The 57,671-nt window shown below is 42.8% G+C and carries 53 protein-coding genes and 1 tRNA gene (1 of these 54 running past the window's edge); 25 read left to right on the forward strand and 29 right to left on the reverse strand.

Annotated elements, in window-relative coordinates; genetic code table 11:
* The coding region (locus tag B5D55_RS00010; RefSeq protein ID WP_143593102.1) for a transposase at positions 1-253 on the reverse strand (253 nt) is incomplete at its 3' end.
* Positions 254-420: 167 nt separating this feature from the next.
* Here B5D55_RS00010 and B5D55_RS00015 point away from each other — a divergent pair.
* The 6 genes from B5D55_RS00015 (at position 421) to B5D55_RS00035 (ending at position 5,710) form a co-directional block, all read left to right on the forward strand.
* A complete protein-coding gene (locus tag B5D55_RS00015; protein WP_078931934.1) occupies positions 421-1,299 on the forward strand; it encodes a hypothetical protein in 879 nt (292 codons plus the stop codon).
* Positions 1,274-1,504, forward strand: a complete 231-nt coding sequence (locus B5D55_RS11390) for a hypothetical protein (RefSeq protein WP_143593104.1) — start codon at positions 1,274-1,276, stop codon at positions 1,502-1,504. The genes B5D55_RS00015 and B5D55_RS11390 overlap by 26 nt, the downstream gene beginning before the upstream one ends.
* A 3-nt stretch (positions 1,505-1,507) precedes the next feature.
* Positions 1,508-2,629 (forward strand): SPFH domain-containing protein, encoded by a 1,122-nt coding sequence (locus tag B5D55_RS00020; protein WP_078931935.1) that lies wholly within the window; start codon positions 1,508-1,510, stop codon positions 2,627-2,629.
* Positions 2,630-2,632: 3 nt separating this feature from the next.
* Complete coding sequence (locus B5D55_RS00025; RefSeq protein WP_078931936.1) at positions 2,633-3,013, forward strand: hypothetical protein; 381 nt, start codon at positions 2,633-2,635, stop codon at positions 3,011-3,013.
* A 246-nt stretch (positions 3,014-3,259) separates the two neighbouring features.
* A complete protein-coding gene (locus tag B5D55_RS00030; protein WP_234975345.1) occupies positions 3,260-3,595 on the forward strand; it encodes an ArsR/SmtB family transcription factor in 336 nt (111 codons plus the stop codon).
* Between the two features lie 102 nt (positions 3,596-3,697).
* The gene (locus B5D55_RS00035) at positions 3,698-5,710 is read left to right on the forward strand and encodes a heavy metal translocating P-type ATPase (protein WP_143593105.1); all 2,013 of its coding nucleotides are present in this window, start codon (positions 3,698-3,700) and stop codon (positions 5,708-5,710) included.
* Here the strand turns inward: B5D55_RS00035 and cls are convergent.
* A complete protein-coding gene (cls, locus tag B5D55_RS00040) occupies positions 5,685-7,289 on the reverse strand; it encodes a cardiolipin synthase (protein WP_159446110.1) in 1,605 nt (534 codons plus the stop codon). The genes B5D55_RS00035 and cls overlap by 26 nt on opposite strands.
* An 89-nt stretch (positions 7,290-7,378) precedes the next feature.
* On the opposite strand from cls, the gene B5D55_RS00045 reads away from it, so the two are divergent.
* Positions 7,379-8,626 carry a site-specific DNA-methyltransferase gene (locus tag B5D55_RS00045; protein WP_078931939.1) on the forward strand — a complete coding sequence of 416 codons (1,248 nt, stop codon included), beginning with the start codon at positions 7,379-7,381 and terminating at the stop codon, positions 8,624-8,626.
* Positions 8,627-8,641: 15 nt separating this feature from the next.
* On the opposite strand, the gene B5D55_RS00050 is transcribed toward B5D55_RS00045, so the two are convergent.
* The 4 genes from B5D55_RS00050 to B5D55_RS00065 all read right to left on the reverse strand — a co-directional run bounded on the left by B5D55_RS00050 (position 8,642) and on the right by B5D55_RS00065 (position 13,076).
* Complete coding sequence (locus B5D55_RS00050; protein ID WP_078931940.1) at positions 8,642-9,304, reverse strand: HD domain-containing protein; 663 nt, start codon at positions 9,302-9,304, stop codon at positions 8,642-8,644.
* Positions 9,305-10,966 (reverse strand): Na/Pi cotransporter family protein, encoded by a 1,662-nt coding sequence (locus tag B5D55_RS00055; RefSeq protein ID WP_078931941.1) that lies wholly within the window; start codon positions 10,964-10,966, stop codon positions 9,305-9,307. It lies immediately after the preceding gene.
* 78 nt (positions 10,967-11,044) lie between these two features.
* Positions 11,045-12,397: a sensor histidine kinase gene (locus B5D55_RS00060; RefSeq protein WP_078931942.1), complete on the reverse strand. Its 1,353-nt coding sequence runs from the start codon at positions 12,395-12,397 to the stop codon at positions 11,045-11,047.
* 1 nt (position 12,398) lies between these two features.
* Entirely contained in the window at positions 12,399-13,076 is a 678-nt protein-coding gene (locus tag B5D55_RS00065) for a response regulator transcription factor (protein WP_078931943.1), read from the reverse strand.
* 149 nt (positions 13,077-13,225) lie between these two features.
* On the opposite strand from B5D55_RS00065, the gene B5D55_RS00070 reads away from it, so the two are divergent.
* On the forward strand, positions 13,226-14,572 hold the full coding sequence (locus B5D55_RS00070) for an MATE family efflux transporter (protein WP_078931944.1): 1,347 nt from the start codon (positions 13,226-13,228) through the stop codon (positions 14,570-14,572).
* Between the two features lie 5 nt (positions 14,573-14,577).
* Here B5D55_RS00070 and B5D55_RS00075 read toward each other — a convergent pair whose 3' ends face one another.
* Positions 14,578-15,180, reverse strand: a complete 603-nt coding sequence (locus B5D55_RS00075) for a flavin reductase (protein WP_078931945.1) — start codon at positions 15,178-15,180, stop codon at positions 14,578-14,580.
* Positions 15,181-15,395: 215 nt separating this feature from the next.
* Between B5D55_RS00075 and B5D55_RS00080 the strand changes: the two genes are divergently transcribed.
* The 5 genes from B5D55_RS00080 to B5D55_RS00100 all read left to right on the forward strand — a co-directional run bounded on the left by B5D55_RS00080 (position 15,396) and on the right by B5D55_RS00100 (position 20,914).
* Entirely contained in the window at positions 15,396-15,971 is a 576-nt protein-coding gene (locus B5D55_RS00080) for a xanthine phosphoribosyltransferase (RefSeq protein ID WP_078931946.1), read from the forward strand.
* A 20-nt stretch (positions 15,972-15,991) separates the two neighbouring features.
* Positions 15,992-17,077, forward strand: a complete 1,086-nt coding sequence (locus B5D55_RS00085) for a BMP family ABC transporter substrate-binding protein (RefSeq protein WP_078931947.1) — start codon at positions 15,992-15,994, stop codon at positions 17,075-17,077.
* 260 nt (positions 17,078-17,337) lie between these two features.
* Positions 17,338-18,858 (forward strand): ABC transporter ATP-binding protein, encoded by a 1,521-nt coding sequence (locus B5D55_RS00090; protein WP_078931948.1) that lies wholly within the window; start codon positions 17,338-17,340, stop codon positions 18,856-18,858.
* Complete coding sequence (locus B5D55_RS00095) at positions 18,855-19,958, forward strand: ABC transporter permease (protein WP_078931949.1); 1,104 nt, start codon at positions 18,855-18,857, stop codon at positions 19,956-19,958. Before B5D55_RS00090 ends, B5D55_RS00095 begins: the two co-directional genes overlap by 4 nt.
* The gene (locus tag B5D55_RS00100; RefSeq protein WP_078931950.1) at positions 19,955-20,914 is read left to right on the forward strand and encodes an ABC transporter permease; all 960 of its coding nucleotides are present in this window, start codon (positions 19,955-19,957) and stop codon (positions 20,912-20,914) included. The genes B5D55_RS00095 and B5D55_RS00100 overlap by 4 nt, the downstream gene beginning before the upstream one ends.
* Before the next feature lie 30 nt (positions 20,915-20,944).
* Here B5D55_RS00100 and B5D55_RS00105 read toward each other — a convergent pair whose 3' ends face one another.
* The gene (locus B5D55_RS00105; RefSeq protein WP_078931951.1) at positions 20,945-21,277 is read right to left on the reverse strand and encodes a helix-turn-helix domain-containing protein; all 333 of its coding nucleotides are present in this window, start codon (positions 21,275-21,277) and stop codon (positions 20,945-20,947) included.
* 120 nt (positions 21,278-21,397) lie between these two features.
* On the opposite strand from B5D55_RS00105, the gene B5D55_RS00110 reads away from it, so the two are divergent.
* Positions 21,398-22,519 carry an acyltransferase family protein gene (locus tag B5D55_RS00110; RefSeq protein WP_078931952.1) on the forward strand — a complete coding sequence of 374 codons (1,122 nt, stop codon included), beginning with the start codon at positions 21,398-21,400 and terminating at the stop codon, positions 22,517-22,519.
* Positions 22,520-22,564: 45 nt separating this feature from the next.
* Here B5D55_RS00110 and B5D55_RS00115 read toward each other — a convergent pair whose 3' ends face one another.
* Positions 22,565-23,941, reverse strand: coding sequence for an HD-GYP domain-containing protein (locus tag B5D55_RS00115; protein ID WP_200805257.1), 1,377 nt, complete (start codon positions 23,939-23,941; stop codon positions 22,565-22,567).
* A 130-nt stretch (positions 23,942-24,071) separates the two neighbouring features.
* Here B5D55_RS00115 and B5D55_RS00120 point away from each other — a divergent pair, with 130 nt between their 5' ends.
* The 3 genes from B5D55_RS00120 to B5D55_RS00130 are packed head-to-tail and all read left to right on the forward strand — an operon-like array spanning position 24,072 to position 26,833.
* A complete protein-coding gene (locus B5D55_RS00120; RefSeq protein ID WP_078931953.1) occupies positions 24,072-25,061 on the forward strand; it encodes an ABC transporter substrate-binding protein in 990 nt (329 codons plus the stop codon).
* Between the two features lie 18 nt (positions 25,062-25,079).
* The gene (locus B5D55_RS00125) at positions 25,080-26,033 is read left to right on the forward strand and encodes an ABC transporter permease (RefSeq protein WP_078931954.1); all 954 of its coding nucleotides are present in this window, start codon (positions 25,080-25,082) and stop codon (positions 26,031-26,033) included.
* Complete coding sequence (locus tag B5D55_RS00130) at positions 26,030-26,833, forward strand: ABC transporter ATP-binding protein (protein ID WP_078931955.1); 804 nt, start codon at positions 26,030-26,032, stop codon at positions 26,831-26,833. Before B5D55_RS00125 ends, B5D55_RS00130 begins: the two co-directional genes overlap by 4 nt.
* Before the next feature lie 23 nt (positions 26,834-26,856).
* On the opposite strand, the gene B5D55_RS00135 is transcribed toward B5D55_RS00130, so the two are convergent.
* The 16 genes from B5D55_RS00135 to B5D55_RS00210 form a co-directional block, all read right to left on the reverse strand.
* On the reverse strand, positions 26,857-27,768 hold the full coding sequence (locus tag B5D55_RS00135) for a GerMN domain-containing protein (protein WP_078931956.1): 912 nt from the start codon (positions 27,766-27,768) through the stop codon (positions 26,857-26,859).
* A 115-nt stretch (positions 27,769-27,883) separates the two neighbouring features.
* Positions 27,884-29,362 carry an NADPH-dependent glutamate synthase gene (gene gltA / locus B5D55_RS00140; protein WP_078931957.1) on the reverse strand — a complete coding sequence of 493 codons (1,479 nt, stop codon included), beginning with the start codon at positions 29,360-29,362 and terminating at the stop codon, positions 27,884-27,886.
* A gap of 20 nt (positions 29,363-29,382) precedes the next feature.
* Positions 29,383-30,243 (reverse strand): sulfide/dihydroorotate dehydrogenase-like FAD/NAD-binding protein, encoded by an 861-nt coding sequence (locus tag B5D55_RS00145; protein WP_078931958.1) that lies wholly within the window; start codon positions 30,241-30,243, stop codon positions 29,383-29,385.
* 98 nt (positions 30,244-30,341) lie between these two features.
* On the reverse strand, positions 30,342-31,763 hold the full coding sequence (locus B5D55_RS00150) for a hypothetical protein (protein WP_078931959.1): 1,422 nt from the start codon (positions 31,761-31,763) through the stop codon (positions 30,342-30,344).
* Positions 31,760-34,495 carry a hypothetical protein gene (locus B5D55_RS00155; protein ID WP_078931960.1) on the reverse strand — a complete coding sequence of 912 codons (2,736 nt, stop codon included), beginning with the start codon at positions 34,493-34,495 and terminating at the stop codon, positions 31,760-31,762. Before B5D55_RS00155 ends, B5D55_RS00150 begins: the two co-directional genes overlap by 4 nt.
* A gap of 336 nt (positions 34,496-34,831) precedes the next feature.
* The gene (locus tag B5D55_RS00160) at positions 34,832-37,270 is read right to left on the reverse strand and encodes a helix-hairpin-helix domain-containing protein (protein ID WP_078931961.1); all 2,439 of its coding nucleotides are present in this window, start codon (positions 37,268-37,270) and stop codon (positions 34,832-34,834) included.
* 115 nt (positions 37,271-37,385) lie between these two features.
* On the reverse strand, positions 37,386-38,285 hold the full coding sequence (locus B5D55_RS00165; RefSeq protein ID WP_078931962.1) for a hypothetical protein: 900 nt from the start codon (positions 38,283-38,285) through the stop codon (positions 37,386-37,388).
* Positions 38,286-38,352: 67 nt separating this feature from the next.
* Positions 38,353-39,582 carry a dicarboxylate/amino acid:cation symporter gene (locus B5D55_RS00170; RefSeq protein ID WP_078931963.1) on the reverse strand — a complete coding sequence of 410 codons (1,230 nt, stop codon included), beginning with the start codon at positions 39,580-39,582 and terminating at the stop codon, positions 38,353-38,355.
* 9 nt (positions 39,583-39,591) lie between these two features.
* The gene (glmS, locus tag B5D55_RS00175; protein WP_078931964.1) at positions 39,592-41,424 is read right to left on the reverse strand and encodes a glutamine--fructose-6-phosphate transaminase (isomerizing); all 1,833 of its coding nucleotides are present in this window, start codon (positions 41,422-41,424) and stop codon (positions 39,592-39,594) included.
* Between the two features lie 257 nt (positions 41,425-41,681).
* The gene (locus B5D55_RS00180; RefSeq protein WP_078931965.1) at positions 41,682-42,515 is read right to left on the reverse strand and encodes a TrmH family RNA methyltransferase; all 834 of its coding nucleotides are present in this window, start codon (positions 42,513-42,515) and stop codon (positions 41,682-41,684) included.
* Positions 42,516-42,603: 88 nt separating this feature from the next.
* Positions 42,604-43,752 carry an iron-containing alcohol dehydrogenase gene (locus B5D55_RS00185; protein ID WP_078931966.1) on the reverse strand — a complete coding sequence of 383 codons (1,149 nt, stop codon included), beginning with the start codon at positions 43,750-43,752 and terminating at the stop codon, positions 42,604-42,606.
* A 152-nt stretch (positions 43,753-43,904) separates the two neighbouring features.
* A complete protein-coding gene (locus tag B5D55_RS00190; protein ID WP_078931967.1) occupies positions 43,905-44,192 on the reverse strand; it encodes a flagellar biosynthesis anti-sigma factor FlgM in 288 nt (95 codons plus the stop codon).
* A gap of 19 nt (positions 44,193-44,211) precedes the next feature.
* A complete protein-coding gene (rsmI, locus tag B5D55_RS00195) occupies positions 44,212-44,919 on the reverse strand; it encodes a 16S rRNA (cytidine(1402)-2'-O)-methyltransferase (RefSeq protein WP_078931968.1) in 708 nt (235 codons plus the stop codon).
* Between the two features lie 68 nt (positions 44,920-44,987).
* Positions 44,988-46,214 carry an MBL fold metallo-hydrolase gene (locus tag B5D55_RS00200; protein WP_078931969.1) on the reverse strand — a complete coding sequence of 409 codons (1,227 nt, stop codon included), beginning with the start codon at positions 46,212-46,214 and terminating at the stop codon, positions 44,988-44,990.
* Between the two features lie 106 nt (positions 46,215-46,320).
* Positions 46,321-46,393, reverse strand: a tRNA-Ile gene (locus tag B5D55_RS00205).
* A 178-nt stretch (positions 46,394-46,571) separates the two neighbouring features.
* Positions 46,572-47,372, reverse strand: a complete 801-nt coding sequence (locus B5D55_RS00210) for a hypothetical protein (protein WP_078931970.1) — start codon at positions 47,370-47,372, stop codon at positions 46,572-46,574.
* A 264-nt stretch (positions 47,373-47,636) separates the two neighbouring features.
* Between B5D55_RS00210 and B5D55_RS00215 the strand changes: the two genes are divergently transcribed.
* A complete protein-coding gene (locus B5D55_RS00215) occupies positions 47,637-48,368 on the forward strand; it encodes a class I SAM-dependent methyltransferase (protein ID WP_078931971.1) in 732 nt (243 codons plus the stop codon).
* A gap of 5 nt (positions 48,369-48,373) precedes the next feature.
* Here the strand turns inward: B5D55_RS00215 and B5D55_RS00220 are convergent, their stop codons facing one another.
* Genes B5D55_RS00220 through B5D55_RS00235 form a run of 4 tightly spaced genes read right to left on the reverse strand, consistent with a single transcriptional unit; the run spans position 48,374 to position 51,333 of the window.
* Positions 48,374-49,294, reverse strand: coding sequence for a PSP1 domain-containing protein (locus tag B5D55_RS00220; protein ID WP_078931972.1), 921 nt, complete (start codon positions 49,292-49,294; stop codon positions 48,374-48,376).
* A gap of 25 nt (positions 49,295-49,319) precedes the next feature.
* Complete coding sequence (locus B5D55_RS00225; RefSeq protein ID WP_078931973.1) at positions 49,320-49,883, reverse strand: YaaR family protein; 564 nt, start codon at positions 49,881-49,883, stop codon at positions 49,320-49,322.
* Complete coding sequence (locus B5D55_RS00230) at positions 49,880-50,293, reverse strand: bactofilin family protein (RefSeq protein WP_078931974.1); 414 nt, start codon at positions 50,291-50,293, stop codon at positions 49,880-49,882. The genes B5D55_RS00225 and B5D55_RS00230 overlap by 4 nt, the downstream gene beginning before the upstream one ends.
* A 17-nt stretch (positions 50,294-50,310) precedes the next feature.
* Positions 50,311-51,333, reverse strand: a complete 1,023-nt coding sequence (locus B5D55_RS00235) for a M23 family metallopeptidase (RefSeq protein WP_078931975.1) — start codon at positions 51,331-51,333, stop codon at positions 50,311-50,313.
* Between the two features lie 286 nt (positions 51,334-51,619).
* On the opposite strand from B5D55_RS00235, the gene B5D55_RS00240 reads away from it, so the two are divergent.
* The 7 genes from B5D55_RS00240 to B5D55_RS00270 all read left to right on the forward strand — a co-directional run.
* Complete coding sequence (locus B5D55_RS00240) at positions 51,620-52,399, forward strand: TatD family hydrolase (RefSeq protein ID WP_078931976.1); 780 nt, start codon at positions 51,620-51,622, stop codon at positions 52,397-52,399.
* Complete coding sequence (dusB, locus tag B5D55_RS00245) at positions 52,399-53,385, forward strand: tRNA dihydrouridine synthase DusB (RefSeq protein ID WP_078931977.1); 987 nt, start codon at positions 52,399-52,401, stop codon at positions 53,383-53,385. The genes B5D55_RS00240 and dusB overlap by 1 nt, the downstream gene beginning before the upstream one ends.
* A gap of 56 nt (positions 53,386-53,441) precedes the next feature.
* A complete protein-coding gene (locus tag B5D55_RS00250; protein ID WP_078931978.1) occupies positions 53,442-54,170 on the forward strand; it encodes a hypothetical protein in 729 nt (242 codons plus the stop codon).
* Positions 54,171-54,192: 22 nt separating this feature from the next.
* On the forward strand, positions 54,193-54,870 hold the full coding sequence (locus tag B5D55_RS00255) for an MgtC/SapB family protein (RefSeq protein ID WP_078931979.1): 678 nt from the start codon (positions 54,193-54,195) through the stop codon (positions 54,868-54,870).
* 82 nt (positions 54,871-54,952) lie between these two features.
* Positions 54,953-56,524 (forward strand): DUF5312 family protein, encoded by a 1,572-nt coding sequence (locus tag B5D55_RS00260; RefSeq protein WP_078931980.1) that lies wholly within the window; start codon positions 54,953-54,955, stop codon positions 56,522-56,524.
* A gap of 40 nt (positions 56,525-56,564) precedes the next feature.
* Positions 56,565-57,668, forward strand: coding sequence for a diguanylate cyclase DgcA (gene dgcA, locus B5D55_RS00265; RefSeq protein ID WP_078931981.1), 1,104 nt, complete (start codon positions 56,565-56,567; stop codon positions 57,666-57,668).
* A protein-coding gene (locus B5D55_RS00270) for a rhomboid family intramembrane serine protease (RefSeq protein ID WP_078931982.1) crosses the window boundary here: on the forward strand, positions 57,665-57,671 show its 5' portion. Its footprint extends 632 nt past the window's final position; the window shows 7 of its 639 coding nt (coding positions 1-7); it begins with the start codon at positions 57,665-57,667; its stop codon lies beyond the right edge, outside the window. Before dgcA ends, B5D55_RS00270 begins: the two co-directional genes overlap by 4 nt.

Below are 57,671 nucleotides of genomic sequence, written 5' to 3' on the forward strand. Positions count from 1 at the left end.
CTTCATCCTTCTTTTGAAGTTTTGCTTCAAGTTCATCGATTTTCTTCTGCTGGGCTTTTTCTGTAATGTCCGGTCTGGTACGGTTGAATATCATTGCCGCATTTTCCAAGAATTCTTTCTTCCAGTTCAGGATCATGTTTGGATGAATGTTGTTTTCCTTTGCAACATCGCTGACCGCTTTTCCATCCTGAATAACAGCCATCACAACTTTCAATTTTTCTTCTGCCGTAAAAGTTCTTCGCGTTCTTCCCATAAGGTGTCCTTCCTTTGTATTATACACCTTATTAGCTTTGCTGTTTTAGTCCAAGTTGCGGTTAGGCATTACAAGAACGTAATCCTAATGATTGGGAGGCTACTTTTTTTTACGCTTGGTTTGAAAACGAAAAAAACTTTAATAGTTATTTTAAAATTGCAGAAGATTTGATTTTTAAATTAGAGCAGGAAAAGCAAATTGAAGCAGCAGATACATTATATAACTTTTTTAAGAAAATAAACTTTTCTTTCTATAATAAAGAACAGCCCTTTCCGCTAAAAGATAATGAGTTATATTACAATTTTTTAATGCGTTTTTTTAATGAAAAAAATGAAGCTGTCATTGAACATGCAATGTATTTAACTAATTTTATGTATAAACGAGAAAATTTCTATTTTGAAATTTTGAACAGGAATGACAGCATTTATTCTAAATTTATTCAAACATATCGTTCTCTTGCCTATTCAACACCAAATACTTACGCAAGCGATGATGAATGTGTAAATATAATAAAATCCGCCGAAACTGATATTGAAAAAATAAATATGTCATTCGAATCTGAGGAAGATAAAAAGGACACTTATTTGAAATATTACAAATGGCTTATTGAAGAATGTGCAGATAGATTAAAACCTGCAAGTATACAGTACATAGAAGCCAGAATAAATGAACTTTGCTTATCATATACAGTAACAGATGAAGTAAAAAAAATTGCTAAAAAAAATTTGCATAAATATAATGCTGAAAAAAGACATACAAAAGCTAAAAAGCGACGAGCATGGTTCAGCAAATTTTCAACTGCCTTATTAGCACTATTATCTATTGCCGGCATAGCATTACTATATAAGACATCTCATCCTTTTAGGGGTTTTCTTTCGCTGATAACTTTAGGAATTCTTAATTTATATGCGGCCATCTATTCATTAGATTATGAAATTAATAGTAACTCTGAAAAAATCGTACGTGTGACTCTTAAACTAATAATTTTATTTATCTTAATTATTATATTTTTATTTTTAAATGAGCATGAATTTTTCTGGATTTGACAAAGAGTTTTTTATAGATTTACATAAAATAGCACAAGATATTGTACAAAAAATGATTAATAAAGATTGTTTTTCGGATGCAATTTTTAATGAACATATCAAAAACTATAAAAATCTTTCTTCAGAACAAATTAGCGAAATTAAAAGACTTGCAAAAGTAATGTTTAAACGCACAAAAGAAGTAATGTTAACATACGAGAGGTAAAATATGTCCCTATTCAAAAAAAATCAAAATGAATCTGCTTTTACTGGCGGTAAAAAACATTTTCTAGATGTAATCAAAAACTCTGGTAATGGCAATCTGCTTGTATATCAATGTCCGGAAGAAGATTTCAATACAGGTTCTACATTAATTGTTCAGGAAGGCGAACAGGCAATTTTCTTAAAGGATGGAATTACTCAAAATGTTTTTGATGCCGGAAGACATGTTCTCTCTACAGATAACTATCCTTTTTTAAGCCGAATCGTAAATGCCTTTTCTGGCGGAATCAGCACTTTTAATTGCAAAGTTTATTTTGTACGCACAGCTTCTTCCATGGAAATTCTTTGGGGAACTGCAAGTCCTATTCAAGTACGTGATCCTGTTCAGATGATAATGACAAGTTTGCGTGCACGAGGATCTCTTAAAATTTCTGTATGCAACGGACAAACTTTTCTTTCAAAACTGTTAGGAAATAATGTAAACTTTTTAACACAAGATGGAATTGTCCTGTTTTTCAGAAACGAAATGATGGCACACATCAAAAGTCAGATTGCAAAATATATAAAAGAATCTGGAGAAGAAATTTTAGGCATCTGTTCACAACAGGAAGAGCTTTCTTTAAAATTAAAACCTAAAATTGACAAAGTTCTTGAAGAATATGGCGTTAAACTTTTAAAGTTTTCTATTTCTGCAATTGATATTCCAGAAAATGACCCTAACAGACAAAAACTTGAAACCGCTTATTCAACAAAAAGGGAATCCCAAATATATGGAGATGAGTATCAAAAATTTGTTGCCCGGGAAGTTGTTACAAATCTTTCTAAAAACGATAACGCAGCAGGCATTGCCGTTATGGGAGCAGGAATGAACGCTGCAGGAGGCGTTGGAAATATGTTTGCAGGAGCCGGAAAAGAACTTTTTAATAATACTTTAATCAATTCAACAAGTCCAAATATTTCATCCGGTATAAAATGCATAAAATGCGGTGCAATAAACAAAACTGACGCAAAATTCTGTTCAGACTGCGGTTCACCTATAGAGAAAAAATGTTTCTGCACAAAGTGCGGAACAGAACTTACATCAGGTGCAAAATTCTGTTCTGGCTGCGGTACAAAAATTGGAGGCTAGAAAATGAAAAAAAAATCACTTTTTATAATTATAATAGACTTAATCGTTTTGGCATGTTTCAATGCAATATTTTTTATAAATTTAAAAGAATCTATTGCTCAAACATGGCTTGCCTATAGCTTTACAACTTTTTCTTTTTTAATGATAATTTTCACACCTATTTTTATAGGAAAATCAAAATCTCCGTATTTATTTACTGTTGTAAATACAGGACTTGCATTTCTCTATTTTCTTATTAATATAGTCGTATCAGTGATATCACTGATTTATATGAAATTCTCTATAAAATTCTTACTTAGCTTTTATATAATTCTAACAGCAATATACCTAGTCTTTTTTCTTTTGATGCTTATTATTGGAAAAAAACAAAAGGATATGAAATAAGCATAAAACAACCCTTGTAATTTTCATAAACAACTGTTTTATTTCTTTTTAATTGTTTTGCAAGGCAACAAACTTTCTCATTCATATAATAAACTGCCTTGCAAAAAAAATTTGTTAAAAGAATTCCCTTCTGACTGCCACCCTTCTCAGTCCGCCTGATAAAATTACATTACGGTTCTTGACAAACCATTCCGTTATTACTAATATATGAACAAATGTTCATATATTAGTAATAACGGAGGCTTTATGGATTCACAGACTGTTGGCACTATGCCGGACGAGGACACTCTCTTTGATCTGGCGGAACTGTTCAAGATTTTTGGAGATTCTTCGCGGATAAAAATCCTGTTTGCACTCTTTAAAAAAGAAATGGCAGTAAATGAACTTTCTGCGTTTCTTTCAATGACGCAGTCGGCGGTAAGCCATCAGCTCAGAATTTTGAAAACGAACGGTCTTGTAAAATTCCGCCGCGACGGAAAATCTCTGATTTATTCGCTTGCGGACGGACACGTAACGTCAATCCTTAGCCAGGGACTAGAGCATATAGGAGAGGGCGTAGGGAAAACTTATTGTTCATCATAAAACTGGTTTCCCTGCGCCTCGCGGTTTTGCAACGCAAAACTGCGGTTATGGAGTCCTAAATTAAAAAATTGATTGAGGCGTAATTATAATAGGGGGTTATTTATGGAAGAATGTAAACACTGCCATACAGGCGGAAACGAGGTTGAGGAACACGAAGAAGAAATGTCCCTTAAAAAAATTATTATTGCGGCAGTTTTGTTTGCGCTGGGGCTTGCGGTTGAGCATATTCCGCTTGCGTTCTTGAACGAATACCTGAGTTTTTTGGGAAACGGCGCGGATGCTTCCCGGATTTTCAGCGGCGTCATCTACCTTGCCGCGTATCTTGTCTGCGGAAAAAACGTTGTCATCGGCGCGCTCCAAAATCTGTTTAAGGGAAAGATTTTAGACGAACAGTTTTTAATGACAATCGCTTCGCTGGGTGCAGTATTCACCGGCGAATTCCCGGAAGCGGTTGCAGTTATGCTGTTTTATCAGGTGGGAGAATATTTCCAGGATTATGCGGTAGATAAATCGCGCGATTCAATTCAGGCGCTTATGAACATACGCCCGGACACAGCGGACGTCATTCGTAACGGAAAAACGGTAACCGTTGACGCATGCGACGTTAAGACAGGCGAAACGGTTGTCGTAAAACCGGGAGAGCGTATTCCGGTGGACGGCATCATCACAAAGGGAAAAACTTTCATCGATAATTCCGCGCTTACAGGCGAATCCGTACCGCTTGAAGTATTTGAAGGAAACGAAGTTTTCTCCGGTGCAATAAACACAGCGTCTGTAATTGAAATAAAAGCCGTCCGCATTGCAGAAGAATCTGCCGCAACACGAATACTTCATCTTGTTGAAGAATCTGCTGCAAAAAAAGCAAAGTCCGAGCGGTTTATCACCCGTTTTTCAAAAGTCTATACACCTATTGTTTGCGCACTTGCCGCAGCAGTAGCTGTCATTCCGCCGCTTGTCCTTAAATTCGGTTTTCCGCAGCTGTTTGCACAATACGGCTGGAACGTCTGGATTTACCGTGCGCTTATTTTCCTTGTAGTTTCCTGTCCGTGCGCAATAGTAATTTCAGTTCCGCTTACGTTCTTTGGAGGAATAGGAGCCGGAAGCCGTCAGGGAATTCTTGTAAAGGGAAGCGGAGCTCTTGAAACTCTTGCCACAATAAAAACTGCTGTTTTTGACAAGACCGGTACACTTACAAAAGGCGTATTTGTCGTAACAGACGTTCACTGCCTTCACCCGGAAAAATTTCCTGAAGATGAACTTATTGCAATCGCAGCCCACGCGGAAATCTATTCAAATCATCCTGCGGCAAAATCACTTAAGGCAGCACACCATGGAGAATGCTGTTCGCTTGCAAAAGTAACAGATGCTCAGGAAATCAGCGGCGAGGGAATAAAGGTATGCCTTGACGGAAAGACCGTTCTTGCAGGAAACGAACAGCTTATGCAAAATCAAAACGTAACAGGATATGAAAAATGCAGCATGACGGACGCAGGAACGGTCGTTCACGTTGCGGTAGACGGCGAATATGCCGGACACATCATCATTTCTGACCGCACAAAAGAAGATGCAGCACAGGCAGTGAAAGAACTTCATTCGCTCGGCGTGAATAAAATCGTTATGCTTACCGGCGACAATCAGACTACGGCAGAAGCAGTTGCAAAAGAAACAGGCGTTGATGAATTCTACTCAAATCTTCTTCCGCAGGATAAAGTTACAAAGGTGGAAGAACTTATTTCACAATTGAATGACGGCAGGAAAAAACGCGGTGCACTTGCATTTGCCGGAGACGGTATCAATGATGCACCTGTTCTTGCGCGTGCAGACGTTGGTATTGCAATGGGCGGACTTGGTGCAGACGCGGCGATAGAATCGGCGGATGTTGTAATAATGGACGACGAACCTTCAAAAATTGCGGCGGCAATACGCACGTCAAGAAAGACGCTTTCAATCGTAAAGCAGAACATAATTTTCTCGCTTGCCGTAAAAATTGCAATTATGGTTTTGGGAGCAGCAGGCATTGCAAATATGTGGCTTGCCGTGTTCGGAGATACAGGCGTTGCAGTCCTTGCAATTTTGAACGCAATGCGCGCTACAGCAAAGGTGAAAAAATCCTGAAACTCCAGCCAACAATCCGGGTTATAAGCGGAATTTTCTTGTAAGATTCCGCTGTAATCTGCCGGCAGTCCTTGAGCGTATTTTGGAAATCTTCCTCAATATGCCCGATTTCAGGAGATTTATAGAGAAAAACGCCACATTCAAAATGGTGGAACAGGCTGCGGTAATCAAGATTGATTGAGCCAACCGTCGCCCTGTTTCCGTCAGAAACGAACGACTTTGCGTGTATAAAGCCCGGATTATATTCATAAACGCGTATTCCCTTTTCAATAAGCGTCTTGATGAACGTTCTTCCCACGCAGAATGTAATGTAATGGTCATAATGCTTTGGAACAATTACAGAAACATCCACACCGCGCTTTGCCGCAAATGAAAGCGCATTTATCATCGTGTTATCAAGAATTGTGTACGGCGTCATAATATGGACGTAATCGTGCGCCTTTGCAAGAATGTAGTTGTAGACGTTTTCTGCAACATCCTCCCCGTTGAATGCATCATCACCATACGGAATCGTAACACCCTGCCCGGAATGTTTTTCGCACGGAACATCAGCAAATTTCCTGTACCCGGACGCCTCTTCCATCGTCTTATTTGCTACGTTCCATAGCTGAAGGAACATAATCGTAAAAGTTCGGACTGCCGGTCCGTCAAGTCGGATTGCGGTATCTTTCCAGTAACCAAAGCGCGGATGTTCATAATTTGCATATTCGTCAGAAATGTTTATTCCGCCTGTATAGACAGTCTTTCCGTCAATATCAAGGATTTTCCGGTGGTCACGGTTGTTCAGTCCTGTATCAAACACCGGGACGAACGGCATAAATATCTTTGCCTTAATGCCGCTTCGTTCAAGGTAACGCTCGTACCTTCTTGTAGAATACGCACCTGAGCCAAGACTGTCGTACAAAATCCGCACGTCAACGCCCTGCAAAGCCTTTTCACGCAAAATATCAAGAATTTCATGCCATATACGGCTCGGTTCAATAATAAAATATTCGATAAAAATAAAATGTTCTGCCGCCTTAAGACGTTCTTTTATATCAGCAAATGCTTCTTCGCCGCTTGGAAAATACGTTTCTTTCGTGCCTGTATACGACGGATAGGAAGATGTCCTGCGCAAATACTCTGCAATGTCGCGAACTTTCGGGTATTCCTCAAAAACGGCGGACGAATCTTCCGTACCGGTAATCATAACAGGTTCGGATTCTTTTTTTATAAGGCGAAGGCTTTTTTTCAGCCGCCGTCCGCCAAAATTCACCTTGCACATAAAATACAGCACAATTCCGAAGAACGGAAAAATCAAAATCGGAAACAGCCAGGCAAGTTTAAATTCATTTTTTCCCTGTTTGTTTGCAAGATAACTCAGAAAAAGAATGCTCAGCGCAAGGTTTGTCCATCCTAAGTACGGAATGAAACGTTCAAACCTCAAAACAAGCGTAAGATAAATTGCAAACTGGGCAAGCAGCAAAAGAATAATCAGAAGCATTTTTGAATAGACAAACGGCTTCAAAAAACGCGCATATTTCAACGGAGATTTAAAATCTGATTCAACTCCCTCCCCACGTTCATTCTTCTTTTTCATACGTTTAAATATATACATAAATAAATGTTATGAAAACCTCTGAATGTCATTTTCAATGACTTTTTGAAGATTTCTGATATACTGTTCCTATGAGTTTTTCCATCAACTGGACGGACGTTCCGGAAGCCGCAGATACGCCGGACATTCAGCATCATTTTGAACTTGTACGAACGGAAGAAATCCCTGACGGCGGCGGAACAGACGCAGTTTTGCCGGAAAATGCTGCGCATACGTTTATAGAAGGCGACAACTACCCCTGCCTTCGCCTGCTTGAAAAAACGCACGGCGGAAAAATCAACCTTATCTGCATTGATCCGCCGTACAACACCGGAAAAACGAATTTTACCTACAATGATTCCCTGTATATAGAAAATAAATCAGCCTGGCTTTCAAAGGACAAATACAGCGCCTGGCTTAGTTTTATGAGCCGCCGTCTGGAATGTGCAAGAAACCTGCTTTCGGAGGACGGCTGCATTTTTATTTCAATCGGGCAGGAATCGCTTTACGTGCTTAAACTTTTGTGCGACAGGATTTTCGGTGCGGAAAATTTCATAAACGACTTTATGTGGCTTCACGGAAAAGGAAAAAAAGACCGTTTTTCACGGACAATGCAGCAGTCAAATTTATGCTATGCAAAAAATTACAGAAAACTACGTTCGTTTAAAGATGTTGAAGTAACGGACTGGGCAAAGACAAACACAGACGGCGATCCGCGCGGAAACTGGTTTTCAGGAAGCATAAGTTTTGACGAAAAACGCTCAAATCCAAATCACCCGAACTACTACGAAATAACATCTCCGTCCGGAGTAAAATGGAAGCGCCAGTGGCTCATTCCAAAGGAAAAAATGGACGAACTCATAAAGCAGGACAAAATCTACTGGGGAACAAAGCCAGAATACAGGAACGTTCCGCGCGAAAAAATATTCAATGGGGAAGAAACACAGATTATTCCAAAAAACATTATCGACGGCGCAGAAAGCACGCGAAATGCGCAGAATTATGTAGATTTAATTCTTAGGGAAAAACAGTGCTTTGACAATCCAAAGCCGGTCGGACTAATCCAGCGTTTCATTCAGATTGCTAATATGAAAAAAAACATCATTGTTCTTGATTTTTTTGCAGGAAGCGGAACTACATTTGAAGCAGTCGTGCGGCAGAACAGACTTGACGGCGGAAAAAGAAAATGCATTCTAATTCAAAAGCCTGAAAAAATCCAGAAAAAGTCACGGTTCAGTACGATTTCCGAACTGTGCCTTGCCCGGATGAAAGCTGTTCTTGAACCGCAGGATAAAATCACCTGCTGGAAACTTTGCGAAAAACAGCCGTTCTCTACATAAACTAAACTGCACAAACTACATAAGCTGCTGTTCGTTTATGATAAGCTTAAAGCGAAGAGCAAGTTTTTCTGCGGCGGCGCGGCACATAACCATACGCTCCATAAAAATCTCGAAAAAGTCCATCACCGAACAGTAATGCGTATCTATCGAAAGTTTAAGCTTTATGAGCGTATGTTCCTTGTTGATTTTCAGTTCCGATTCCTTCACCGAATAATTAACCCTGTCGTGAATGTCAAACGTCGATTCGTCCTGATTACGGACGCGGCTTCTTCGCACATCAGCTTTATCCGCAATAATAAGAGCCGCCGCAATTGAACTTACAGGCGTTCCCGTTCCTTCGTCGTGGTTTCCGATGGCCATAACAATTTCCGAAGCGTCGGCGGCGTCCATTCCAAGATTATCAAGCAGCCGTAACGCGATAATTGCGCCGCTTTGCGAATGATTTACGCGGTTTACTATGTTTCCGATGTCGTGCATATAGCCCGCGATTTTTGCAAGTTCAATTTCATCTGCCGGATAGCCAAGCGTTTCCAGAATATAGCCGGCATTTTTTGCAACAATTCCCACGTGACCAAAACTATGTTCCGTATACCCCAGCGATGCAAGAGACTTGTCTGCCATACTGATATAAGTATGGATTTTGGGGTCTTTTTTAATATCTTCAAACGTAAATTTCATCTACAGCACCTTCGCAATTCCATAAATACAGTCGCCAGCTTTTTCTATGCGGCGTACAATATCAATATACTGAAGTTCAGTCTTGACGTTTTCGCCGCTTTCAATGCGCTTACGCGACATTTTTTTAAGGACTTTCTGCGTCCTGTCAATTTCTTCTTCAATACTGGAAGAAAACTCAAGTTCACCTTCCGTAAGACCAAGAACGATATGCTGGGAAACGTATTCAAAGAAATCGTGAACCTGATTCATATATGAAACGATTTTTGCAAACGACTCTGACTTTATGTCCAGTCCCTTGCTTCCTATGTATTTTGCAACCGTGTGCATAACGGCACAGCATTCGTCGCTCAGTGACTCAAGTCCGTCCGTAATCTGCATCATTTTTGAAAGCTGAACGCGGTTATCGTGATTTGCACTGCTCATACGGGTACATTTTACAAGGAACGGAGTAATCGCCTCGTTCATTTCGTCAACGTAATTTTCCTGACTTGAAACGAATGCCTTAATTTCCTCTACAGATTTTTTATTATGATTGGAAAGACACGCTGCAACTTCATCAAGCATAATCATAACATGTCCTGCCATCCGCCCGATTTCACGTTCCATCTGAACCGTGTACAAATCAACGGAAGAATGCATGACCGGCGTAATTGCAGGAAGGCGGTAATGTTTGTCATCATATTTTCCGGATTCTTTTACGATTTTCGTTACAAGACCGGCAATCTGGTTTACAAAAGGAAGAAACAGGAGCGTTGCGCAGACATTAAAGACTGTATGAAGCATTGCAATGTGGGCAGACATATTGTCTTTCGGAAGCCCCGGAATGATAAAGTCAACAAGAGAAAGAAACGGACGGAATAAAATAAGGGCAATCACCGTTCCAAGAACGTTAAAGCCAACATGAACGACCGCCGTGCGCTTTGCGTTGATGTTCGCACCCATCGCCGAAAGAACTGCATCTACGGTAGAACCGATGTTGCTTCCAAGAACGAGCGCGGCGGCAATCTCCCATGGAAAACAGTCTGCATTCAGAGTTGCAAGCGTAATTACAATCGCCGTAATCGCACTTGAAGAATGAACCAGCGCAGTAAGGACAGCGCCGATAATCACGCTTACAATAATTCCCCAAATTCCAAGACCGGCGAATTTCTGAAGGAATATCATTGAACCTGCATCAAGGGAAAGCGTACCTTTCAGAAGGTCAAGTCCCCAGAACAAAAGTCCGAATCCCATAAAAACGTCGGCGTAATTATGAACTTTCCATTTTTTCAGGAATTTCATCGCAAAGCCGATTCCGAATATCGGAATTGCAACGCTTGAAATACTGAAATTAAAGCCGAAAAGCGAAACAATCCAGGCGGTAACTGTAGTTCCAATGTTCGCGCCGAAAATAATTCCGATTGCCTGCGTTAATGAAAGAATTTCCGCATTTACAAAACTTACGACCATAACCGTAGTCGCGCCGGATGACTGTATTATGGCGGTAACAAGAACGCCTGTAAGAACCGCAGTAAAACGGTTGCTTGAAATCATACCCAACAGTTTCTGAAGGCTTTTTCCTGCACCCTTCTGGATACCCGCACTCAGCATATCCATTCCAAAAAGCAAAAGACCGAGTGCGCCTGCAAAATTCAACACAATAGAAATTATTGAAAGCAACATAACTACCCCATATTCATGTTATCATACAGGATAAGGAACGGTGCGTGTCCTGCCGAATGTAAAATTATTGTAAAATTTCTATTCAGCCGGGAAAACAACCGTAAATTTTGAGCCGACACCTTCCGTGCTGTCAAGATAAATGCGCGCATTATGATATTTTGCGCCGTGCTTTACGATTGAAAGCCCTAGCCCTGTTCCTCCTACCTGTTTAGAGCGGCTTTTGTCAACGCAGTAAAATCTTTCAAAAACCCGCTCGCGCGCATTCTCCGGGATTCCAATGCCAGTATCTTTTACGGAAAGAGTTACCGTTCCGTCGGCGGCATTTACAGAAACGGCAATGTCTATTCTTCCGCCCTGCCTGTTGTATTTTATCGCATTGTCGCACAGATTGTATACCATTTCCGTAATCACCTGCGGTACTCCGCTTATAAATCCGTCCGTACCAATAAGATTAACCGTAACGTCTTTTTTCTGCGCCGCCTGATGAAGCGTCTCGCACACGGACTGCGCAATTTCCTTTAAATTTATCCGCGTCTTTTCAAGGGAAATCGACTGTTCATCAAGCCGGCTCAATTTTATTATATCGTTTACAAGCACAATCAGGCGCTGGCTTTCATTGTAGATGTCGCCGGCAAAATCCATCATCGTCTGATTATCAACAGAACCGTCTTTCATAAGCTCGGCAAATCCGCTGATGCTTGTAAGCGGCGTTTTCAGTTCGTGGCTTACGTTTGCCGTAAACTGATGACGGATTTCCTCGCGCTGTGACTTTTCGTAGTTTTCATCGGCAATCCGTTCGGTAAACGGCTTGAGTTCCTCGTAAACCTGACAGTCACGCGGATTGTCAAGGTCGATTTTATTGATTGATTCCGTAATCTGTTTTGCAAGCAGAGTAGCAATCACGCCGGAGATGATGAGCGCAATTACAAACAGAAGCAGAAGCGGCTGGCTCATACCGAACACAAGTATTCCCACCGTATGCTGGTCGCACGAAACGCGCATAATCGTATTTTCATCCATACGGATTGCCGCATACAGCGATTTTTTCATCAACGTAACTGAATAGCGCGAAGAATAGCCCTTGCCTTTTTTCAACGCTTCAGAAACTTCTTCGCGCTCAAGATGATTTTCCATTTCAGCATAATCAGCATGATTGTCAAAAAGAACGTTTCCGCCGCTGTCTATGAGCGTAATTCGGTTGCGGATGTCAATTCCCTGCACAAAATCAATTCCGCCTTTCCTGTAACCCTGAATGGCAAGTTCTGCCTCCGTTTCAAGTTCCCGGAAAATCTGCTGTTCAAAATATTTATAAAGCTGGTCGATAAAAACCGCTGAGCATACAAAATATACAAGCGCACCCACAAGAAACGTATTTCTGAAAATTTCGAATGCCATACTTTTCTTTTTTCCAGCGGAAACGTTTTTCTTCATATTATTCTCCAATTTTGTATCCTACGCCGCGGATTGTTTCCAAAAGTTCGCCACTTGCACCAAGTTTCTGCCGAAGCGTACGCACGTGAACGTCGATAGTCCGGCTTTCAATGTCGTTCTCGTAATTCCACACGGAATTCAAAAGCTGTTCGCGCGTAAGGACGTTTCCCTTGTTTTCAAGAAGAAGGACGAGCATATCAAATTCCTTCAGCGTAAGGAAAACCTGCTTTCCGTCTACCCAAACGCAGTGCTTTTCCTTGCTCACAACAATATTACCGGCAGTAAGTTCAGTTCCCGGCGATGCAGTCTTTCCTGCTTCATAACGGCGCTTTACCGCCTTGATTCGTGCAACAAGTGCCATCATTCCGAACGGCTTTGTAATATAGTCATCCGCGCCTGTATCAAGACCCGTAACCGTATCATATTCAGTCGCCTTTGCAGTCAGCATAACGACAGGAATTCTTTTCGTTTTTGGATTAGAACGCAGTTTTTTAAGCACGCTGAGTCCGTCTTCTTCGGGAAGCATAATATCAAGCAGAATAAGTTCCGGCAGATGAACCTGCATTGCCTTCCAAAAGTCTGAGGGCTTCTCAAATCCCTCAGATTCCATCTGCTGGCTTTTAAGCGTGTACACTACGAGTTTTCTGATACTGTCGTCATCTTCCAAAAGGTAAATCATATTTCATATAATAAGTAAGAAGTGTATTTTTAACAAATGAAAAATGTAAATTTCTTGTAAATTCAAGAAAGAAAATGAAATTTTCCGGCATAAAAAAAACATTCAGTCCATTGCTTTGCAATCATTTGATAATCAGCTAGTATATAATCATGGATTTTTACAGAACTGTTTTTAAAATTGCCCTTCCGATTATCATGCAGAATTTCCTTACTTCATTTGTAAATATGATTGACACTGTGATGGTCGGACAGCTTGGAGCCGTAGAAATTGCCGCCGTAGGACTTGGAAACCAGATTTTTTTTGTAATGAACACAGTTATGTTCGGCGTAGTATCCGGCGGCTCCATCTTTATGTCACAGTTCTGGGGAAAAAAAGATATAAGCAGGCTCAGACAGACAATGGGCATCACCGTGGCACTTGCATTCGCCGTTTCAATGCTGTTCACTGTCCTTGCAGCTTTTTTTCCAGAAAAATGTCTTTCCGTTTACACAAATGATGTTTCCGTCATTCTGCATGGTGCTAGTTACCTGCGCGTTGTTTCTCCCTGTTACTTTTTCTTCGGAATATCAATGGCATTCGGACACGCCCTGAGAAGCACCGAACACGTAAATCTTCCGATGGCGGCTACAGGAATTTCCGTACTGGTAAATGCCATAGGAAATGCAGCTTTTATTTTTGGAGTAAGCATCGGCGGCACACAGATTATTCCGACTATGGGAATACAAGGTGCCGCAGCTGCAACTGTTTTTTCGCGCATTGTAGAAACAGTCATACTCACAGCCGTTCCTGTCATAAAAAAATATGAAATTATCGGAAAACTGCGCGGTTATCTGCTTACCGATTTTAGTTTTCTTGGAAAGTATGCGCGGATATGCCTTCCTGTCCTTATTAACGAAAGCCTGTGGGGTTTTGGAATTTCGATGCAGAATTCAATTTTTGCACACGCAGGAACAGATGTAATCGCAGCGTTCAATATACGCGGAACAATTGATAATCTTGTATGGGTATTCTTTATAGGAACAGGAAATGCAGCAGCAATTCTCATAGGAAAAAAAATCGGAGAACGCAACTACGACGGTGCACGATTGCTTGCAAACAAAATGGCGCGTTTTATGCCTTGCTGTGCTGCCGTTCTTGCGCCTCTGATGATCCCCCTCTCTTTTATGCTGCCGTATTTTTTCAATGTCCAGCCGCATATAACCAGAATGGCAGCACAAATGCTGTATCTGGTCATATTTTTTTATCCGTTCTGCGCATTCAATATGTGCATGATTGTAGGCGTATGCCGGTCCGGCGGCGACACCGTTTTTGCATCTTTCATAGACGCTGGTTTTATGTGGCTTATTGCGCTGCCGCTCGGATTTATCGCAGTTCTTGTATTCCACTGGCCGTATTGGGCACTGTTCCTGTGCGTCCATACGGAAGACATACTAAAAGCCACTGCAGGTTTCATACGGCTGAAATCAGGAAAGTGGCTTCATGATTTAACGGAATAAACAGCTTATTTCAGCGGCTCAAAGTCTGATGCAGGATGACCGCAAATAGGACAGATAAAATCCGGAGGAAGCGTTTCACCTTCGTAGATATAGCCGCAGACGGTGCAAATCCAGCCTTTTTTTGCCTCCGGTTTTGAAGTCTGCTTAATATGCGCGTGATAATAGGCGTATGTTGCAGACGGAGAATCGTCAAGGACGTCGCCGTCAGTTACAGTGGCGATAAAAAGCGTATGCGTTCCCAAATCGATCGTCTGCGTCACTTTGGCAGAAATGTAGCCGTTACATTCCTTAGCAACATAGGTGATGCCGTTGGCAGAACGCTCAAACGGAAATTCCACGAATTTATCCGCTGTCCGTCCGGACTGAAATCCGAAATTCTGTATCGTCGCCATAGTCGCCTTTTCGCTCAGGATTGAAAGATTAAGTTCCTTTGTCTTAACAATCATATCGTGGGTGTAGTTGTTCTTGTTCAGCGCAAACGCAATCTGATTAGGCTCTGTAGTCACCTGTATTCCTGTATTGATGATACATCCGTTGTCCTTATCGCCGTCTTTTGCAGTTACGACAAAAATACCGTAACTGAGTTTATTCATAACCTTTGGATTCATAGTTACCTCCAGTAAAAAGCCGCGCTATTTCAGCGGTTTTTATCTTTCCCTCGCATAAAAATTAGGGTTTGTTTTAACCCCTTAGTTCTCCCTACCTCTTAAAACATAATGAAATTAAGACTTTTTGTCCAATAATATTTACGCACAGCCATACGAAGTCGTACCGGGTCTTAAACATAACTTGAATTCATTGTGTTTTTTTTCTAATATATGCTATGGAATTACTTGAAAAGCGTATAATTGAAGACGGAGAAGTTTTACCGGGAAATATCCTGAAAGTAAGTAATTTTTTGAACCATCAGATAGATGTCCGGCTTATGGACGAAATGGGCGCAGAATTTGCGCGGCTTTACAAAGATACAAAACCAACAAAAATCCTTACAATCGAATCAAGCGGAATTGCCGTAGGTTACGCCGTTGCCCGGCAGTTCGGAGTTCCGCTCGTATTTGCAAAAAAGCACCAGTCAAGCAACGTGAACGAAGGCGTATATTCCGCAAGCGTATGGTCGTTCACCCATAATCAGAATTATACGGTAGTCGTATCAAAAAAATACATCAATCCCGGAGATAAAATCCTTCTGGTAGACGATTTTCTTGCAAACGGCAACGCGCTGAACGGTCTTATAGAAATCGTAGAAAAAGCAGGCGCTTCCGTGCAGGGAATCTGCATTGCCATTGAAAAGGGATTTCAGAACGGCGGAAAAATGCTCCGCGAAAAAGGATACCGCGTAGAAAGCCTTGCCATCGTCGACAAAATGACTGATGACGGAACAATTACATTCAGAGCATAAACCTTTTGGAGGAAAATAATATGAAAAAAATTGCAATCGCAGTTTTAGGTGCAGTTCTTGCAGTCACCGGATGTTCAAAGAAAAATGCCGCTGATGCAAAAATCACAAAGGAAAACCTGAAAGTAGGTTTTGTCTACATCGGCTCTATCCACGACGAAGGCTACACGACGGCACAGGATCAGGGACGTCTTGCCCTTGAAGAGCAGGGAATAAAGACGATGTACGTAGAAAATGTCCCAGAGAATGCGGACTGTGAAAAAGTTATCCGTGACCTTATTGACCAGGGATGTAATGTAATCTACACAACAAGCTTCGGCTTTATGGACTGGACTATCAAAGTTGCAAAGGATTTCCCGAACGTAAAATTCGGTCACTGTTCCGGCTACAAGCGCGCAGAAAACGTTTCTACCTACTTCGGAAAAATGTATGAAGCACGCTATCTTGCCGGCATTGCAGCCGGTCTTAAAACAAAGACAAACAAAATCGGCTATGTTGCAGCATTCCCTATCCCTGAATGTATCCGCGGAATAAACGGTTTTGCGCGAGGCGTTCAGTCCGTAAACCCGGATGCAACTATTGAAGTTGTATGGACAAACACCTGGTACGACCCGACTGTAGAAAAACAGGCTGCTCTTGAAGTACTGAACAAAGGCTGCGACATTATCGAACAGCATCAGGACACAACGGCACCTCAGATTGCCGCGCAGGAAAAAGGAGCATTCTGCCTTGGATATAACGTTCCTACACCGAATGCAGCACCAAAAGCATACCTTACCGCTCCGATTTTCCACTGGGCAACATTCATCACCGATGACGTAAACACAATCCTTAACGGAACGTGGCAGAGCCGCGCTTACTGGGAAGGACTTTCTTCCGGTATGGTTGACTTAGCTCCGCTTTCTGACCTTTGCGCAGAAGGAACTCAGGAAAAAATCGATGCAGCACGCACTGCAATTGAAAACGGTTCCCTCAAGATTTTCGAAGGCCCGATTTTCGATCAGACTGGTGCTGAAAAAGTCCCTGCCGGAACAGTAATGTCTGATAACGACGTATGGAATATGAGCTGGTTCGTAAAAGGCGTAAACGGCGTCATTCCGCAGAACTAAAAAAACAGTTCTAAGGTTTTGTTTTAAACCCTTAATGCAGCTAATTGTCCGTAAGTCAATGACTTACGGAAATTTGACGGAAAGTGCTGAGTAATCGCTTCAAGTGTTAATCAGCACTTCCCTAAAACAGACTCAATTTCTTAAAAAAGGCTGCCTGAAATCCCGCAAAAATCATTCTGCGGTAAAACAGGCGGTCTTTTTTTTATGGAAACACCATACGCGGAAATGACTTTTTTTTTCATATAGAGTAGTATATGCAAATGGATAACGCGGTAGAAGTTCAGAACTTGTCAAAATCTTTCGGAACGGTTCGCTCAAACCAGAACATCAGCCTTACTGTAAAAAAAGGCGAAATTCTGGCGCTGCTCGGAGAAAACGGCAGCGGAAAAAGCACGTTCGTTAATATGCTTGCCGGTATTTACACGCCGGAATCAGGAACAATCTCAATCAACGGAGAAGTACAGCATTTTTCTTCCCCGCAGGACGCAATCGCTGCCGGAATAGGAATGGTTCACCAGCATTTTAAACTGGTGGAAGTTATGTCTGCGCTGGAAAACATTACGCTTGGCGAACGGAAAGCCGGCTTTTTTATACAAAAAAACAAAATAGCAGAGAAAATCAGGCAGCTGGCAGAACAGTTCGGCTTTGCAATCGACCTTGATAAAAAAATCTACACAATGTCCGTAAGTGAAAAGCAGACTGTGGAAATCGTAAAAATCCTTTATCAGGGAGCACGAATTTTAATTCTTGACGAACCGACCGCAGTCCTCACTCCGCAGGAAACGGAAAACCTGTTCTCTACGCTGCGCCGGATGCGCTCCGAAGGCTGCTCAATCATCATCATCACGCATAAGCTGAACGAAGTTATGAGCATAAGCGACCGCGTAACAGTCCTGCACAAGGGAAAACTCGCAGGAACAGTCTGCACAAAAGACACTTCTGAAGAAGAACTTGCAGGAATGATGATTGGTGAAAAAGTCAATCTTTCCTATGAATATATAAAAGTTCCGCTTTCGGAAAAACCGCTCCTAAGCATAAAAAAACTTTCTTTCGTAAATAAGTCCGGCGCAAAACGGCTTGACAATATTACGTTCGACCTGCACGGCGGAGAAATGCTTGGAATTGCAGGAATAGTCGGTTCAGGGCAGAAAGAACTGTGCGAAGTCCTTACGGGAATAAGCGCGGCAAGCGGTTCTGCAATCTTTGAAGGCTCGGAACTTCTTAAAATGTCTCCACTTGAAATAAGGCGTCTTGGAATAAGAATGAATTTTGTTCCGGAAGACAGGCTTGGAATGGGACTTGTTGCCGGAATGGACGTAACGGACAACATTCTCCTGCGCTCTTACGACAGTTCCAGAGGTATTTTCATAGACAGAAAATCCGGCGGAAAACACGCTGAAGATATCGTAAAACGCTACGGAATTGCAACGCCGTCAATCCATAATGCCGTAAAACAGCTTTCCGGCGGAAACATTCAGAAAATCCTTCTTGCACGTGAAATTGAAATGCATCCCAAATTCCTTATCGTTTCATATCCGTTCCGCGGACTTGACGTAGGCGCAACGAATACAATAATTGCAACGCTCAACGAACAGAAAAAGCACGGAATTGCAATCCTTCTGATAGCAGAAGACATTGACCAGATTTGTGCAATCTGTGACCGCGTAATGGTTCTGCATGACGGTAAAAACATGGGAATAATCGATCCAAAATCCACCACAAAAGAAACAATCGGGCTTATGATGATGGGAAAATATACTTCTGACGGAGTTTCAAAATGATACGAAAATCTGCACGGCAGGCGCTTTCTGCAAAACAGGCTGTTCTTGTAAACATTGCGGCTGTGGCTGCGGCAATCGCGGCATCAATGATGATTATGCTGTTTATGAGAATGAATCCGCTCACGGTCTACGGAAAAATCATCACCGGTTCACTCGGAAGTGCCTACAGGTTCAGGGAAACGGTAAACAAGGCAATTCCGCTTACAGTCCTTTCTTTAGGAACAGGAATTGCGTTCAAAATGAAATTCTGGAACATCGGCGCAGAAGGACAGTTTTATATGGGTGCGTTCGGCGCAACCTGGGCAGTTATGCTTTTTCCGCAAATGCCCGCGCCCGTGCTTATTCCGCTTATGACCGCTTTCGGTTTTGCGTTCGGAGGACTTTTCGCCCTTATTCCTGCTGCTCTTAAAATAAAATGGGGTGCCAGTGAAACGCTCGTTACGCTTATGCTTAACTACATCGCGCAAAAATGGGTAGGATATCTTCAGTACGGACCGTGGCGCGACCCTAAGGGAAACGGATTTCCGCGCATTGCACGCTTTGACTCAAATGCAATTCTTCCTAACGTGTTCGGAATTCATATCGGCTGGATAATTACCATTATTCTTGCAGTCCTTCTTTTCTTTCTGCTTTCAAAAACGAAATTCGGCTACGAAGTATCCGTCATCGGAGAAAGCCTTGAAACTGCAAAATACGCAGGAATAAACGTACGCCGCACGATGATTATTGCAGTCATTATTTCAGGCGGACTGTGCGGTCTTGCAGGAATGATGCAGGCATCCGCCATAGAAAATTCACTTACGGACAATATGTCTAACGGACTTGGATTTACTGCCGTCATCACAACCTGGCTTTCACAGCTCAATCCGCTTGTGATGATAGCCGTATCGTTCCTGTTTAGCATGCTTTTGCAGGGTGGAAGCTTTCTTCAAAGTTCAATGCAAATTCCTGCGTCAATGGCACAGATCCTTCAGGGAATCATAATTTTCTTTGTTCTTGGAAGCGAATTTTTCGTAAGGTTCAAAATTTCGTTTTCAAAAAGAACTGTTCCGAAAAAAAACACCGACAAGCCGCTTTCCGACGGAGGTATTCAGAAATGACATTTTGTATTGCAGCAGGATTATTTTTACAGGTTGCCGTTCAGACAGGAACGCATATTCTTTTTGGAATTCTAGGCGGAATTCTGTTTGAAAAAGCCGGAAACACGAACCTCGGAACAGAGGGAATGATGCTTATGGGCGCATCCATCGGATATTTTACAGGAATAACTACCGGAAATCCGGCGGCGGCAGTCATTGCAGCAGGACTTGCAGGCGCGGCAGGAGCATTTATCTACGCATTCATAACGGTTACACTGCGCGGAAATCAGGTTGTTACAGGTCTTGTGCTTACGACATTCGGCACGGGAATTTCAAGCTATCTTGGAAAAACGCTCACCGCAACGCCGCTTCCACAAGCCGTTACCCAGCCGTTTACGCACTGCGCAGTTCCACTTCTTTCAAAAATACCGGTTCTCGGCCCGATGCTTTTTGACCAGAGTCCGTACATTTATTTTTCCGTACTTCTGGCAGTCCTTCTGTTCTGCTACTACAGATTTACCCGCCTTGGGCTGAATGTCCGCGCCATCGGAGAAAATCCGGCGGCGGCAGATGCCTCAGGAATAAACGTATCGCTGTATAAATACGTTCACGTCCTTGGCGGCGGCTTTGTCTGCGGACTTGGCGGCGCGTATCTTTCGCTTGTATTCGTTCCGCGCTGGCAGGAAAACATCACCGCCGGCGCCGGCTGGATTTCCGTTGCGCTCGTCATTTTCTGCACATGGAATCCGCTGAAAGCAATTCTTGCCGCCTGGGCATTCGGCGCACTCAAAGGACTTATGTTCAAATGCCAGAATCTTTTCATAGGAGCGCACGCAATCGCCCTTCCGCCGCAGCTTCTTGATATGATTCCGTACCTTGCAACAATCATTGTGCTTGTAGTAATGGGACTTCGCTTCAAAAAAGAAAATCAAGGCCCCGCCGCACTCGGCAAAAGCTATTTCCGGGAAGAACGGTAACAGCGGCGGCTTGCATAAAACACAAAGTTTTCAGGTCAATTCATTATATTTTCCGCTGATTGCTTTTATTATTCCAAGCACAGCGGAAATATCTTCCTCAGAAAAATCTGCAAGCATTTTTTCTATTGTAAAAATCTTCGGAGATTTATTTTTTGACCGCACATTCTGACGTTCCACAAGATATTCCACTGAAACATCCAGCGCCTGCGCAATTTTTACTGCCGCCTCCACATTCGGAAGCGCATTGTGCCCGTTTATGTAATTTCGGATTGTGTTCACGCTGAGACCTGTTTTCTCCGAAAGTTCCTTCGGCTTTACATCCTGAAATTCCATTTCATCACGCAGATTTTCCTTAAAACTCATTTGTTAAATGTAATCTAATCAGACTGAAATTCACTTGACTTTAATCTTATAAGACGTTAAATTACAAAAAAGTGATTATATATAATCACTTTTAAAATCTTTTTGTAGCAGATTTAATACATGGAGAATTTTCAGCCGAACAAAATCAATCAAGATTTCTCACAAAGAATTACCGCCATCAGATTTCCGCTTGCCTGTTTTGTGATTTTCATTCATTTCAAAGTAACGGAAGTCAATTTTGTCGGAGAAACGATGGCTGTAACAGCACCTTTATATGTCGAAATTATCAGACATCTTATTGCAAATGTATGGGGTGGAATAGCAGTTCCGCTGTTTTTCATTATATCCGGCTACCTTTTTGCCGCAAAGCCAAAGCCTGCCAAAGTAACAGTAAAATCTAAATTTCAAGGAATTGTCGTTCCGTACATTTTATGGACGCTGATTACAGCAGCACTATTTTTTGCAGCTCAGTCATTTGCGTTTACACGTCCATATTTTACGCAGGAACAGAACATTATCCGTTCCTGGAAAGCAGTTGACGTAATAAAAGCGTTTTTCGGAAGAACCCAGCCAGATGCTGATTACTATCATCCTCTTGTATATCAGTTCTGGTATCTTAGAAATCTGCTTGTATTTTTCTGCATCTCACCGCTTATAAAAATCGCCGTACAGAAAACGCCTTTTTTCTATCTTGCTTTAATTCTTAGCGCAACGATTTTACGGCTTGCAGGACTTTTCCCCGACCCGTTCTGGATTTTCCCTGCGCTGTTTTACTTTTCGCTGGGGTTTTACGCCGTCCGGCACATTCAAGGAGTTCTGAATGCCCTTGACTCTTTGCGGTGGCGCGATGCCCTTTCGGGATATGCAGTTTTTACCGCCGTCTGTATGTATTTATCCTTCACAGAAAATCCTGCTGCCGTAATAATAGGTTTTCTAAACACAATCCTTACAATTCTTCTTGCGGTAAAAGCTGCTGGAAATGCATGCAAAAATGAAAAAGCGTATTCTATCCTGTCAGGACTTTCTGCATATTCCTTCTGGATTTATGCCGCTCATGCTCCGTTTATCAGTGCAGTAGTAAGCAAACTGAGCGTACAATTTTTTCCAATGCACGGTGCGCTGATACTCATTCAGTTTTTCGGAACATCGCTTTTGTGCATCGTGCTTCTTGTCTGCATCGGGGCATCCATCCGTAAAATCTACCCTAAATTATTTTTTCTGCTTACCGGCGGTCGGATATAAAAAACAGGATAAACGACTCTCCATAGCCCCCCTCAACAAATTACCTCATTTATTCTGTGCAAAACTGCGGTGGACTTCTTCCACCGCATCTTTTATTTCAAGGAATACCTTTGCAATAAGCGGATCAAAGTCTTCTCCTGTACCTTTGCGGATAATGTCAAAGCACTGTTCAAGCGGCATTGCATCACGGTAGCACCTTTTTTCAGAAACAGCATCAAATACGTCGGCAACGGCCATAATCCGCGCACAAAGCGGAATTTTTTCCCCGGAAAGCCCTTCCGGATAGCCCCTGCCGTTCCACTTTTCGTGATGATAACGCGCTACTTCATACGCCATCTCCGTATATTCATCGTTCCCAAGTTTTTCGAATGACTCCCGGATTATAGTTCCGCCGTTTTCTGCATGCTTTTTCATAACGGCAAATTCTTCGTCCGTCAGTCTTCCCGGTTTTTGAAGAACGGCATCCGGCACAGAAATTTTACCGATGTCATGGAGAGGCGCCGCTTTTTCCATATCGGAAATGAAATCCTTTGTAAGAATGTCTTTATAATATCCGCGTTTCTGAAGGTTCTGCGCAATCAGCCGCACATACTGCGTAGTCCGCTTGATATGACCGCCGGTACTGCTGTCCCTGTTTTCTACAAGATTTGCAAAACTCATAACCGTTTCAGAATAATATTCAGAAAGTTCCTTCAGCGCAGGGTCTTCGTAGCTAAGGTAAATCCCCAGAATCATTACGGTAACGCCTATGCTTGTAATAAGATATTCCGGATTGAAAAACTGTATCGTCATTCCTGTAAGGGATACCAGAACGTAAATTATAATACATCTTCGTTTGTGGCTTTCAATGTGCCTGATGCGCGTAAAAAATACAATAACCGTCATAAGCGTATAAAGAATTACCATTGAAAAACAAGTATATACGGAAATTCCCATGGAATAATTTGTATATACGCCATGAATATATTCAAGCGAACCGATGTTTAATACGACTGCAATAATATTCACCACAAACGGCAGAAGTACAAGAAACTTTACAATTCGCCTTTGCGGATGCACGTCCGTTATGTGCAGCACATACACAAAAAGTCCGAATACGACAGAATCAATGCACAGCAAAAACAAAAGATGAAGCATAAGATTCAAAAACGGATTTACAGTATCAAGGTGGTTCACAGTGTAGGCAGTTGCGCAGTCAAAAGAAACGCATAAAATTGCAAGAACAAGAAGTTCATCAAAAAAAGATTCCCTCAGACTCCAATTGTATGACTTATATCCACGCAAATAAGAAAGCAATATGTAAAACAGTACGGCAAGACACCCTATCTGCAGCTTGCAATATTCCATAAAATCAATTCTCCCTGTAATATCTATAAAAGAACGCTGTATTATATCATTTAAATTAAAATCTTCAAAATTCATATTCACAGAATATCACCCCTCCCCCCTTGTCAAGACCCTTTAATCACAGTAATGTTTCTATATACAGAAATGAAAATTTATTTTCAGGAGGAATGCAGGGAACGGACAATCCGCCCTGCAAAAAAAACGTATGAAAAAAATAACAGTTATTTCAGCATCAATTTTACTGCTTGCTGCAGCAGGCTCTTACGCAGCACCCAAAAAGCAAAAGCCGGTAAAAATCGGAATTGCAAAAATCGTACAGCATCAGGCACTTGACGACGTAGAGCGCGGAGTAATAGATGCAATTAAGGATGCAGGAATTGAAGCAGAATACGACCTGCAGAACGCAAACGGCGATGTAGGAACTGCTGCGCAGATTGCAAACCAGTTCAAGTCAAAAAAAGTTGACGCAGCCGTAGGTATTGCAACGCCGATTGCGGTTGCGCTTGCAACTACCCTTAAAACTACGCCTGTAATTTTCGGAACGGTAACTGATCCGGTAGGCGCAGGACTTGTTTCAACGCTTGAACACGGAGAACGCAACATCACCGGTATGAGTGATGCAATTCCGACGGAACAGCACATTCAGTTATTTAAAGAAGTTGCAGGAATAAAGACGCTGGGGTATATTTATACAAGCAACGAGGACAATTCTGCAAGCGCACTTGAGCTGGTAAAAAAAGGCTGCCGCGAAGCAGGAATAGAGCTTGTAACGCAGAGCATTACAAAGTCTGATGAAGTAAAGCAGGCAGCAGAAGCAATCGTAAACCGGGTAGACGGCATTTACCTCACAACAGACAACACAGTGTTCAGCGCAATCGCCTCACTGGTAAACGTATTCGGAAAAGCTAAAAAACCGATTTTTTCTGGTGATGTAACGGCGGCAAAAGAAGGCGGAATATTTATGGCAAGCGGCTTTAACTATTACAAAGCTGGCCGCGCAACAGGAGAAATAGTAGTTCAGGTTCTTAACGGAAAAAAATGCACAGAAATTCCTGTACGATTTATGACAGATCCGTCTGACAGCGACTTTCTCATTGACCTTGATGTAGCAAAAAAATGCGGAATTACAGTTGATAAAAAATACATTGATTCTGCAAATATGATTTTCCAGAACGGAAAACTTACGGAAAAATAACAGCACAGGCAGGGCGGTATGATTTCATCAATTCTTATCGAAGGGTTTATCTACGGAATAATGGTTCTTGGAGTTTTTTCCACGTTCCGCGTTCTGAATTTCTGTGATATGACCGTAGACGGCTCGTTTCCGCTGGGAGCCTGCGTCCTTGCAGCATGCCTTTCAAGCGGACTTCCGCCGTTTATCGCCCTGCTTCTTGCATTCTGTGCAGGACTTTTTGCCGGTCTTATAACGACAGTCATCTACACCCGGTTTAAAATCCCGGATCTTCTTGCTGGAATTCTTACAATGACAATGCTGTACTCCGTAAACCTGCGCATTATGTCAAACAAGGCAAACGTATCTTTCCTTAAAATCCCTACGCTTTTTTCCCGGCTAGACGCATTTTTCTACGACCATTTTCCAAATCTGGATTCGCAGTGGGGAATACTTATTTTTCTTGTAATTTTCGTCTTTATCCTAAAAGGACTGATTGACTTGTTCTACCATACAGATTTAGGACTTACGATGGGTGCACTCGGCGCAAATCCTCAGCTGATTATCTCGCAGGGCGTAAATCCCAACGTCGTACGCGGAATCGGAATTTGCGTAAGCAACGGACTTGCCGCTCTTGCAGGCGCGTTCGCCGCAATGTACAACGGTTTTGCAGACGTAGGAATGGGAACAGGAGTCGTTGTAAGCGGACTTGCCTCGCTTATGCTTGGAGAGTTCATACTGCGTTCCAACAAAATTACAGTGCAGACAACGCGCGTACTTATCGGATCAATCATTTACCGTGCGCTTATGATGCTTGCCAGAAGCTACGGCTACAAAATCCACATGACGCCTAACGACCTTAAGCTTGCCACAGGACTTCTTATCATTCTGTGCCTCATCATCACCAGAACTGACTGTGTAGAACGGTTCAAAAAATGGAAAAGCGTACGGAATAAGAACAATGCGCAGAATTCAGAGGACGGAGGAACAAAATGATTACGCTTAACAACATCTGTATGACGTTCAATCAGAACACACCGGACGAAAACCGCGCCCTTAAAAACATCAATCTTACAATCAATAAAGGTGATTTCATAACTGTTATCGGAAGTAACGGTGCCGGAAAATCTACTCTGTACAACGTCATCGCCGGAAGCCATACGCCCACCTCCGGTACAATCCTTCTTGATACTGAAACCGGCAGGCGAGACATAACGCACGACAAGGAATACCGCCGCGCAAACTACATCGGAAGAATTTACCAGAATCCGCTTTTAGGAACTGCCGGAAAAATGACTCTTGAAGACAATATGGTAATAGCCCATAAAAAAGGCTTTAAGGGACTTAAAATAACTTTGAACAATAAAATGCGCGCCTATTTCCGCGAACAGCTTTCCGTCCTGAATATGGGACTTGAAAACAGGCTTACGGATAATGTAGAACAGTTTTCCGGCGGACAGCGTCAGGCTCTCACCCTGCTGATGGCGGTAATGTCAAAACCGTCGCTTCTGCTTCTTGACGAGCATACTGCCGCCCTTGACCCTACTAATGCCGCAATCATTATGGAACTTACGCGTAAATTCGCACAGGACTATAATCTGACTGTAATGATGATAACGCACAATATGCAGCACGCGCTTGACTACGGAACACGCCTTCTTATGATGGACGGCGGCGAAATCATCCTTGATATAGGCAGGGAAGAAAAAGAACGCCTTACAATGGACAACATTGTAGAGAAATTCCGTCAGATTAAAAAGCAGTCTATTGTAAACGACCAGATGCTGCTTCAATAGAAACCAGGAAATTCTGTGTTTCCCTAGAACGAACTTCTCGCAAGCGGAGAACCAATCCACTGTCCTTCGCTTCCAAGATAATCTTTTTTCTCGCCCTCTATCAGGAACTGAACGCTTTTTACGGTAGAAAATTCCGTTGCCGTAAAGACAAGTTGCGTCAGCTGTGCAATGTAGCCTTCCACTCCAACAGGATTGAATTCAAACTCCTCGCTGAAATTAAGCGTTGCAACACCGTTTTTTACGGATGCGCCCAAAAGCCGCGTTCCCTCAGGAATAAGGCTCATACAATTTTTGCTTCTCTCATCCGGCAACGGTCCGGACAAAAGCGCATTAACGGCATCCGTAAGCGGAGAATCTGATTTTGGAAGAGTGCGCTTCACCGCCTTTCTGCTAACCGTTCCGTCAGAATTTATCACTACAAAATAAAGCGACACCTCCCGCGTCTGAACGGCAGCCGGCGTTTTTATGCTCTCCTTAGGCTTTTCCGCCGCCACAGCATCTTTTTTACCGCTTTCCGCTTCTTTTTCCGCCGGTTTCAGTGCTTCTGCAAGCGCATTCTCCGCATAAAAAGCATTTTCTTCCGCAGCAGCATCATCTTCCGGTAAAATAACGTCTGCATTCTCCTTTACTGCTTTTATGCTTTCAGAACCGGTCGCCTCTTCATACGTATTTTTATGAGTCTGTTCCGCCGTTTTGCCGGACTCAAGCAAGTCAAAACTGAACGTTTCTTCCTTTTCCTGTGCAGACAGCTTTGTATCTTTATGATTTTTTACAAATTCCGGAGTCATTCCGAATACTTTTTCAAAAAAATCGGTTTTCTGAAGATTACCGGCAATCGTATCTTTCTTTACAAAAAAAACTATCAATAACAGCAGGAGGAGTAAAAACCACACTGCCACAAAAAGTCCTGTATTTTTCTTCTTATCACTGCTCATATTCAATATATCGGCATTTTTTTTTGTTTTTTTAGCAATAAAAAAGCTGCTCCGCCCGGCACTTACCGGTGAAGCAGCTTATGTAAATCAGAAAGCGGAAAAATCCGCTGGATTTTTATTTTGCAAGATACGCATTTATTCCTGCAGCAGCTTTACGTCCTTCGCCCATTGCAAGAATGACAGTAGCCGCACCAAGAACGATGTCGCCGCCTGCCCAGACTTTTGCGTGGCTAGTTGCCTGCGTTTCGTCTACCGAAATATGACCTTTTGCATCCGCATTCAGACCCGGCGTTGTCTTTACAAGCAGCGGATTTGAGCCGTTTCCAAGCGCAATAATCATTGCATCAGTTTCAACGATGTGCTCGCTTCCCTTAATTGCAACAGGACTGCGCCTTCCAGAAGCGTCAGGCTCGCCAAGTTCATAGCTCAAAACTTTTACGCCGCAGACTTTTCCTTCCTCGTTTCCAAGGATTTCAACAGGATTTTCAAGGAAGCGGAATACAACGCCTTCTTCCTCCGCGTGTGCGATTTCTTCAATACGCGCCGGCATTTCATTGCGTGTACGGCGGTAAATTACGTTTACTTCTTCCGCACCAAGACGCAATGCCATACGGGCAGCATCCATAGCAACGTTTCCGCCGCCAACGACACATACTTTTTTTGCCTCGTAAATAGGCGTTGCCGCGTGAGCAGTATCGTAACCTTTCATAAGGTTTGCGCGGGTAAGATATTCGTTCGCACTGAACACGCCGATAAGGTTTTCACCCGGAATATTCATAAATTTAGGAAGACCTGCGCCCGTACCTACAAAGGCGGCGTCAAAGCCCTTTTCCGTAAGCAACTGGTCAAGCGTATCAGTCCGTCCTACAAGGAAGTTACACTCAAAATCAACGCCCATTTTCTTAAGGTTATCAATTTCTTCCTGAACAATCGCCTTTGGAAGACGAAATTCAGGAATACCGTACATCATAACGCCGCCGGCTTTATGGAATGCCTCAAACACAGTAACGGAATGACCGGCACGCGCACAGTCTGCCGCAACTGTAAGACCGGCAGGACCAGCACCGATAACGGCAACTTTCTTTCCTGTCTTTGGCGCAATCTCCGGCATCGTAACTTTCTTGTTTTCGCGCTCCCAGTCTGCAACAAAACGTTCCAGGCGTCCGATTGAAACAGCCTTCTCGCCAGATTTATAAACTTTTCCTACAGTACACTGTCCCTGGCACTGCTTTTCCTGAGGGCATACGCGTCCGCAGATTGCAGGAAGAAGGCTTGTCTGCTTGATTATATCAACGGCTTTCTTAAATTCGCCTTTTGCAATTTCCGCAATAAATTCAGGAATCTGAACGTTTACCGGACAACCGGAAATACACGGCTTGTTCTTACACTGAAGGCAGCGGTTCGCCTCAACAACAGCCTGCTCTTCCGTATATCCAAGTGCAACTTCCGCCATCTGGCGCGCGCGCTCCTTTGGATTGCGGCTAGGCATTTCCTGCTGCGGAATTGCCATCCGTTCTTTATTACCAAGTTCTTTTCCCTTGATTTTTGCCAGTTCCTCTCTGGCTATTGCATTCAATTCTTCTATTGTATTCATTCTCTGTTCCTAAATCAGAATTATTTTGACAGTGCGTCTGCCTGTGCCTGAAGCTTGCATTTATGGAAATCTTCCTGCTCGCGCGGTTTAAAAGATTTCATACGCATCATCATATTGTCCCAGTCTACAAGGTGGGCATCAAATTCAGGACCGTCAACACATACGAATTTTGTTTCTCCGCCGATACTTACACGGCAGCCGCCGCACATACCAGTTCCGTCAATCATAATCGTATTCAGGGAAACTGTTGTAGGTACATTATACGGCTTTGTAGTAAGCGCGCAGAATTTCATCATTATCGGCGGACCGATTGCAATGACTTCTGACGGAGGACACTGCGATTCGCACATTTCCTTAAGCGGAACGGTAGAAACACCCTGACGGCCGGCAGAACCGTCGTCAGTCATAATTATAACTTCGTCAGCAATTGCCTTCATTTCATCAACATAAATAAGAAGGTCTTTTGTACGCGCCGCAATGACGACGATAACTTTATTTCCGACAGCTTTATGAGCCTGCACAATCGGATAGCAAGGCGCAACGCCGAATCCGCCGCCTACAACAACGACAGGACCGTCTTTCTTTTCTATAACGGACGGATTACCGAGCGGACCGAGCAATGCCGGAAGTTCGTCACCGACATTTTTCTGCGAAAGTTTATAAGTAGTCGCTCCTACAGCCTGAAAAGCAAGTGCAATCCAGCCTTCTTCCGCATTTGCATCCGCAATTGTAAGCGGAATTCTTTCACCAAATTCTGTATCAACCTGTAAAATAATGAACTGTCCGGCTTTTCTGTTGCGGGCAATTTCAGGAGCAGTTACCTTCATATACCACGTTTCGGACATATCAGATAACTTGCGTTTCTCAAGAATTTTAAACATACTTAATCCTCTAAAATCGGTATTAAGATTTATTCTACTGCAATATGGTGAAACCGTCAATTATTTGACAAAACCATAAAATCTGTCATCGTAAAAAGTTACCAGCCGAATGCAACCATAAAGTAAGCGCCCGCACCGGCACCCTTAAAGCTGCTTGTAAAAGAACCGCCGGAAGCACAAACGCCAAGATTAAGTTCAAACGCCCTTAAATTAAAGATAAACCCGGCATTATGTTTGAAAACTTCGTCAAGGTATGCGGAAGAAAGGCGCAGGCCGAGCATATTCCAGTTTTTGATGAACAAATCAATATCGATGGAAAGCGTGTATTCCGGATACCCGTAAGCATCAGATGTAAACGGCTGCTTTACGCCAAAACCTAAAAGTCCGCCGAAAGTACACCATTTTCCGAACGGACGCCAGGCAACCTGTGCACCCATACGCATCGGACGATGCAGATTATAGCTTGCAGTACTGTATTCCTTGTCAGAAACATCAAAATCTTTCTGAAGACCGTCATCTCCGTCCTCAAACATATTTTTCAGTTCGTCAACTTCCATAGAAGCAGTCATCGTCATCTTTGTAGAATAATTCAGCTGACCAGGAACAATCGGTATGCGGCTGTAAACGGCGCCGTCAAGCGTATTAAAGATTTTATGTTCCAGAGATGATTCTATGTCAAAACCCCAGCCGTCTTTCATCGCCTCAACAACCTGATTTACGTCAACATCACCGTCAAAAAACGGCTGCATATCAGTAAACGTGTACATTACAATATCCGCCGACGCATTTGCCCTGAGTCCGCCGTTTTCATCATTAACAAACGAACCGTGCAAATTTTCCGCAGTTGCGTGAATGAAAGGAAGATACACCGCAGGAATTAGCTCAAGATGAAAACCAAACAAATCAAAACCTACGGCACAGTCAACGAACATAAACGCATCGCCGTTCATTTTTCCGTCAAGCGTAATTTTTTCGTTAAGATCATTTCCGTAGCCAAGAAAATCAAACAAATCTTTTGAAATCGTAAAATTTCCGTATGACTCTACACCAAAATTCAGTCCTACGTGAACGCCGTTCTTAAGGTTCAAATTCAGAAAGAAATCCGGAGTCATATTCATATTAAGCTTAAACCCCTCTTTAGGCATATCTTTTGCCATTTTCCGAAGGTCGATGACTAAATCTTTTACAAGAAAATCGTTGGCATTAAAATAATTATTGGAAAAATCCACGTCAAAAGAAAAGCCCATCTCAAAAATGCGGTGCGGCAAAGAGCCTACGTGACTGCGCACAGAGCGGACAGTTTCCTCTTCCGAAACAGTATTAAATTCTTCAAAATCCTGAATGAAATCTTCGTCAGAAAATTCATCATATTCCTGTTCTTCACCGGAAATTTCATCTGATTGTATGACATCCGGCTGTTCATCAGAAAACACAACAGGAGCACCGTCCATTCCCTGTGCAAATGCAGAAACAGCGCAGAAGAATAAAACAAAAAATATAACAATAAAATTTTTCATCATTCATCTCCTCCGAACAGATTTACTGTACCGTCCGTCTTTATATAAACGGAAAATCCTACGCCGGCTTCGGCATTACGCGGAATTTTATATGTTCCTACCGGAATTTTCAGTTTTACCGTCGGACTGAACGGATAGGAGCGCAGAATGTCTTTCATATCATCAATTTCTATATTAAGCGTTCCGGTCGAAAAACTAATGTTATACTTTTCATTCTGCAAACTGTCATCCTGAGTATCAAGCTCGATGTGTGGCACTTTATCTGATTGCAGAACATTATTCTTAACTGAATAGCGTATTCCAGCAGTTTCAATAGCGTCAATATATTTTTCAAGGTCATCAAGGTCTGTAGGCTCGTTTCTGCTGAATAAATCATCGCCCGGCTCAAGATCCATCAGTTTCATAATGTCTATAACAACAGGCTCATTAGAATTCCCATCTAGCCTTGCAACACTCAATTCCAGAGGAAGGATAAGACGCGCGTGAAGCATTATGCTGACGGAATCTTCGCCAAGTTCATCCAAATCAGCTTTTTTTATTTCAATAGTCGGGTCACTACTTCCTGCATCACTTTTTCCAAGATTAAAATTATAGTCAATCTTGATGTTTCCTGATGCATGAACATTGAACAAATCGGCAATATTCGTATATTGTGACGCATCACCAAAGCCTGTTACTATAGAATCAGAACCAACAGCTTTCTGCAGCGCAGGAAGAACAGAATCAGATATAACGAAATTATCCTCTATCTCTATTTCATCACCAACACGCTTATCTTCCGCATCATACGCCGCCGCAGTAAGATTTCCGGTAAAAGTAAAATCCTGTACAATTTCCGGCACAATACTGTATAAATAAAGCGGTATTTCCTTAAGTTTAATACGGCTTATAAAAGAATCATCTCCAAGTTCATCTGTCAAAGATTTAAAAATCTCTGATACATTAAGACCTGTATCTACGTTTCCTTCAACTGCCGTATTTGCTGTTTTTAGCTTAATAGATTCCCAGTCAAAAACAGGCTCAACTGTTACACCAACGGCATAACTTTTACCAATTTCAATGTTTGTAAGCGTTACATAATCCGGATTTTCCGCCGTTTTTCCCGGAAACCCCATTTCTGCGGAAAAATCAATGATTTTTTCGGAAGCGGTAATAACTGTTTTTTCTGATCCAAGAAATTTCATAGATTCCGAAGGTGCGTCAGCCGTGCCTGTTCCGCCATTCATTGAATTTGTTTCATTTGTTATTCCAAAGAAACCTGAATTAACAGTAAAACCAATATCATTTCCTTCCGGAAGCATATTATAATACTTAACGTTCAGTCCTGACGGATTCAGCTGTATTTTTTCTATAAATTTAGAAACTTCGGAAGGCAAATCTTCATTTACTTCAACTTTTGTTTCAATCGGTGATTCATATTTACTCAAGTCAATCGTCATAGACGTTACTTTTGTAATGCTGCACGAAGTGCTTATCATAATCTTTGGTGCTTCACCATTCGGAAGGACAATATCCGCTTTTTTCAAAGAAATATTTATCGTTCCGCCAACATCAATATCGCCGCTCACAACGCCATCAATTTCTTTTTTAGAATATGTCTTGCCGTTCAAAGCAAGATTTCGGTTTATAAGATATTCCCCGAACTCATTTGTTTTATTAAACTCCGCATCAGCTGCCGTAATTGCACCGCTCAAATTAATTTCGCGGGTTGCCGTAACGCCAGTCCATCCGTCAGGAAGTTTTGTAGTAATGGAAAGAATGCTTTTTTCCGTTTCACTCTTATCGCCGATTTCACAGCTTACAAACGCATCTTCCGTTCCTATCTTCACTGCCTGATTTATAGATACCGGATCAATACTCATTGTAAGACCGGTTGCGCGGCTGATTGTTGAATCATCGGAAAAACTTGCAGAAATGCTGTAGGTGGAATTGTTACCTGAAGTTCCGCCTGATGATGTACCGGACACTTTAAGTTTCATTTTCGGAACAAGAGTTTTTCCGGCAAGGGGAAGAAAAATCTCCGACTGGGTAAGCAAATCTACATTGGAAACAGACGTTATCTCCTTGTCGTCACCGTCAAGCAGAAAGATTTTTAAATTTGTAGAAACAACCGGCGGTTGATTACATATTATCGTCAACACAAGCGAACCGGAATAAAATTCCAGTGCCTTAAACTCAGGCGCATTCACAGTTACGTTCTGCAACGGACACTGCTCTTCAGAAAGAGTACCGTTTATGCCATGAGGAATTGTTATAGCACCAAAATTCAAATCTGCGTTTTCACGGATTTTTTTATTTATGTCTGATAAATTAATCGGTTCTTCAAAAGAAGAAACAGACAAATCAGGAACATCGAACGTCTGGTCAAAAGACATTCCTTTCAACTTGTCTGCAAAATCCATTTTATCAAGGTAAGAACCTATATCAATCGGAATTTCCTGCAATGAAAAATCAACAAGAAATTGCTGCATAGCACTTCCGCCGGCAGCAACTTTCTGACTGTCTTCATCTGGATAATAATCATACACGTCAAAAGAAAGTTCAGATGAAGACGATTTTATCTGTTCCGAAAGCGTATCAACAGAAAGATATTTCGACAGTTTTTCGGAAAACGTGCCTATCGTAAAGTTATATTCGGCATTCGTTTTTACAGAAACGGACTCTGGAATTTTCCAGCTGCAGGAAACAATAAGAAGAACTGCCGCTGCCATAACAAAAAGCTTTATGTTTTTCATATGCTCTCCCATAAAAAGTCAATGAGGAAGTTTCAAGTTCCGATTTGACTTGTTACGCACATTCGCAATGCAATGAGAATGTGCAGACAATAAGAAAGTTTGCAACGCAAACTTGTGGATAAAAACTTTGACTCCATTTTAGGCAAAGTTTTTATTACACCCTCCCATAAAAAAATTAAAACATTCACACAAATAAAATGCAGGAAAAATAAATCACAGACAGGTTAACATTAAAAACAAGATATTGCAAATAAAAAAGGCTGCCCATTAAGCTCATTTTATATAAAACGTCACTCAAGGCAGCCTTTTTTACTGTTTCGTACTGTAATGCGTACGCTATTTTTTCAGAAGATCGGCGAACGGATTGTAGCTCATTCCGTCATCACTTCCGGAATTATAGCCGCCTCTGCCGCGCCCGTCGCGGTTTCCGCCTGCAAACTGTCTTGCTCCCTTGTCCTGGCGGAATCCTCCTTTGTCAGAACCGCCTTTTGCTCCGGCAGAACCTTTCTTTACAACAACAACTTTACGCGCACCACCAGACGAAGTGCCTTCTCCGTTTCCGGCAGACCTGCCGGCATTGTTCTGCCCTATGCGGCTTGCCGCATCGCTTTTAAGGCTCAGGCTGATTCTGCGGCGGTCCTTGTCAAGCGCAAGAATAGTAAACTCAAAAATATCGCCTACCTTTACGACTTCCATCGGATCAGAAACAAACGAATCGCTTAATTCTGAAACGTGGATAAGACCTGTTTCGTGCAGACCAATATCAACAAATGCACCAAAATCAACGACGTTCTTGATTTTTCCGGTAACTTTCATTCCTTCTTTCAAATCTTCAAACTGAACAACGCCTTTCTGCATAATCGGAGCAGGATATCCGTCACGCGGATCACGATTCGGCTTCTGCAATTCTTCTATAATATCGTTCAAAGTCGTTTCACCGATGCCGTACTTTTCGCACAGTTCCCTGCGCTTTGCACTGTCGATTTTTCCGCCGGCTTTTACAACAGGAAGAACCTCGCGCGCAACACCGTAATTTTCCGGGTGAACCCAGGTATTATCAAGCGGATCATCGCTTTCTGCAATTTTAAGGAATCCGGCACACTGTTCAAACGCCTTAGGACCAAGTCCCGGAACTTTTTTCAAATCTTCGCGGTTTGTAATTTTTCCGTTTGCATCGCGGTATTCGGTGATTTTTTTCGCCGTGCTCATCGTAATGCCGGAAACGTAACTCAAAAGCATATAGCTTGCTGTATTAAGATTAACGCCGACCTGATTTACAACTGAACCTACAACTTCATCAAGCGTTTCGCTCAGCTTTTTCTGATTTACATCGTGCTGGTAAAGACCTACGCCGATAGCTTTCGGATCGATTTTTACAAGTTCTGCAAGCGGATCCTGAAGCCTTCGTCCCATAGAAATTGCGCCGCGTATCGTAAGATCAAGTTCCGGGAATTCCTTTGTGGCAACTTCACTTGCAGAATACACCGACGCACCGGACTCATCAACGACAGTATAGCGAACGTCCGCATCCGCATAATTTTCCGTAATTACTTTTGAAACTACAGCCTGAACTTCAGGGCTTCCCGTTCCGTTTCCTACTGCAACAACCTGAATATCGTACTTGTCAATTGCATCGTTCAGCGCCTTGTATGCGCCGTCAGGATCCTGTACCTGGAAAATCTTGAAATAGCCAAGATATTTTCCCGTTTCATCAAGCGCGGCGCATTTTGTACCGGTGCGGATTCCAGGGTCAATACCAAGAACGCGGCTTCCCTTAATCGGCTGCGTCATCAGAAGATTTTTCAGATTTTCGCTGAAAATTCCGATTCCGTGATCGTCTGCTGCATCAGTTTCATCGCTGCGTATTTCACGAAGAACAGCCGGACTTAAAAGCCGCACTACTCCGTCCTCAATCGCTTCCTTGTGATATGAATTATTTACTTTTGTACGGCGCGTAAGCAAATCAACGGCTGAATCAACGTTTACATCAAGAGTTACGTCAAGCGCCCCCTCACGTTCGCCGCGGTTTATGGCAAGAATACGGTGCGGCTTCACTTGACTAAGCGGTTCTGTATAGTCCCAGTACATCTGATATGTAGACGTTTTGGCAACCTGCTCTTCGTCCTGTCCTTCCGGAACAATTCCTTTTGTATTTATATTGCCTTCCGCCATATACAAATCGTGGATTGCAGTACGGTTATTCGTGTCCTGACTTACGCGCTCGGCAAGAATATCTTTTGCCCCGGAAAGCGCATCTTCCGCACTCTCAACGTTAAGCGCAGCATCCTCATTATCAGTCTTAATGAATTCCTTTGCCTTTTCCCGGATTGCCTCGTCGTCAAGTTCAAGCATTGCATCTGCAAGCGCATCAAGTCCTTTTTCTATAGCGACCATACCGCGCGTCTTCTTCTTTTTCTTGAACGGTGCCCACAAATCTTCAAGCTCCGTAAGCGTAGAAGCCGTCATTGCCGCAGTGTAAAGGCTTTCAGTAAGTTTTCCCTGCTTGAAAATACCCTTTACAATCTCAAGACGGCGCTCTTCAAGATTTTTATATGTTTTGAAAAGATGGTCGCAGTCACGAACCTGCACTTCATTCAAATTATCGTGCTTTTCCTTGCGGTAACGGCTGATGAACGGAATGGTACACCCTTCATCAACAAGACTGATGACCGCACTTACCTGCTGAACGCGAATCTGCAATTCGTCAGCAATTTTCTTCATAATATCAACTTCATTGATTTGTAACGCTTCAATCGTTTCTTCTGTAAATTCCATAGGACATCAATTTTACGAAAAAACAAAATGCGTGTAAAGACAAAAAAAATAATCGCTTGAAAAAAGAAAAAAAAGACAGCTTTCCCTTCGTTTTCAGAAGGGGAATTTCAGAAAATTACAGTTCGTTTCCGTCAAGAGCCTCAAGTTCAACTATTCCGCTGGAAGAAGATGACTTTCTGCTTGCGGCATTGAACAGCTTGTCCAGCAAATCATTGCAGTTTTCTGACATAATCTCATACAGTTTCGGAATAAGAAGCTGTTTGTTCAACGGATCAAGACCGCTCTGTCCGCTTTTGCTGACGAATGCAAAGACAAATAATTTTCCGGCATCAGTTTTGCGCGTCATATACAGAACTGCATCAGAGCGGATATGAAGTCCCTTTATGGAAAGCGCAACGTCGTGAACTTTCTCATACTCGGCAAGCGTCAGGGCATTTTCATCAACACAGAATGAAAAATGGCTTATGCTTATATCACTAAGTTTTCCGGAAAGCCCTTCCTTTGCATCCGTAACAAGCTGAAAATTACAGGAAGAAGTACATACTGCACGAACATTCTTTCGCCGTCCCATTGCTTGATTTGCCCACAAAACTTTCTCAATAATGTCAAAATTGTTTTTTTTCTGATATTCAAGCTGAATACACCCGCACTGAATTCCGATTGTGTACAGATACTGCCTTTCTATAGCCGTCCGCTCCGCAGGCGACTGCCTCTTTGCATAAACAACGCCGAACAAAGCCTCAGGATATTTTACGTGCATCTGCTGAATAAACTGTGCCCAATTCAAATTAGGAATGCGGAAATCTATATTGAAAAAAAGGATAGAATCTTTGAATATAGAAAGTATAATTTCTACTTTTGTTTCTATTGACAGAAAAATATCATTATCAATGAAATAACATTCATAGCCCATCGTAAGGCATTCTTCCAGAAGTCCCTGCGGAAGTAAAGACCTGTCAGGCGCTATAAAAAAAGTTTTTCGACCCTTGATAATTTCGTCTACTAGATTATCCAAAAATCACCCCCAAGCAACGTAACGACAATCTATTATAATACAGAATGACAAAAAAAGAATATAAATTTTAGATATAATGTTTAATTCCGTGATGCTCGACAAGTTTTGTCTTTACCGCAATTATGTAGCTGCCGAAAATCGCCGTAAGCGCATCAAAAGCTGCCGCAAAAGAGCAGATTATCGGCGCAGCAGGCTTAAGCAGAAGAAATCCGTTTTCAAATCCGCGGCTGTAAAGCATACACAGAACGGATATTGAAACGAACGCGCCTCCGGCAGGAAATCCACCGAGCAGGAACGAAATTCCGAAAGAAACTGCCGTTATCCACAGAATATCAGTAAACGGAATGCTCAGGCTGGAATACGAACGCCATATTACGATAAAGCTTATCGCCGTAACAAGTGCAGAACCGCCGCGTGCAAAAATGCTGAAAAGCGGATGAACAACACCGTTTATGCGCCGGCGCACTCCAAGACTTTCTTTTCCGTGGCGCATATTAAGCTGAAGCACAAGATTTGTATCGCCGCTGAAAAATGCCGTAACAACAGAACAGACTGAAGCGTAAAGAATCCGGTACGGATGCGGATCGTGGCACAGATACCGTATAATCAGCGGATAAACAACGCCGGCAATGAAAATAAAATCAACAAGAAGCATAAGGATAAGCGGCGCAAAAACTCCGCTTGTCAGCACTCCGCGGAACTGAATAGTCCAGCTGCACAGAACCGCCACCATTCCCACGGAAAGGAATTCCGTAAAAATAACGCTTATGTTGTACATAAGTTTTGAAAGCGAATCAGCTAGCTGCGTCACCGGCTTGAACAGAACCGGGTCAGCAGTAGACGCCGTTCCCACAAGCATTGCAAAGAAAAATGCCGCCAGAATGAACGAACCGTTATTAAGCGTTTCAAACGCAGAATACGGAAGAAGGCTCTTAATCAAATCACCCACGCCAAGCGATGCCGATTCCGAAACTGTTTCAACCGTAATCGGAATGCGCGGAAGCTTTACAATCAAAATAGAAAGAAGTCCCGTAACCGTAAGAATAAGCGAAGAAGCAACAATCACTCCTCCCGTCCAGATGCCGGTCTTAAAAAGCATCTTCGTATCGCGCAGACGGTTGAACGCAATGACGGCAGTAAAAAACACCACCGGCACAACCATATACCGTCCGAACCTTACGATAATTTCCGTTACGAACGAAACGGCAGCCGCCACCTGTTCATTTCCCAAAGGAAGAATAAATGCAAACGCCGCTCCGAACAGCGCCCCAATAAGATATTTTATCCAAAGTTTCATACAGTTTCCTTACTCTACCGTAACCGATTTTGCAAGATTTCGCGGCTGATCAACGTCTTTGCCAAGCTCGCGCGCACAATAGAACGCAAACAGCTGGCACACCGCAACCATCGGAATTGCATAGAAAACAGGATTTTCCACCTTCGGCACGGCAATAAAATCGTCAACAATCGCTTCAAGCTCAGTATCACCCTCAACACCGATTGCAATAACAGGCCCCTTGCGCGCCTTAATTTCCTTTATATTGGAAATAACCTTCTCGCGAAGATAATCATCAGGAACAAGGAACACGCTCGGCGCATTCTCATTAACCATCGCAATAGGCCCATGCTTTATCTCCCCGGCAGCAAAAGCCTCTGCGTGAATATACGAAATTTCCTTCAGCTTAAGCGCGCCTTCAAGCGCAATCGGGTACATAAGACCGCGTCCAAGGAACAAAAAATCCTTTGCTCCGCAATATTTTTTGGCAACTGCATGAATTTTCTCCCTGTTCATAAGCGTCTCTTTCACAAGGCGCGGCTGCTGCATAATCTGCTTTATGAACTTAAGACCGTCCTCCTTGCTCATACCGCGCTGCCGGGCAAACTTAAGCGCAAGAAGATAGAAAATAATCAGAGTGTTTGAAAAAGCCTTGGTAGAAGCAACGGCAATCTCCGGCCCGGCGTGAATGAACGCACCGCCGTTACTCTGCCGCGCAATAGTCGAACTTACAACATTGCAAATTCCAAAAACCTTTCCGCCCTTCTCCTGAATTTCCTTCATCGCATAAATCGTATCAGCCGTTTCGCCGCTCTGACTAACCGCAAGATACACGTCATCTTCACCAACAAGCGGATTTTTATAGCGCAGCTCGCTTGAAAATTCCGTATAAGCAAAAATGCGCGCAATCTGCTCAAACAAAAGACAGCCCTCGTAACTTGCATACCAGCTCGTTCCGGCAGACATACAGCAGATTTTCTTTGTCCGCTTGAAAATATCGTCCTCAAATCCGCTCATCTTAGCCGTAGCATTTTCCATATCGATGCGTCCGGCAAACGCACGCTCAATCGATTCCGGCTGCTCGTTGATTTCCTTTTCCATATACGTTTCATAACCGCACTTTTCCGTTTCGTGGGCATTTATCGTAATTTCCTCAACGCGTTTAGCATAATCATTGTTAATGACATTCGGGAATTTAAGACCGTCTTTCGTAACCTCAACAATATCGCCGTCCTCAAGATAAATTACGCGCGTAGTATTACCCACAATCGCATTAACATCAGAAGCAATATAATACGCATTGTCCGAAAGCCCTATGACAAGAGGACCGCCGCGCTTTGCAACAACAATCTTGTCAGGCTCGTCAACACAAGTAATCGCAAGCGCATACGTTCCGATAACCTCATTAAGCGCCTTCTGAACAGCATCAAGCAGGTTTCCGGAATAATGCTTTTCCACAAGATTAGGAATGACTTCAGAATCAGTTTCGCTTGAAAACTCAACGCCCTCTTTCTGCAAATCCGCACGAAGCTGCTGGAAATTCTCGATAATTCCGTTATGCACCGCAGCAACCTTATTCCTGTTGCCATAAAACGGATGCGCATTCAGGTCAGTAACCATACCGTGAGTCGCCCATCTTGTATGCCCGATTCCCCAGGAACCGCTCAGTTCCTTAGGAAGAACACCCACCAGCTGAGAAAGTTTCCCTGCCTTTTTATACAAATAGAATTTCGGCTCGCCGCCCTCAATTTTTCCAACAATAATTCCGCTCGAATCATAACCGCGGTACTCAAGCTTTTTCAGACCATTTATCAAATACGGAACGGCATTTTCCGTTCCCACATAACCAACTATTCCGCACATAGAAACCCCCGCAAAGATCACAATAAATTATTTTTAAGGAAACACTGAATAAATCCATCGAAGATTTTTCAGTGTTAACTTTGAATGTAGCTCATTATATAAAATTCATCAGGGTGGGGGAAGTCTCCCCCTCGGCTCAGCCGCCCGTATTTCGCAAAGCTCAACACGTCCGTCTTCGCCTGCCCCCTCAAACAGGGCTCTGCCCCGTAACGCCCCGGCAAATTAACCGCGCCGGAAACTCATTTCCAGACCTTTTTTCAGCCCCTCTCCCCGCGCATCAGCGACTCAACCCACTTCTGCATCAAAATACCGAATGCAACACCAACGTTAAGGCTTGCCTTAAGCCCTATCATCGGAATGGAAACGCGTCCGTAATCTGCACGCGAAAGTGACTGCGGACTTACACCAAGTTCTTCCGAACCGATAATGCATATTCCGCGTTCGGGAAACTTAAATTCTTCAATCGGAGTTCCGCCTGTTTCAAGCGCAAAAACCGGCATATCTTCCGGCAGTGCCTCCAGCGGAACGCGCTCGTAGCCCATCGTTTCAATGCAGCCCATACCGCTCCGCACGGCACGCGGCTGTTCAGGATCAACGCAGAACGGGGAAACATAAACTTTCTCTGCACCCATTCCCTCCGCCGTCCTGAAAATCGAACCAATATTGAACGGCGAACGAATATCCTCTGCGTATACGCATATGCCAGGGTAGAAACGCCGCGCCTTTACAACGCCGTTTTCATCAACCGGACTTTCGTGCGGCGCAATCACCAGATCCCATTCCGCCGGAAACGTCCCGATAAGCGCAAGCAGATGGTTTCTTGCACAGTTGCATACGCGAAGCTCGTCAAACGGTTTTTCATCAAGAAGACGGCGCAATTCGTCCGAAGCGGCTTTATCAAGCTTTGGATCTTGCAGGAGAATTTCCGTTATTTTTCTTGTATATTCAGCGCGCGGCATATTCTTAAAGGAATACTCAGTACCCTTTTCTGCAATACCTGCAATGTCGCGCTCCAGCGCCCCGAACGTAAGCGCAAGCTTGCGCCTTTTCTGCCCTCCGGAAAGCTGAAATAATTTTGCTGGTTCTATCATGTAAAATTGCTCCGCAATTTCTCTATTTATACGCTCTTAAAATCCTGCGGCACTGCTCGGATTTTATTCGCTCTGGATCTATCATACGCTAGAACGCCTGTTTCAGAATGTCAAAAAGGTCGTCCGTAGTCATACTGCGCGGAAGAGAATTTACTATGTCAAGCTGACCGGCATCTTCTGCGGCCAGCGCAAGTTGATCCACCGAAACGGACAAATCTTTCAGTCGCACAGGAAGGTTTGCCTTTGCAAGCCGCTGGCGTATGTTATCCGCAAACGCCGTTACAGCTTCTGCATTTTCTACCCCTTCAGGAATTACACCCATAAGCCTGCCGATTTTTTCAACGCGCTCCGCTTTAAACTGCCTTGCATCCTCAAGAATATACGGAAAAAGAATTGCCGCAACAAGCGACCGTGAAATCGAATAACGTGAATTTATCGTCATTGCAAGAAGGCTCGCCACTCCTGCAGAACTTGAAGCCGCCGCAACAGACGCAAGGCATCCACCCTGCGCAAGCAGAATTTCTGGCGGAGTAGTTATTTCAAGCGACTTTGCGCCGTCCATTCCATAGCTCAGAAGTTCCGCCGCCTTTTCCGCAAACATATCGCTGAAAAAAGTTGCTTTCTGGGAAATATATGCCTCAACGGCAAGACACAGCGTTTCTATGGAAATAGAAGCCTTCTGGTTGTCAGTAAGCGTCATCGCAAGGTTAGAATCCCACAGTACAAGCTTGCACAGCCCGGACTGAACCTTCAATAATTTTGTCTGGCGGCTGCGCGAATCGACTACAGGAACAAACGGCGTAAAAACGTACGGCGCGCGCATTGTAGTAGGAATGCATATAAGCGGAAGCGATGCCGTCGTAGGAACTGCGCCGTCCATATAATCATACACGGAATGATTTTCGTTATACAAAGCGGCGACTGCTGCTCCAAGATGAAGCGCTTTTGAACCGCCGGCAGCTATAATTCCGTGAACGCGCCCCTGCTGTGCAAGCATGAGCGCCTGTTCAATTTCCTTTGTATTTGCGCCGTCAGTAATGTTCTCGTAAATAAAATATTCAATCTTACGTTCCAGAAGCGGCTGCAGCACCTTATCCTGAAGTCCTACTTCCTTCAGAACCGGATCCATTACAATCATAAAGCGCGAGCCCCACACCTTTACGTTCTGCGGAAGCCTGCTTATCGTATACGATCCCAGTACAATATTCTGCGAAATCCTAAAAATCAAATCTGACATATTCAATCCTGTTTATAATAAAGCAGCATCGTTTTTACCGGCTTTCCTTCAGTCAGCAAACCCTCTGCCTAAATAACTATAAAATAAAAAAGACGGAATTTCTATTCCGTCTTCTCTATTTCATAAAGATTTTAGATGCATTTTTTCAAAAACTACAGTCCGAAACTCTGCATCAGCTTGTCGGCAGCAGAAGCAATCACAGAATCATTCAAATAATTCGGATTCTGAAGTTTTGCCTTTACTTCTGCAATGCGGTCTGCACGTACATCAGGAGTTTCAGCAGCAACCTGGTTCATATAATAAACGGCAGCCTTTTCTTTTGCTTCATTAGAAACAGAAATGGAATCTGCATCCGAACGTACCTGAGCTGCTCCGTTACTACGACGTGTGTTCTGAACATTGTTTAGAGGATTAATTCCACCAATTTTGTCTATCATCATTTTCGTCCTGCCTTCTACCTTAATTATCGGTAGATTCATCAGAAAGTTGAATTTTTTTTGTACCTGAAATGAAAACTGCAAACTCACCTTTTATTGAAGGTCTGCCGGCAAAATCATCGCGCAATTCAGCCGCTGTTCCTTCAATTATTTCCTCATGCAATTTTGTCAATTCACGTCCAATTACAATCGTGCGATCACTATAAATATCGGCAATATCCGTCAGCAACTTTACAATTCTGAACGGAGATTCATATAAAACAACAGCATTCCCGGAAACAAGAAGTTCCCGAAGCCTGCTCCGCCGCCGTCCGGGTTTCGGAGAAAGAAATCCCTCGAACACAAGCGTCTTTCCGCCGACACCTGCAACGCTTACCAAAGAAGCAAATGCACTCGCGCCAGGAATCGGAACGACCGTATAACCGGACTTTCGTACAAGCCCTGCAAGAACAGCACCCGGATCGCTTATTCCCGGAGTTCCTGCATCGCTTGCATACGCAACGTTTTTTCCTTCGTCAAGTAACCCTATAATCTTCCGGGCGGCAGTTTCTTCGTTCTGGGAACGGCAGGAAACAAGAGGCTTGCGTATTTCAAAATGCGTTAAAAGCTGAAGCGTATGACGCGTATCTTCGCAGGCAATGACATCGACATTCTTGAATGTTTCTATAGCACGAAAAGTAATATCGCCAAGATTACCGATTGGCGTACCTACAATATACAACGTTGACACAACGTCATTATATCTGCAATCAATCAAATCCGCAAGTGCAGTATGCCGCAGTTCAGGGCTAATTGCCTTCAGTTTTTTTCCGAACGGCGGACGCTGACTAAAACCCAGCTGGAATTTTCATCGTCGCAGAAAAAAGATGCGCCTGTTTTATAGCCCATAATTTCCTTAACGTCATCACCGCCAAACTCATAGCCGGGAAGAAGCGTCTGCCGGATATTCTTAATAATCGTCCTGACAATCGATTTTTTCCACATCACTTTGGCGTGTCCTCCGATTATCCTGTCAAACTCAAACGAAAAAAGCGATTCGTATATCCTGATACATTCTTCAAGCGGCATACTTTCTTTCATAAACAGCCACACAAGGCTTCCGAGAGAATCGCCTGCTGCAAGAATTCTGTCCTGTTCCACAAGAAAACCAAGCGAACCGTGAGTGTGGCTGTACAAAGGCACCGTCCGCACAGTCACTCCGCCCAAATCAAAAACAGTTCCGGCAGAAAGTGGCCTGAACGGAGGGAACGGAAGCGACGTATAATAGGCGCGCGCCTTTTCCGATGAAAAATACTCATCCCTTTCCGCAGAATACTTAAAAATCTCAGCGTATACGTCGCGGTCGTGCTCCGGCGTAAGGACTTCGTCAAAAAGGCAGTTACCAAAACAGTGGTCAGGATGACCGTGCGTATTTACTACGGAAAACGGCGTGCGCACAAGTTTTTTTACCAGTTCGGGAAGATTTGCCGTTCCCCAGGACGTATCAATAAGAAGCGCGCGCTCATTTCCGCGCACAAGCGTACAGAACGAACCCGTGCCGTCTGAAATATGAAGGATATGCTCCGACATAGGAAAAACCGTAAAACAGCTGTCAGAAGCGCATTTTACAAACCAGCAGCTTTTTTCAGAAGAAGTTTTTTCCGCGCGGACAAAGCCGTTTTCAAAAATGACGCGCTCAAATTCCGGTAAATCAGGCTGGCGCACAGAAAGGGAAGCGGCGGAAAACACGGAGTAAAAATAACGCTCTGCAATACGCAGGATGCCGGCAAAAAACGCCGGACGGTTTTCAGAAGGTACAAAATCCGCCAGTTCTACGGAAATACTGCACGAATGACCCGGAAAATCGCGCGCATTACGGCGAAACGCCTCCACCGTTCCCAACGGCTCTGCACAAAAATCAGTACCGCTTCGCCTTTCAAAAACAGCCCAGCGCGCACGCTTTTGCGCACCGTCCGTCCCTGAAACCGGCTTCAACACAACATCCGCCCCGAAAAATTCCGCCTCTGGGGAATATATATCGCTCATATAAAAGAATGTATTGCGCAGAAAAAATAATGTAAAGAGTCCGCTATGCCACAAAATTCAGCAGGAATAAAAAAAAATCCATTCATCGCTGAATGGATTTCATAAATGGGCCATCTAAGACTTGAACTTAGGACCAAGGGATTATGAGTCCCCTGCTCTAACCACTGAGCTAATGGCCCGAATCGATGTGAAGTGCACTATATCACAAAACAGCACATTTGGTCAAGATGATGAAGTTACAGCGCAATAAACAGAAAGCCTTTTCAAGCTTACGAAATTGTCTGTTATCTTTAATTATATGCTTAAACATTTTTCGGTTTGACCGCTATATCAACTTTGAAAAGAATATCAGGTGTTCTATTTATATAAAGGATTAGCAGAATAAACTATACTCGTTCCTGCCGGACTATCATTCGAAAGCTTTAATGTTACTGTAGTAGAAGATAAATCTGAGATATCATAATAATATGATATCTCACTATCCATTGTAATTGATAACAGTTTATTTTCCTTCGAATAATGCCATACTCCTTTTCTTGTAACCCAACCATTTAAGTTACTAAAAGTTCCAGATCCATAATTTTGATAATATTTACAATAACAAATTCCATCTACTTGAAATTTAATAGATTTACCATTTTTTGTTTCATCATAATACCAAGTTCCAATTAAACCTTTTATTTCTTCATCAACTGTATAAACAACAGTTTTTGCAGATTTCAATAAATTTGTTACATCGCCAAGCCCTAATCCAACTGGTCCATCTTCCCTTCTTTTTACTACAAGCTTTTCATTATCTTCACTTATTATATCATACCAACACGCAATGCTATCATCCCAACTAATCGAAAAACTATTCTTTTCAATGTTCAAGTATGACCAATTACCAGTTTTTGTTATAAATGTATTTAATGCTGAAGTTTCTGCCCCAATATTTTGATAATATTGATAATATACCGTACCATTGGATATAAATTGATAATAATATCTATCATCTTCTGAATTATAATACCACTTTCCAATTATTGAAGGAGTTTCTACCGTCCCAACATTGATTTTATTCTCAAAATCTAAAGCATTTGTTTGATTTACTGACGTATCACAAGATTGAAATAAAACGCAAATTAAGGCTGTAAAAATAAAAAAATATTTTTTCATAAAACATCCTATTTTCTGCCTAATGAGAAGTGGAAACAACATAATTCTGACGTATCCACAATACTACACCCTATTTAACTTCTCATTTTACTGTAAAAATAAGAATTGTCAAATATTGTAAATTGAAGCTTGAACGAATAATATGATTTATTCTCTTTCCATAACATTGGTTTATTGCACGTAAATTCATCACCCAATCCGAATTTGCAGACAACCGCAAGTTTTTCTTGCATTTTCGAAAATATGACTTAAAATGGAATTATTATGGAAAGTATACAAGACATTGTTGAATATTATGATGAACTCTTCCCTGTAACAGAAGACATACAGAATTTCTATTTGCAGCTTACCGGCTCATACCGTTCTCCTGTACGCATTCTAGGCATTGCATCCAACACAGGAACACTTGAAATATCACTTGCACGCAATAACTGTGACGTTACAGGAATAGAAGTGTCACAGCCGCTTCTGGAATCTTCAATTCTAAAACGCCGGACGCAGCTTATGTCCATTCGTTTTTTCCAGCTTTCTACTATTGAAATGAACAAATTTCTTGGAAAAGATTTTTATCACATCATATACTGCCTGAACAACAGAATTACCTACATACGAAATCAGGAATATATGGAAAAATTCTTTTTTGACTGCCGGGAACTTTTAAAAGACGGCGGAACTGTAGTACTGCACGTCCATAATTACGAAAAACTTTCACATACAGAAAAAATCATGCTTTCTCCGCGAAAAAGCATCCGCGCAACTCTTTCTACGGACATTCACGTCCGCAATGATAGAAAAGTTGCCGTAACTCAAATTCTTGAAACAGGCAACGGAAAAACACGTCCGATTATGGTAGACGAAGAAGTATATCCTCTTGTGCGCAAGGATATCATACGGTTCGGAAAAAAAGCCGGATTCAGGGATTTCAGCTTTTATTCCGGCTTTTCGCTTGCTCCGTTCACGGACGATTCTGAAAATCTTTTGTGCATAATAAAATAGCGCGCCTAATTGATCTTCCAGCGGTTTCCGTCTTTTACAAAACGCTTTGCATTTACCTCAAGCAGCCTTCCGTCCTCACCAAGCATTTTTACCATTGACGTTAAAGGATTGACTTCCGTAATTTTAAAATTCGTTCCGTCATAATAAATGCGCAGACCTTCGGACGGAAGTTTTTTCCGAGCTTCGTTATACCAGTCAAATTCGTAAGAAAGGCAGCAGAGAAGCCTTCCGCACTGACCGGAAATTTTCATTGAATTTAAAGAAAGGTTCTGGTCTTTCGCCATTCTTATAGAAACAGGACGGAGCTTGTCTGAAACTCCATGGCAGCAGAACGGACGTCCGCACACGCCCAGTCCTCCGGTAATGCGCGCTTCGTCACGCACACCAATCTGGCGCAGTTCTATGCGCATTTTGAACACGCTTACAAGATCCTTTACAAGTTCGCGGAAATCCACGCGGTTGTCAGAACTGAAGAAAAACAGTGCCTTTGGCTCATCTACCAGAAAATGAACGGCTATCAACTTCATATCAAGCCTGTGATATTCAACTTTTTCCTTAAATACCTTAAAGGCTTCTGCCTCGCGCTTTTTGTTTTCGTCAGCCTTTGCTATATCGTCCTTAGATGCCTTGCGGTCTATCTGAATTACGTCCGATGGTTTTACGCCCATCGGCTTTTTTGACTGACCAAGAACACGTGCAAGATCACGTCCGTATCTTGTGGGAACAATTACATAATCACCCGGATTAAGGTCAAGTTTTTTATCATTCTTTGCATACAGACTTTCGCAAGAATAAAACAGTTTAAGACAATACAGCGGCTGGTCAAATTCATAGCCGACAACAGACTCTTCTTCAGAATATGAATCCTCAAGCGCATCAAGGTTCATATTTTCTTCATCTATATCGTTTTCAAAAATATCACTCATAAATACCTGCTCTTTATTATAACTGCTAAGCCGCAAAAAAATCTACAATCAAACCTTTGATTTCGTCTACTTTTGCAAGCATCTCAATCCTCTCAGTGTGATTCTGAAGAATCATCGTTGCAAGTTCATCAAGCCGCCTGTTCACCACCTGAACCTGCACATACGGCTCAGGCTTGCGTTTTTCCGCAAAAAACGGACTTGTTCCGCGATACATACGCTCGCGTCCGAAGCGTTTTATTTTTGCAACTTCATAATTACTTTTTTCAATATATTTGAGGAACTGGCTCACAGACCGGCGGAATTTTGCAAAATTTTCCGCAGTCATATTTTCCTCCAGTTCATCGCCGGCAACATCAACCGCATCTTTCAAAAAAGAAACGGCTTCTTCCTCGGAAAGACCTGCCAGTTCCGGCGGAAGACCGGCAGAGGCAAGCTCCTCAATTTCCTGCTGCTTTTCCACCATAGATGAAAATGACGCTTTCTTTGTTTTATCGGTTTTAGTGCTGCCTTTCTGCTTTTGCGTTTCCCTGGAAACTGTAGCCGCCGCAGAAAAATACATTGATGAGCTTAGCGGATCTATGGAACTCATGAAATAACAGCCTTATCCCTGATTGCCTTTACCTGAAGGAACGTATCTACCGCAGTTGCATACCTGTTTTCTTCTTCAATGGAAATGCAGTGTCCGTGAAAAATAACCTTGTCTTCCATCTGCACCCTGCGTGAAATGATGTTTCCTACAACAGCAGACGACGAAAGCAGCTTCACCCCTTCCTTTGCAGTGATGTCACCGATTATAATTCCGCCCACAATCACGGATTTTGCCGTAAGATTTCCGCGGAAACGCGCCTTTTCGCTGATGATAACAGCTCCGTCTGTTTCAAGGTTTCCGTCAATATCACCGTCAATACGAATAAATCCGTTAACCTTCATATCTCCTTTTACAAAGGAGCCGCTTCCTACAAGAGTGTTTATTGAAATGTCATCTGAACGAAATGCCATACTGCCTGTTCTGCTTTTTACTTTGAAAGTTTTACGTTGATATATTTACTCGGATCAACTACATCCGAACCGATATGAACCTCATAATGAAGATGAGGTCCTGTCGTTACGCCTGTATTTCCGATGTTTCCGATAATCTGCCCCTGATTTACGTATTCGCCTTTTTTTACGCGGAACGCACTCATATGCGCATAGCGTGTATACATACCGTGCTTGTGGCGGATAACAATGTAATTTCCAAAACTTGCATCATAGCCGCACGTTACGACCTGTCCGTTTGCAGTCGCCATAATCGGATCGCCCTGCCGCCAGGTAGAAAAGTCAATGCCTTTGTGAATATACCACTGCCCCGTAATCGGATGAAGGTTCGGTCCGAACATCATTGAAATATGAACGTTAGGACTTGTTACCGGCCAGATGTTAGGAATTTCCTTGAACAGGGAACTCTGATTTTCAAGCATTTTTCCAACCTGTTCAATCGGCTGAACGGCATCTTCAAGATAGGAAGTAAGCGAACGTATATCGGAAGTTTCCCTTACAGAACCTTTTACAGAATCCCGGGAACTGAAAAGCGATGACAAGTCGCTGTTACTGACCGAAGCCTGGGAAACGTTGTTTCCGCGGTCAATTCCCAAAAGAGAAAGTGACTGCGAAAGCGAAGCCTGAAAACGTTTTGCCGCCTGAAGGAGGTTTGCGTTTTCGTCGCGAAGCTCGTCAAGGCTTGCAAGAGTTTCGCGGTTCTGGTTCATCAATGAATTTATTTCAATAGATGAAGAAACGGCATTGCGGTTAAAATAGAAGAATGAAAATACAATTCCTATTACAAGAACCATTCCGAACGAAAGCGCAAACACATTAGTCTGGATATTGATTACTTTTCCCTGTGAATGGGGAACAATCATAACAGTCAGCTTGCTGTCAAATACCTTGAATATTTTTACAAAGAAAAGTTTTACTGCTTTAAATGAAGAGACAAATCCATTATGCACATTGGAAGCAATTTTTTTTTCTATTCTTTTATATTTCTGCGTTCTCGCCAATGTTATTCTCCTGTTATGCAGAACTGTCAAAAACGAACGGATACTCCGAACGAATGTGCCGGCAGAAATTCCAAACGGCACAACAAAAACACTGCCAGTTTATAGCAGTGAAAAAGTATATCATAGTAAATATTCTGATGTCAAATTTTAGATTGAAATATTCCCCGAACGAATAAAGTTGACAACAAAAGATTACTATATTATCTTTATCGGTAGAAACGCTGAAAAAATAACGGAATGTTTCAAGACGACTCTGTCTTAATAATTATCATTTGGAAGCTAAGCCATGCAATTTTTTGATACTCACGCTCACATCGGGCTGATTTACGATGACCCTATAGAACAATTACGCGTTATTCAGCAGGCAAAACAGGCCGGCGTATCACGCATTGTAAGCATTAACAACAGTCTGCACGACTTTGAGCGGGTCTACCCTAACCTCAAGGCAATTCCGGGCATTTATCACGCCGTAGGAATAGCGCCGTCAGAAGTTACAAATCCGGGAACAGACTACCTTAACAAAATCGAGCAGTACCTCACATATCCGAACGTCGTAGCCGTAGGCGAAACAGGTCTTGACTACTACAAGCAGTTCGGCGACAAGCGTTCGCAGATTGAACTTTTTATCCAGCAGCTTGAAATTGCGCAGAAACACAATCTTCCTGTAATCATTCATAACCGTGATGCAGGAAAAGACACATTCGACGTTCTTTCAGAGCGCATTCCTGACGCAGGTGCTATATTCCACTGCTATTCAGAGGATGCAAACTACGCAAAAAAATGCCTTGATATGAACGTCTATTTTTCTTTTGCAGGAAATTTGACGTACCGCAATGCGCGTAACCTTCACGAAACGGTACTTAACATTCCGGTGGACAGAATTCTTATTGAAACGGAAAGTCCGTTTATGGTTCCGGCAGAATACCGCGAGAAAAAACGCACTATGCCGGCATACATCACCTCAACTGCAAAATTCCTTGCAGAAATGCTTGAGATGGACGAAGAAGAACTCAGCGCACAGCTGTGGAAGAACAGCTGTAAAGTGTTCAACCTGCCGGAATCATAATGTACTTTCATCCGGTAAAAATAGGCGCAGTACAGCTTGAGGGCAATATTTTTCTTGCCCCGGTTGCAGGCTATTCAGACCGCTCGTTCCGCTCGATATGCGTAGAACACGGCGCCTCGTTCACCTACACAGAAATGGTTTCCGCAGAAGCACTTGCCCGGGGCAACATAAAGACAGTTTCCCTTATGCGGCGTGCACAAAACGAAAAGGCATATTCCGTTCAGATTTTCGGCGGAGAAAGCGAAACTATGGCAAAAGCCGCTGAAATCGTCCTTGAAAAAACTGCCTGCGAATGTATAGACATAAACTGCGGCTGCCCCGTCCCGAAAATCGTAAAGACCGGTGCAGGTTCGGCACTTACACGAGACCCGGAGCGGCTTGGAAAAATCGTTCGCGCCGTAGTAAAGGCGGCGGACGGAAAAGCCGCTGTTACCGTAAAAATACGTTCCGGCTGGGACGAAAGCCACATCACCTACAGGGAGGCAGCGCTCGCCGCACTTGATGCAGGTGCAGACGCAATCACCCTTCACGCGCGCACAAAAGCGCAGGGGTACGAAGGGAAAGCAGACTGGCAGAAGCTTCGCGACCTTGTAGAACTCGCAGAAGGAAGGGTACCTGTATTCGGTTCAGGAGATTTATTTACGCCGGAAGATGCGCTCAGAATGCTGGAAGAAACAAAATGCGACGGCGTTATGTTTGCGCGCGGTGCAATGGGAAATCCGTTTATCTTTACAAAGACAATCCAGCTGCTAAAAACCGGCTCTTACGAGGACATACCTGTTTCCGAACGGATAAAAACGGGATTCAGGGAACTTGAAATGCTTGCAGTTGACGCAGGAGAAGAAGCTGCCTGCCGCGAAATGCGCAAACGTTTCTGCGCATACTCAAAAGGAATTCCCGGAGGAGCGGCACGCCGGGAGCAGACAGTTCACGCAGCCACAATAAGAGACTATCATACGATTTTTGATTCTTTTTTGAAAGCGTAGAAAAATCTCTACAAAAAAACAAAACCTTCTGATATAATACCCCATAGGAAAAACGTATGGAAAAGAATATTTTAATTGCAGGAAAAGACATTCCGTTCTGCTCTGATTTTGCACAGCAGCTTTTGCTTTCTGGATGCAATGTCGTTGCGGCAGGAAAAACAGATTCCCCGGAATCATCAGTTCCGTCAGAGGTAAAGGCAGTATCCTGGAACAAATCCTCTGCAATTTCCGCACGCTCAGTCATCATTCAGGCGGAAACGCTCCATAATTTTGCAGACGACGCAATCCTTTATTTTGACGCGCCGCAGTTTGTCGCACAATTCGGCTCGCTAACGTCAGATTCCTGCGCACCGGCAGCTGATGCAATGATTTTAGGCTATCAGTATCTGACTATTGAACTTCTGAACAGAATTGAGCAGCACAAGGCAAAAAGCAGGATTATTTTTCTTCTGAAAACCTGTCCGACGACAGCAGAAACATCCCGGTCAGCATCCCTTAAAAAGACAGTTTCTTCGCCGGCAAACGCCATTGTAGCAGCAGCAGAAGCATCGTTTGCAACATTTGCCGAAAACATTGCCGCCGTCACAGAAGAAAGCCAGTATGTTTCTATCCTGCTTGTTACAGGTAACAGCCAGAATGAAACGATGCAGAACGACCGCACGCTTGCAAAATGGCTTTCTGGCTACATAGACGCGCTGGATGCAAAAAAAGATGCACAGAAATCTTCTTCCTGGATAAAAGCCGGCGCAAAAGCACCAGCCGGTTTTGCACTTTTCAGGCAGTAATTTTAAGGATAAAGGACAGCCGATGATTTTCAGCAATATTTATATAGAATATTCTGCACGAATTGCCGCAAGTTTTTTCTGCGGACTGCTTCTTGGATTTGAGCGGAAAACGCGCCAGCATTCTGTGGGAATGCGCACCCTTATCCTTATAAGCGTTTCTTCATCGCTTCTTGCAATGCTTTCTTCAATAATAACGCTTGAACCCGGAGTAACTGGCGGCGACCCTACACGAGTTGCGGCAGGCGTAGTTACAGGAATAGGCTTTTTGGGCGCAGGAGCAATCCTGCGGCAGGGAATGAACATAAAGGGGCTTACTTCTGCCGCAATTATCTGGACGGCAGCAGCTCTTGGAATAGCGTGCGGCGTAGGACAGTATTTTCTTGCAGGAATTACGCTTGCCGTTTCGCTTGCATCGCTTATAATCCTTGAAAAAGTGGAATTCCATCTGTTCCCGGCGGAAAAATCAAAAAACCTTACGATTGTTTATGAAAACCATGACATCGACATTCAGAAAGTACAACAGGAAGTTGCAGAAGCAGGACTTATCCAGCGTGACTTAAATATGTCTGAATCAATAGAAAAAGAACGTACCGTCCTGCGTTTTTCCGTAAAAGCGCCTGGAGAATTCAAGCTTGACGAGCTTACGAAAAAACTTATGAAAACAGGAAAAATAATAAAAATCTCAATTTCTGACGATTGAAAGACGCGCAAAAAGGTAAATCTGCCGTTTCTTTGGATTTACGGCAGTTGTCAAACGCAAACTTTGTTATTAAACTTACGTTATGGGAATTTTTCAGGCTATTTCAGAATTTTTTGAATCCATTTTCAATAGAAATTCTCCCGAAGTTCAGAAGCGGCTTCAGATACGGAAAATGGAAAATGAAATACGGGCATTTCAGCCGGCACTTTTCAAGAACGGCAGCCTTCTGCCGAATTTTGCAGAAGCAATCAGAATTCTTTACATAAACACAAAACCTCTGCTGGAAGTATTCTCCACCACTATCGGAAGTTCAAACGGACAGCGCGCACGCCGGTTTGAATCTCAGCTTGTACTTACAGGATTCACGAATGAAGAACAGAAAATAATTGCATCACTTTCCTACGAAGAGCGAAAAAACGACCTTGACAATCCGAATATGACTACTTCGCAGATTTTTGACCGTCAGCATAAAAAAATCGATAAAATTATGACGGAACTCGGAACATCTGCATTCAAGAACATAGACCTGACCCTTAACTCGCTTGCACAGCTGAACGATTTATGCCGGTTCAATTTTGTAACTATACTTCAGGTATTTGACCCGAACTACATTTCCGCAGACTTAAAATATACGCCATCCTACAAAGACACTCCTATAGACAGGCTTTCCGGCACGCTGGAAGAACTGTATTTCCAGATAAACGGACTGAAATTCACAAATGCAATGGCAAATGCTGTCTGCGCCCTTGAACAGCTCCGTTCAAACGGTTCTGCCTTACAGGAAACAAAAGATTCCCTCATAAAAAACATTAAGGAAATCGCATACGTAATAAATCACATCCTTACTCCAGAAAAATTAAAAAAGCTCATCTGCTATTGCAGGCAAGATAATTCATACACCCCGAAATCTGCCGTATATAAAGAGTCTGCCTGTCAGAATTTTGAAAAAATGATGCAGGCAAAGTTCAAGTCAGACGAACAGCGCATAAAGACGGAAATGAAAGACGAAAACATACGCTCGGAACTGTCGCAGTTGTTCGGTTCAACACCGCTTCTTACGCTGTACGGCTACAATACTGATATAAATACGCGCCTTTTAAAAAATACTGCATCGTCATTCCTGTGGATTCTTCCGATGCAGATTTTAAAGACGTTTATCGCAAATTATTATACGGAAGCCGTCCGTTCACTTCTCAATGACATAGTAATCGAAGGATTTTTCAATAATCCGACATATAAAACAGAATTTTCCGCAGACGTATATGCCGCTGAAGAAGCAGTGATGACAATCAAGAACTTTGAAGAATCTTTTGCAAACAAAAGTTCTACATCACTTCAGACAATCGAAGGCTACATAAAGGATAGCAGGAACAATCCTGAATTCCTAAAAAAGCTTGACCAGACGATAACCGACATAAACAATCAGGCAAGCAAAATCATCGCCGCAGAAACAAACTCCCTGAATAGAATTTACAAGCATATTGTAGATTTAATACAGGATGCAAAAAAGCCAACAAGCGAAATAATCTCAAATCTGAAAGTTCTTCTTTTGTCCTCAAGGAATAAAGATAATACAGATTTGCTTGAACAGCAGTATCAGAAATGGGAAATCTTCTTTAAAATAATGAAGAATTATGTTATAATAACCGCCTGATAGCGTAATTTCGGGGAAGGGGAAAAACGAGAGTAATAAAATGGCAAAACGAACCTGTAAGAAAGATGACAGCATCGCTCAATACGAAAGACGTATTTATGATCTTGAGCAGTTAATTGATATTGCACGCTCATTCAGTTCTACAATAGATACGAACACCCTTCTTGAATCTATTGTCTTTTCCTGTATGGCACAACTGCACGTTGCGGATGCAGGCATATTCGTTCTTGATTCGCTTAACTCTGACAATTTTATTCTGAAAACAAAACAGAATATTATGGATCCGAACAATAACAAGAATTATCAGATTGCATATTCAGATCCTGCTGTTTCTTTTCTTACGGAAAACAAGAATTCAATAACGATGGACATTTTGCAGAAAAACTGTCCGGACAGTGCCGCAATAAAAATCTTTCAGGAGCTTAATCCTACCCTTATCGTTCCGCTGCTCCAGAAAAATCACCTTAGCGGAATTCTTTTCCTTGGCGAGCGCTTTTATTTTGATGCGGAAACAGGAATAGACTACACGGAATACGAAAAAAATCTTGTCCTTTCCATAGGCTCGCTTGCGGCAATCGCAATCAACAATGCAACCCTCATTGAACGGTCGTCTACCGATATGATGACGCAGCTCAAGCTGAAATATTTTTTCTTCAACGTCCTTACGGAAAAGCTGGATAACGCAATGTCGGAAAAAAAGCCGCTTTCGGTAATTATGTTCGACATCGACTTCTTCAAGCATTTTAATGATACATACGGTCACGAATGCGGAGATTACGTCCTTAAGCAGGTAGCATTTCTCATAAAGCAGAATCTGCGCGAAGAAGACCTTGCAAGCCGTTACGGTGGCGAAGAATTCACCGTTCTGTTGAACGAAACTACAAAAGACGCCGCAATCGCCGTTGCCGAGCGAATTCGATCCTGCATTGAAAACCACGACTTTGTATTCAACAATCAGCATATGCACGTAACGATTTCCTGCGGCGTAGCTGTATTCGACCACGAATCAAACCCGGTTACCATAGCAAAGCAGCTTGTAAATCAGGCAGACCAGGGACTTTATATGTCCAAGCACAACGGACGCAACAGAGTTACCTATGCGCCGCCGTCGCTAGTTTCGCTTGACGACGAAGAGTCAAAATGACAA

Source organism: Treponema porcinum (assembly GCF_900167145.1).
GTDB classification, from domain to species: Bacteria; Spirochaetota; Spirochaetia; order Treponematales; family Treponemataceae; genus Treponema_D; species Treponema_D porcinum.

Bases quoted from the DNA above. Each gene is read 5' to 3' on its own strand.
- B5D55_RS11390 (WP_143593104.1), top strand. From the start codon at position 1,274: ATGAGCATGAATTTTTCTGGATTTGACAAAGAGTTTTTTATAGATTTA.
- B5D55_RS00020 (WP_078931935.1), top strand. From the start codon at position 1,508: ATGTCCCTATTCAAAAAAAATCAAAATGAATCTGCTTTTACTGGCGGT.
- B5D55_RS00025 (WP_078931936.1), top strand. From the start codon at position 2,633: ATGAAAAAAAAATCACTTTTTATAATTATAATAGACTTAATCGTTTTG.
- B5D55_RS00030 (WP_234975345.1), top strand. From the start codon at position 3,260: ATGGATTCACAGACTGTTGGCACTATGCCGGACGAGGACACTCTCTTT.
- B5D55_RS00035 (WP_143593105.1), top strand. From the start codon at position 3,698: ATGGAAGAATGTAAACACTGCCATACAGGCGGAAACGAGGTTGAGGAA.
- cls (WP_159446110.1), bottom strand. From the start codon at position 7,289: ATGAAAAAGAAGAATGAACGTGGGGAGGGAGTTGAATCAGATTTTAAA.
- B5D55_RS00045 (WP_078931939.1), top strand. From the start codon at position 7,379: ATGAGTTTTTCCATCAACTGGACGGACGTTCCGGAAGCCGCAGATACG.
- B5D55_RS00050 (WP_078931940.1), bottom strand. From the start codon at position 9,304: ATGAAATTTACGTTTGAAGATATTAAAAAAGACCCCAAAATCCATACT.
- B5D55_RS00055 (WP_078931941.1), bottom strand. From the start codon at position 10,966: ATGTTGCTTTCAATAATTTCTATTGTGTTGAATTTTGCAGGCGCACTC.
- B5D55_RS00060 (WP_078931942.1), bottom strand. From the start codon at position 12,397: ATGAAGAAAAACGTTTCCGCTGGAAAAAAGAAAAGTATGGCATTCGAA.
- B5D55_RS00065 (WP_078931943.1), bottom strand. From the start codon at position 13,076: ATGATTTACCTTTTGGAAGATGACGACAGTATCAGAAAACTCGTAGTG.
- B5D55_RS00070 (WP_078931944.1), top strand. From the start codon at position 13,226: ATGGATTTTTACAGAACTGTTTTTAAAATTGCCCTTCCGATTATCATG.
- B5D55_RS00075 (WP_078931945.1), bottom strand. From the start codon at position 15,180: ATGAATCCAAAGGTTATGAATAAACTCAGTTACGGTATTTTTGTCGTA.
- B5D55_RS00080 (WP_078931946.1), top strand. From the start codon at position 15,396: ATGGAATTACTTGAAAAGCGTATAATTGAAGACGGAGAAGTTTTACCG.
- B5D55_RS00085 (WP_078931947.1), top strand. From the start codon at position 15,992: ATGAAAAAAATTGCAATCGCAGTTTTAGGTGCAGTTCTTGCAGTCACC.
- B5D55_RS00090 (WP_078931948.1), top strand. From the start codon at position 17,338: ATGGATAACGCGGTAGAAGTTCAGAACTTGTCAAAATCTTTCGGAACG.
- B5D55_RS00095 (WP_078931949.1), top strand. From the start codon at position 18,855: ATGATACGAAAATCTGCACGGCAGGCGCTTTCTGCAAAACAGGCTGTT.
- B5D55_RS00100 (WP_078931950.1), top strand. From the start codon at position 19,955: ATGACATTTTGTATTGCAGCAGGATTATTTTTACAGGTTGCCGTTCAG.
- B5D55_RS00105 (WP_078931951.1), bottom strand. From the start codon at position 21,277: ATGAGTTTTAAGGAAAATCTGCGTGATGAAATGGAATTTCAGGATGTA.
- B5D55_RS00110 (WP_078931952.1), top strand. From the start codon at position 21,398: ATGGAGAATTTTCAGCCGAACAAAATCAATCAAGATTTCTCACAAAGA.
- B5D55_RS00115 (WP_200805257.1), bottom strand. From the start codon at position 23,941: ATGAATTTTGAAGATTTTAATTTAAATGATATAATACAGCGTTCTTTT.
- B5D55_RS00120 (WP_078931953.1), top strand. From the start codon at position 24,072: ATGAAAAAAATAACAGTTATTTCAGCATCAATTTTACTGCTTGCTGCA.
- B5D55_RS00125 (WP_078931954.1), top strand. From the start codon at position 25,080: ATGATTTCATCAATTCTTATCGAAGGGTTTATCTACGGAATAATGGTT.
- B5D55_RS00130 (WP_078931955.1), top strand. From the start codon at position 26,030: ATGATTACGCTTAACAACATCTGTATGACGTTCAATCAGAACACACCG.
- B5D55_RS00135 (WP_078931956.1), bottom strand. From the start codon at position 27,768: ATGAGCAGTGATAAGAAGAAAAATACAGGACTTTTTGTGGCAGTGTGG.
- gltA (WP_078931957.1), bottom strand. From the start codon at position 29,362: ATGAATACAATAGAAGAATTGAATGCAATAGCCAGAGAGGAACTGGCA.
- B5D55_RS00145 (WP_078931958.1), bottom strand. From the start codon at position 30,243: ATGTTTAAAATTCTTGAGAAACGCAAGTTATCTGATATGTCCGAAACG.
- B5D55_RS00150 (WP_078931959.1), bottom strand. From the start codon at position 31,763: ATGATGAAAAATTTTATTGTTATATTTTTTGTTTTATTCTTCTGCGCT.
- B5D55_RS00155 (WP_078931960.1), bottom strand. From the start codon at position 34,495: ATGAAAAACATAAAGCTTTTTGTTATGGCAGCGGCAGTTCTTCTTATT.
- B5D55_RS00160 (WP_078931961.1), bottom strand. From the start codon at position 37,270: ATGGAATTTACAGAAGAAACGATTGAAGCGTTACAAATCAATGAAGTT.
- B5D55_RS00170 (WP_078931963.1), bottom strand. From the start codon at position 39,582: ATGAAACTTTGGATAAAATATCTTATTGGGGCGCTGTTCGGAGCGGCG.
- glmS (WP_078931964.1), bottom strand. From the start codon at position 41,424: ATGTGCGGAATAGTTGGTTATGTGGGAACGGAAAATGCCGTTCCGTAT.
- B5D55_RS00180 (WP_078931965.1), bottom strand. From the start codon at position 42,515: ATGATAGAACCAGCAAAATTATTTCAGCTTTCCGGAGGGCAGAAAAGG.
- B5D55_RS00185 (WP_078931966.1), bottom strand. From the start codon at position 43,752: ATGTCAGATTTGATTTTTAGGATTTCGCAGAATATTGTACTGGGATCG.
- B5D55_RS00190 (WP_078931967.1), bottom strand. From the start codon at position 44,192: ATGATGATAGACAAAATTGGTGGAATTAATCCTCTAAACAATGTTCAG.
- B5D55_RS00200 (WP_078931969.1), bottom strand. From the start codon at position 46,214: ATGAGCGATATATATTCCCCAGAGGCGGAATTTTTCGGGGCGGATGTT.
- B5D55_RS00210 (WP_078931970.1), bottom strand. From the start codon at position 47,372: ATGAAAAAATATTTTTTTATTTTTACAGCCTTAATTTGCGTTTTATTT.
- B5D55_RS00215 (WP_078931971.1), top strand. From the start codon at position 47,637: ATGGAAAGTATACAAGACATTGTTGAATATTATGATGAACTCTTCCCT.
- B5D55_RS00220 (WP_078931972.1), bottom strand. From the start codon at position 49,294: ATGAGTGATATTTTTGAAAACGATATAGATGAAGAAAATATGAACCTT.
- B5D55_RS00225 (WP_078931973.1), bottom strand. From the start codon at position 49,883: ATGAGTTCCATAGATCCGCTAAGCTCATCAATGTATTTTTCTGCGGCG.
- B5D55_RS00230 (WP_078931974.1), bottom strand. From the start codon at position 50,293: ATGGCATTTCGTTCAGATGACATTTCAATAAACACTCTTGTAGGAAGC.
- B5D55_RS00240 (WP_078931976.1), top strand. From the start codon at position 51,620: ATGCAATTTTTTGATACTCACGCTCACATCGGGCTGATTTACGATGAC.
- dusB (WP_078931977.1), top strand. From the start codon at position 52,399: ATGTACTTTCATCCGGTAAAAATAGGCGCAGTACAGCTTGAGGGCAAT.
- B5D55_RS00250 (WP_078931978.1), top strand. From the start codon at position 53,442: ATGGAAAAGAATATTTTAATTGCAGGAAAAGACATTCCGTTCTGCTCT.
- B5D55_RS00255 (WP_078931979.1), top strand. From the start codon at position 54,193: ATGATTTTCAGCAATATTTATATAGAATATTCTGCACGAATTGCCGCA.
- B5D55_RS00260 (WP_078931980.1), top strand. From the start codon at position 54,953: ATGGGAATTTTTCAGGCTATTTCAGAATTTTTTGAATCCATTTTCAAT.
- dgcA (WP_078931981.1), top strand. From the start codon at position 56,565: ATGGCAAAACGAACCTGTAAGAAAGATGACAGCATCGCTCAATACGAA.